The organism is Bradyrhizobium sp. AUGA SZCCT0182 (assembly GCF_018130185.1).
In the GTDB taxonomy this organism is placed as follows: Bacteria; Pseudomonadota; Alphaproteobacteria; order Rhizobiales; family Xanthobacteraceae; genus Bradyrhizobium.
On sequence record NZ_JAFCLY010000053.1, the window covers coordinates 1 to 57,671 of the forward strand.

Below are 57,671 nucleotides of genomic sequence, written 5' to 3' on the forward strand. Positions count from 1 at the left end.
CACGGCATAAGCCGTAAAGCCATTGCGCAGGGAAGGCCGGGTGTTCTCCGCTGCCCTGTATGCTCGTGTGCAGCCTACTTAGTGCAAACCGCACGCGAGACCGCGGGTGCAGCGCGCACCCGGTCTTCCCTGCGCCCTCTCTATGAGAGGGCAAGGAAGTTCTGGCAAAGCTCGGGCGCTGTGCGTCGCGAGATCGCGAACGTGCGTTTGCGTCGTCCCGGCGAAGGCCGGGACCCATAACCACAGGGAGGCGTTTTACGAAAGGTCCCTGCGACCGAGCCTTGATCGAGGGATCACGCGGTATAGGTCCCGGCCCCCGTGCGCAATTGCGCACTAGGCCAGGACGACGGGATACCGAAGCAATATCAAAGCAATATCAAAGCCATAGCCCCGCCGTTAACGACGCAATGCAGCCCCCACCAACATTCCATGGCGCTTTGGCTGCGAATGGCCTAAAGGGTGCCTATCTCATTCAAATCGTTCGGGTCATCGGACCCGCGCATCCTCCAGCCGGCAGCCTCAATCGTATGGTTCGAGGCTTTATTCGGCTTACGCCCATTAAGGTTCTGATCCCGTGACATCCCTGACCACAAGTCCGCCGCTCGCCCGAGCCCTGGCCGAGCGCAATTTCGATTCCCTGACGCCGGTGCAGACCGCCGTGCTGGCAAATGACGCCGCCGGCCGCGACTTGCTGGTGTCGGCGCAGACCGGCTCCGGCAAGACCGTCGCCTATGGCCTCGCGATATCAGCCGAACTGCTCGGCGATGCCGAGCGGTTCGAGCGGGCTGGCGCACCGCTTGCCCTGATCGTCGCACCGACGCGTGAACTTGCCTTACAGGTCCATCGCGAACTCGCCTGGCTCTATCAATATGCCGATGCGCGCGTGGTTTCCTGCGTCGGCGGCATGGATCCGCGCCGTGAACAGCGTGAGCTCGCGGCCGGCGCCCACATCGTGGTCGGCACCCCGGGGCGGCTGTGCGATCATTTGAGGCGCAACCGGCTCGACATTTCCGAATTGAAGGCTGTCGTGCTCGACGAGGCCGACGAAATGCTCGATCTCGGATTTCGCGAGGATATGGAGTTCATCCTCGAGACCACGCCGGAGACCCGCCGCACCCTGCTGTTCTCGGCAACCCTGCCGCGCGTCATCATCGCCCTGGCCAAGGAATATCAGCAGGAAGCTTTCCGTATCGAGGTTGGCGGCGACGAAGGCGGCCACGCCGACATCGATTACCGCGCCATCCGGATTGCGCCCGGCGATGTCGACCATGCGGTGGTCAATACCTTGCGCTTCTTCGAATCGCCGAGCGCGCTGGTGTTCTGCAATACGCGCGAAGCGGTGCGGCATCTGCAGGCAACATTGTCGGAGCGCGGCTTCTCGGTCGTGGCGCTATCAGGCGAATTGACCCAGAACGAGCGCACCCACGCGCTGCAGGCATTGCGCGACGGACGCGCCCGCGTTTGCGTCGCGACCGACGTCGCCGCCCGCGGCATCGATCTGCCGAACCTCGATCTTGTCATCCACGCCGATATTCCGAACGATCCCGAAGTCATGCAGCATCGCTCCGGCCGCACCGGCCGCGCGGGGCGCAAGGGTGTCAGCGTCCTGCTGGTGCCGCCGGCGCGCAAGCGGCGCGCGGAAGTGCTGCTGAACCTGGCCGGCATCGATGCGATCTGGGGCACGGCGCCGCAGGCCGATGAAATCCGCAAGCTCGATCAGGAGCGCATGCTGAAGGATGCGCTGTTCGCCGAAGAGACCACATCAGAAGATCTGATGCTGGCGCAGGCGCTGCTCGCCGAGCGCTCGGCCGAGGATATCGCCGCGGCACTGGCGCGGCTCTATCGCTCACGGCTGCCCTCGCCCGAAGACATCATCGATCCCGGCGAACATCGCGCCCGGGGCCGCGAGGATCGCGGCCGCGAAAGAGATCGGGATAGTCGTGCGCCGCGCGGTGACGATCGCAACGCCAGCCCACGATCGAAGTCGAAAAAGCCGTCGGCGCGCCACGTCATGGGCGAGAACAGTGTCTGGTTCCGCGCCTCGATCGGCAGCCGCAAGAATGCCGAGGCGCGCTGGCTGTTGCCGATGATCTGCCGCCGCGGCGGCATCGACAAGACCGACATCGGCGCCATCCGCGTCATGGACACGACGACCGAGTTCGAGATTTCCGCGCGTGCCGCCGACAAATTTGTCGGCAACCTCCGCCGTCCCGACAAGGAAGACAATATTCGCATCGAGCCGCTGCCCGAGGGCCCGCAGGGCGAGCCCGCGGCCGAGAAGCGTCCGCCTGCGCGCGAGCGTGAGGAGAGGGCACCGAGGCCGCATGGCAAGCCGTGGCAGGACAAGCCGCGGGAAGCAAAGCCTTGGGACAAGCCTCGCGACGAAAAACCCCGTGATGAAAAGCCCTGGAGCAACAAGCCGCCCGGGGGCAAATCCCGCGACAGCAAGCCGTATGAAGAGAAGCCTCGCAGCGAGAAGGCTGCTGGATTCGACAAGGAAAGACGTTACGATAAAAAGCGGCCGTTCCGGGAGAAGCCCGCTTACGCCGCCAAGCCGAAACATGACGGCGCTGCGAAGCCCGCGTTCGGGAAGAAGAAAAAGAAGAAATTCCGCGACTGAGGAGGCGCCGGCAACCGGCCGGCGTGCTTCACCCGACGCTCATATCCTCGTGAACAGCGGAAAGCGGAAGCTCCTTCGATTGAATTGATGACGGTCGTCATATAAAAAATGGCTTGATGGACATCGAACGCAGGAGAGATGGATGGGAACGGCAATTGTCATCGGTGTCGGGCCTGATCAGGGCCTCGGCGCACAACTCTGCAAGCGCTTTGCCACCGAGGGCTTCAACGTTCTGGTTGCCGGCCGCACCAAGGCGGCGCTCGACGCCGTCGTTTCCGACATCGTCGCAGCCGGCGGGCGCGCTACGGCGGTCGTAGCCGACGCCACCAGTGAGGCCGATACCATCGCGCTGTTCGACAAGGCCGGTTCCGATCTCGAACTCGCGATCTACAACGCCGGCAATAACACGGCCGGCAAGATCATCGACATGACCGCCGATTACTTCGAGCAGAGCTGGCGCGTCGTGTGCTTCGGCGGCTTCCTGTTCGGCCGCGAGGCGGTCCGCCGCATGGTGCCGAAGGGCGCGGGCACATTGCTGTTCACCGGCGCGAGCGCCTCGTTGCGGGGCCGCTCGGGCTACGGCGCCTTCAATTCGTCGAAGGCGGGCTTGCGCACCCTGGCGCAGGCGATGGCCAAGGAATATGCCGGCGACGGCATTCATGTCGGACATGTCGTGGTTGATGGCGCGATCGGCGGCGAAAAGATCAAGACGCGTTTCCCGGAGGCCGCCGGCCGCGAGGAGCGCCTGATCAGCATCGAGGGCATCGTTGACGGCTTTGTGTTCCTGCACAAACAGCCGCCGCGCGCATGGTCGTTCGAGCTCGATGTCCGGACCATGCACGAGAAATGGTGATCGGCTTTCCCAACCGGCAATGATTGTGGCATGAGTCATTCCAGCGAATTGCCCTTCAGGAAACGACGATGCCCGCCTTTCCGACCTCGACCACCGTCCTTGACTCCATCCTGTTCCGCGACGCCTTCGGCACGCCGGCGATGCGCGAGGTGTTCTCGGATTTCAGCCTGATCTCGCGCTACGCGGAAGTCGAGATCGCGCTGGCCAAGGCCGAGGCGCGCTGCGGCGTGATCCCGGCGCAAGCCGCCGAGGAAATCGCAAAACGGACGGACGTCTCGGCGCTCGATTTCGACCTGCTGCGCAGCGAGACCGACATCGTCGGTTATCCGATCCTGCCGCTGGTGCACCAGATGGTGAAACAATGCGGCGACGCCGGCCGCTACGTGCATTGGGGCGCGACGACGCAGGACATCATGGACACCGCCGTGGTCCTGCAGGTCCGCACCGGGCTCGAAATCATCGAGGCTGATATCGCCGCCCTCCGCGGCATCCTCGCCGATCTCTCCAAGCGCTATCGCGATACGCCGATGGCGGGGCGCACCCATCTGCAGCAGGCGCTGCCGGTGACGTTCGGCTACAAGACCGCGATTTATCTCGCGATGTTCGATCGCCACGCCGAGCGCCTCGCGGAATTGAAGCCGCGCGTCCTTGTCGGCCAGTTCGCAGGCGCCGCCGGCACGCTGGCCTCGCTCGGCGACAAGGGGTTCGAGGTTCAAAAGGCGCTGTGCGAGGAACTCGGGCTCGGTGTGCCCGTCTCGACCTGGCATGTCGCACGCGACGGCCTTGCGGAAGTGATCAATTTCTTCGGCCTCGTCACCGGCTCGCTCGGCAAGATCGCGCTCGACATCATGATCATGGCCTCGACCGAATTTGCCGAACTCTACGAGCCGTTCGTGAAGGGCCGCGGCGCGTCCTCGACCATGCCGCAAAAACGCAACCCGATTTCATCCGAACTGATGCTGGCGGCGTGCAAGGGCGTGCGCCAGCATGCCGGTCTGATGCTGGACGCGATGGTGCAGGACTTTGAGCGCGCCACCGGGCCATGGCATGCCGAATGGATGGCGATCCCGGAAAGTTTTGTCCTCACCGCGGGCGCGCTGCATCAGGCCAAATTCGCGTTGGGCGGCCTGATCGTGGACGAGAAGAAGATGGCGGAAAATCTCGATATCAGCCGCGGGTTGATCGTCGCCGAAGCTGTGATGATGGGCCTGGCGCCCGACATCGGCCGGCAGGAGGCGCACGACGTCGTCTATGACGCCTGCCGCGTCGCCAATGAAAAAGGCACGACGCTGGCGGATGCGCTGTCCGCGGACCCGCGGGTCTCCTCGCGCATCGACCGCGCGACCATCGACCGCCTGACCTCGGCGAAGAATTACCTCGGTCTCGCGCCCGAGATGGTCGACCGCGTATTGGCGTCGTCGAAGCGTTGAAGGAACCGGCCGGTTCGCCTATCTCTGTAGCAACGATTGATTTGAGGGCCCGTCATGACCGCACACGAACGTAATTTTTCGACGCCGATCGATCCCGTGAAACTCGACCGCCTTGCCGAGGTCGCCGTGAAGGTCGGCCTGCAGTTGCGGCCGGGCCAGGACCTGCTTTTGACCGCGCCGTCGGTGGCGCTGCCGCTGGTTCGAAAAATCGCCGAGCATGCCTACAAGGCCGGTGCGGGCCTGGTGACGCCGTTCCTGTCCGACGAAGAGATCACGCTGTCGCGCTATCGCTACGGCCACAATGACGGGTTCGATCGCGCCGCCGGCTGGCTCTACGAGGGCATGGCGAAGGCGTTCGGCAATAACACCGCTCGGCTGGCGATCGTCGGCGACAATCCGATGCTGCTGTCGGGCGAGGATCCGACCAAGGTGGCGCGCGCCAGCAAGGCCAATTCGATGGCCTATCAGCCGGCGTTGGAAAAGATCGTCAATTTCGAAACCAACTGGAACATCATCGCCTATCCGAGCCCGGCATGGGCGAAGCAGGTATTTCCCGACGTTGCAGAAGATGTCGCGGTAGCAAAACTGGCGGACGCGATCTTCGCGGCCTCGCGCGTCGATCAGGACGGCGCGGTTGCGGCGTGGGAAAAACACAACGCGGTGCTGCGCGAGCGCACGCAATGGCTGAACGGCCAGCGCTTCCACGCGCTGAAATATTCGGGACCGGGCACTGATCTTACGATCGGTCTCGCCGACGGCCACGAATGGGAAGGCGGCGCCTCGATGGCCAAGAACGGCATCACCTGCAATGCCAATATCCCGACCGAAGAAGTCTTCACTACGCCGCATTGCCGGCGCGTGAGCGGGCATGTCGTCAGTTCCAAGCCGCTGTCCTATCAGGGCACCCTGATCGACAACATCGCGGTGCGGTTCGAGGAAGGCCGCATCGTCGAGGCCAAGGCTTCGCGCGGCGAGGAAGTATTGAAGAAAGTCCTCGACACCGATGAGGGCGCCGCGCGCCTCGGCGAAGTGGCGCTGGTGCCGCATTCCTCGCCGATCTCGAAAAGCGGATTGCTGTTCTTCAACACGCTGTTCGACGAGAACGCCGCCTCGCACATCGCGCTCGGCCAATGCTACTCGAAATGCTTCATCGACGGCGGCAAGCTGACGCCACAGCAGATCGCAGCACAGGGCGGCAACAAGAGCCTGATCCATATCGACTGGATGATCGGCTCGGCCGAGACCGACATCGACGGCATTCATGCCGACGGAAGCAGTGTCCCGGTATTCCGTAAGGGAGAATGGGCGTGAGCGGGAGCTCACGCCGGCCGTCAGCTAGGCGAGCTTCAATTTGTAAAAGTCCGTCGCCGTCTTCGAGAACATCGCCGTCTTCTCGGCCTCGCTGTATTGCGCGGCGAGCCGCTTGAAGGCGTTGAAGATCACCTGGTAGCTGCACTGGCCCTTGTCAGGCGGAAAATTGCTCTCGAACATGCAGCGGCTGGGTCCAAAGGACTCGATGCACGTCTCTATATAAGGGCGCCACGCAGCGGCGGCCTGTTCCGAGGTCGGCGGCTTCGGCCGCAGATGGAAGTCATAGCCGAGCAGGCTCATCGCGAGCCCGCCGAGCTTGACCACGACATTGGGACATTTGGCGATCTCCTGGATCGAGGTCTTCCACACCGGAAAGATCTCCTCGCGCCGGCCCGCATAGCTGCCGATTCCGATCGGGCCGCCGCAATGGTCGAGCACGATCCTGGTGTCCGGGAAGGCGCGGGCAAGATCGGTGAGTTCGCCGATCTGCGGATGAAACAGCCAGCCTTCGAAACTGAGGTCGAGCGGCGCGAGACAGGCGAACCCCTTGCGGAAGGTTGCGTCGAGCAGCAGGCCCTGCGGCCGCGTCGCATACATCCCGGCGACATTGGGATCGGCATCCCACGCCGCGGAATGCCTGATGCCGCGGAAGCGGCCGTTGCCGGCGACGATCTCCGCCTCCAGCACCGGCCTAGCGTCCTCGCCGAGCAGCAGATTGACGTGGCTGACGATGCCGGCGCAGATTGCAGCCTTGCCGTAGCCGCCGCTTGCGGCCATCGCGGCGACGCCGTTAGCGAATTCTACCTCGCCGACCGGGCGGAACGCCTCGGGCCCGTGCGCGCGGTACATCGAGCGGCAATCGACATAGACGGTCGCGATGATGTTGTGGCCGGATGCGATATCGGACGCCATCTCCTCGATCATGTAGCGCAGCCCGCCACGGTCCCACAAATGATGGTGCGGGTCGACGATGGGGCGGTCGGGGTCGATGATCTCCTCGGTGTGTTGCGCCAGCCAGTCTTCGCGCGGATCGGCATAGAGCCCGCTCTTCGAGGCGGGTGCAGTGCTGACGGCCATCGATGGTCACTCCCTGATTATTGTTATCGTTGTCGTGGCGGCTCAGACCCCGTCGAGAATGATCACGGTCGGCGTGGTGGGCAGCGTTTCCCGCGATATCTTCAGGGTTCGCTCGGTGCGCTGGTCGATCTCGAATTGCTTGCCGATCAGCCGCATGAATTCGTCGAGCGGGGTGGCGAAGCGGTGCATCGGCAGCACGACGGAGGCGCGCAGGCGCTTGGTGATTTCGGAGACGCCATCGAGCGACATCGTAAAGGTGCCGTCGATCGGGACCATCACGATGTCGAGCCGGCCGATCGCGGCGAAATGGCTGTCGTCGAGCTTGTGATGCAGGTGCCCGAGATGGCCGATGCAAAGCCCGGCGACCTCGAAGATGAAGATCGAGTTGCCGTCCCTGATCATCTCGCCGCCGGCGCCATCGCCGTAGTAGCGGCGGATGTCGGTGGTCACGTTGCGGATATAGACGTCCTCGACGCGCAGGCCGACCAGCGCAGGCTGCCCCTTGTCGCCCCAGCCGTGCAGCACATGCTTGATCTTGGGATCGGGAAACAGCGTGAAATGCGTCGAGTGCGCGCGGTTCATGGTGACGACGTCGGGCAGCCGCCCGGTCTGGTAGTAGCCGTTGAAATCGGTCCCGATCCGCACGCCGGCGGGCGTGTCGATGTAATAGGTGGAATGCCCGACATAAGTGATCGCGACCTCCTCCACCTTGGCCGCGGTGCGGCGGAGGCTAACCGGGGTTGCCCGCGGCGGGGCATTGGCCATCGCCAGGCATTCGCTGCGCAGCGGCGATTGCGCTGCCGCCGGCAAAATCAGCGAACCGAGGAAGGCAGTGGCAAGCACAAGCGATCGCAGCATGGCATGACCCGTATGCGGCGACGGCCGCTGGCATACTGTATCGCCGAATTCAGCGCCCGTCATGATGTCAATCGCGCACAGCTCCTGTGCCGCATTTGCTTCACCGGCGTTAGGCGATACCGTGTGGCCGGATGCCACAACGGAGTGACGCCTTGACCGAGCAAGCTTCAACGCCAGCCCAAAATGCCGCGCGCGCACCATCGTCGAAACGGCTGGAACCGCTGCGCAGCATCGATGCCGGCGTGCTCAAGATCGCCTATTACGAGGCGGGGCCGGCGGACGGACCTGTCGTGATGCTGATGCACGGCTTTCCCTACGACATTCACGCCTATGTGGATGTGGCGCCGCAGCTTACCGCCGAGGGATGCCGCGTCATCGTTCCCTATCTGCGCGGCTACGGACCGACCCGGTTTCGCGACAAGGCGACACCGCGGTCGGGCGAGCAGGCGGCGATCGGCGCGGATTTGATGGCGCTGATGGATGCGCTCGGCATCAAGCGCGCGGTGTTCGCCGGCTATGACTGGGGTGGCCGGGCCGCCTGTATCGGCGCGGCATTGTGGCCGGAGCGCTGCATCGGCCTGGTGTCGGTCAACGGCTACAACATCCAGGATATCGCCAAGGCGATGGTGCCGGCGCGGCCGGACCGCGAAGTGGCGCTCTGGTATCAGTATTATTTCCAGCTCGAGCGCGGACGCGCCGGCCTTGCCACCGACCGGCGCGGCATCGCCAAACTATTATGGCAGCAATGGTCGCCGAACTGGCATTTCGACGACGCCTGCTTCGAGCGGACGGCGGTCGCGCTCGACAATCCTGACTATGTCGAGGTGGTGATCCACAGCTACCGCCATCGCTACGGCCTTGCCGAGGGTGATCCGCAATATGCCGATCTGGAGCGCCGGCTGGCGGCGCAGCCCGTCATTACCGTGCCGACCATTACGCTCGACGGCGACGGGGATGGCGTGAGCCCGGCCACCGACGGCAGCAAGAGCGCGCCGAAATTCGCCGGCCGCCGGGTTCATCGGGTGGTGCCGCGCGCCGGACATAACCTGCCGCAGGAGGAGCCCGAGGCGTTTGCAGCGGCGGTGCTGGAATTGATCAAGGCGTAGGCCAGAGCAGCGACGTGATCGAACGAGCGAAGCTGGACCAGTGGCTGGCTACGCCGTCGCCAACCGATTGGGATGCTGACGCAGATAGACGTAAGCCGCCGGTCCCGGCGTCGATCAGACTCTCCCCTTCCCTGGACCCGAGGGAGCGCCGAGTTGCGGCGGTGGCCCGAGGTCCTCGTCGAGTGAGCTCTTCAGCAGTTTGAGCTCAATGTCCAGATTGCCGAGGTCGGCACTCTGCAAATTCCTCGCGTAATGGGTGAACGCGGCATCGAGCCGGTCGATCAGTTCAGCCGTTGCGGTGATCCGCGCCATGTCGCGCATGCCGCCCTTTTCAAGCAGCGCATAGGCCTCGGCGAGTTCGGCTGCCCGCGGCAAATAATAGGTGAGGAAGCGCCGTACCAGATCGATGCGCAACGGGTCATCCTCGACGCCCGCGAATATCTCGCGGGAAACCCGCGCTAGATGGCGGACGCGGTCGGCGACCTTGGGCGTGCCGATCGAACTCACGGCAACCTCCAGCCGCACCGCAAGCGGCTCGGCATCGGTCAGCAGTTCCCGCGCGAATTCGATTCTGCCCCGCGCGGCCCCACGGGCATCCAGCCTCTCGAACGGTTTGCGCGGCGAAAATGCAGTCACCAGCCCGCCGCCCGCCGCCAGGCTGACAATGCAGGCGATCCAGAACGGCATGCCGGTGCCGATCGCCAGCACCGGCAGCAGCACGGCTGCCGTGGCGCCGCCCGCGATCCAATTCATGCCTGAAAATGCCGGCAGCATTCCTTATAGCCTCGCACCGCGCGAAATGCCGAGCGCCAGCGCGAACAGCGGGCCGGCAAGGCAACGTCGCATCGCGGACTTCATGTCGTCGACTTGGACATCGCTGACTTCAACTCGTCGGTCAATTGCGCCATCCGCTGCTCGATCTCGGCGCGTTTCTTGCGGCCTTCCGCCTGGACGTTGAGGACGCCCGAAATGGTGTCGACCAGATCGCTGTTGGTTTTCTCCAGCGTCGCGATATCGATGATGCCGCGCTGTGATTGCTTTTCGATCTCGATCGCCTGGGTCTTCATCATCTCCGAGGCCTGTTTCATCATCTCGTTGGTGGCGTCGGTGACGGTCTTCTGCAAATCGAGCGCGGACTTCTGACGGGTGAGGCCGAGCAGAAGGATCATCTTCTGCTTCCAGACCGGGATCGCGAGTTCGGTCGTCGCCTGCAGGTTCTCGATCAGGGTCTCGTCGCCGGACTGCACGATACGGATCTGCGGCAGCTGTTGAATGCCGATCTGGCGCGCCTGCTGCAGATAGAAGACGCGCTTCTCGAGCCGGTCGAGTGCCTGCGCGGCATCCTGATAGGTTTGCGCCGCCAGCAAGGCGTCGCTGCCTTCGCCGGCTGCCTTCACGGCCTGTTCCAGTTCGACCAGCCGGCCACGGCGAAAGTCCTCGGCAAAGGTCTTGCCGGCGGCGATATGCGAATCGAGGTCGCCGAGCGATGCCTTGGTTTGTTCGTGCAGTTCGTCCAGCACGGCGATGTCGCGTCGCAAGGTTTCCTTGTTGCGGTCGAGTTCGACGCAGACGCGGTCGATCTGGGAGGCGACGTCGCCGAATTGTTCGGAGAACCGCCGCAAGCGCGATTCCATCGAGGAGAACAGGCGCGTGAAAAAGCCGCTGTCCTTGAGCGTCGCCGGATCGAGCCCACGCGCCTTGCCCAGGATGTCCGACAACAATTTGCCTGTTGTCCCGAGCTCCCGGTTCTGGGTTTGGGCGAGGATGCGGTCCGCGAACTCAACGACCGATCGCTGCGCGCGATCGCCGAAGGTAACGATGCGCGACCGATCGGAGATGTCGATCTCCGACTTGATCCGCGCAACCGCGGACGCGTCCACCATGACCGCCGGGACATTGATGGTTTCGCGCATCGCGCTTCCTCTCCTGTGTGCTCATTCCCGGCACATGGTGCCGCGGTAGTGCTTCGGCAAGATAGCCCAGCCAGCCAAACGAATCGATGACGGCGGCGTGGCCTTCCAGCCAGTCAGGCTTGTCGGAAATCCGCCCTCAACTTCAATAGGATATCGCTTTGTCGGGGTTCGGTCTGCCGAGGTTCACGGCTGAATACCGGGCGCTTCCGCATCAATCCCTTCGCGGGCTGATCTTCCACGTCCCGGCCAGCATCAGCGCGGTCATGGCGCCGCTGATGACGGCGGCAATCGGGATTGTGACGGCGAGGATCGCGGTCGCCGCCCATCCGATCGAGCAGAACGCTTCAGCAAATGTCGCGATGCGTGACGAGGTCTGGCGGCGGCGAAACTGGCTGCGTTTGGCCTGGACGCGAAACCACAGCTGGATCGCGGCCGCCGACACGGTGGCGATGACGACGAAGACGGCAGTGACCGCTGCCTGTACGGGTGAGGCCAAGGCCAGTGCAGCCACCAAGGGAGCGAAGATGACGCCGATCGCGATCATCACCACCTCGACCTTGGCACGGATCACGCTGCCGGGCGGCATCGGGGCGGTCGCGACCAAGTCTGCGGCGTCCTCGCCTGAAATCGTCAGCCAGGCGAGACCGCCGGCGAGTTGTCCGGCCGCCATCACGATCACGGGCGTGATCAGGACGGTCGCGGCCGAGCTATCGGAGAAGCTGCGCCACAGCATCAGCGCCGGCGGCACCAGATAAAGCAATTGCATCAGGCTCTGCGACACCAGCCAGGGATCACGCCGCAGCAGCATGAACTCCTTCCAGCGCAGCGCGGCTTGCCGCGAACCGCGGCGAAACGAGGTCGCGCGCGACCCGCGACGGATCGTCGTTGCGGTTGCCGAAGCGCTGACGACGGTGCCGGCAAATTTCGGCGAGAAGACCGCCATCACGCCGCCGAGCAGCACGAGGCTGCCGGCCAGCAGAAGCGAGAGCATTTCGCCGTCCCCGATCGCGGCGCGCGCCGGCCACCACAGCGGACTGTCGAAATCGGGGGCGTAGGCCGCCGCGGCGTCCGACGTCAGCACCGTAAACCGCGACAGCGTGCCGTAGGAGAGGATCGCGGCGACCTGGAGCGCGATGACGAAACCCGCACCGATGACGGCGGCGAGAATCTGTGCAGCGAGCCGCGTCCGGCTCGGACCGATCAATCGAAACAATAATACCGTGATTGCGATCGCAACCGCCGCGGCTGACAGGCCTATGGCGATGACGACGCCAAACGCCGAGAACCACCTGATGCCGCCGCCGATCACGAGAACGTCGACGAAGGGGCTCGACAACAGCAGGGCCATGGCCGTGACCGAGAGCGCGATTGCCGCGATCCGCACCGAGAAGATGTTGGTCAGCCTGACCGGAGAGGACATGATCAAATCGAGGTCGGCGCGCGCATAGAACACCCGCGTCACCGATTCGATCGCCTGCGACAGCATCAGGGCCCAGGCCAGGAAGATCGTTGCTGACATGACGATCAGCGTCGGCTTGTCGAGCGGGGCTTGCAGATCGGCAAAGCGGCCGATCACCGCATAGGCCGGCAGATGCAGGAAGGCGGCGAGCACGAGCAGCCCGATCACGGCGCGTGTTCGTTTTCGCCGCGCGCCCGTCATCATGGCGAGCCATTCGCGCCACGCCAGCCGGATTTCGTGCCGGGCAAACCAGGTGAGATCAGCGGCCGAGCTCATGCGGCCGCGTCGGTGTCGACGAGTGCAATGAACATGTCTTCGAGGCTGGTGTCGTTGCGGCCGTTCTGCTGGCGCAATTCGGTGAGCGTGCCTTCGGCCACCAGCCGGCCCGCGGCGATGACGCCGATGCGGTCGGCCATCCGTTCGGCGACTTCCAGAATATGCGTCGTCATGATCACGGTGCAGCCGGCGCGGACGCGTGCCTGCAGCAGTCCCTTGACGTGACGCGCGGACAGCGCGTCGAGGCCGGTGAGAGGTTCATCGAGGATGATCAGGCGGGGGTCATGGACCAGTGCACCGGCCAGCGCCACCTTCTGGCGCATGCCTTTCGAAAATCCTTCGCAGCGTTCGTGCAGATGCGGCTGGAGCCCGAGCGACACCAGCAGATCCTGCGCGGAGGATTCGGCAATCGAAGCATCGACGCCCCAGAGGCCGGCAACGAATTCGAGATATTCCAGTGGCGTCAGCTTGTCATAAATCATCGGCTCGTCCGACACCCACGCCATGATCTGCTTGGCGGCGACGGGATCGGCGAGCGCATCGATGCCCAATATTGAGACAGCGCCGGCGTCGGGTCGCAGCAGGCCGGCCACCATGCGCAACGTCGTGGTCTTGCCGGCACCGTTGGGGCCGAGCAGGGCGTAGAATTCGCCGCGGTGGACGGTGAGATCGAGCGCATCGACCGCTGGGCGGTCAAAACGCTTCGTTAACCCTCGCACCTGCAGCGCTGATACATCGGGGTTCATGAGGTCGGGACGGTCCGGGTTTCATGTGTCGCCGCGAACCATGGACCCAAGAACTTTCGGTGCGGTGAATCGAAGACCCCAAATCGCGCCGATATGAACGCTTCCAAGGCTACTTTGAAGGCTACTTCGAAGCCAACTTCCGCCCTGCGGCATTTCTGCGCAATTGTTAACGCGGGCCGCAACCAGCGCTCTGTTGACAGTCGTCGGCGCTTTGGTCTCAATGGGGACGGACATATGTGACTTTCAGCGCTTCGACACAAGAGCGCGAAGGCAGGATGCGTTAAGGCGATCCGTAGAATCGCGGGGCATCCGGGGGAGGGGAATCGATGCTGGACTTCGTTCAGCAACTGGTGAGTGGCATCGCACTTGGCTGCGTTTACGGCTTGATCGCGCTCGGCTTCGTGCTGGTGTACAAGGCCACCGAGGTCGTCAATTTCGCCCAGGGCGATTTGATGATGCTGGGCGGTTTCTTCGCCTTCACTTTCATCGGTATGCTCGGCCTCAATTACTGGCTCGGATTCGCCGGCGCTGTGATCTGCATGGCGCTGTTTGGCATGCTGGCCGAACGCGTGGTGGTGCGTCCGATCCTCGGCTATCCCCAGTTTTCCATCATCATGGCGACGATCGGGCTCGGATATTTCCTGCGCTCCATCGCCGGCATGATCTGGGGCACCGACGATCTCAAGATCGAGACGCCGTTCAGCCAGGGTGTGTTGCGGATCGGCTCGCTGGTGCTGGCCCACGACAAGCTCTCGGTGATCGCCGCGACCGTCATCCTTTGCGGGTTGCTCTATCTGTTCTTCAACCGCACCACGCTCGGCACCGCGATGCGCGCCAGTTCCGAGAACATGCTGGCTGCCTACTACATGGGCATTCCGGTCAAGCGGGTGGTGTCGATCGTCTGGGCGATCAGCGCTGCGGTCGCAACCGCCGCCGGCGTGTTGCTGGCGCCGATCACCTTCATTCATTCCAACGTCGGGCTGGTGCTGGGATTGAAGGCGTTTCCCGCCGCGGTGCTTGGCGGCTTCGGATCGATTCCAGGTGCGGTGGTCGGCGGCGTCCTGATCGGCGTGATTGAGAGCATGGCCGGCTTCTATCTGCCGCAAGGCTGGAAAGACGTCGCGCCTTACCTCGTTCTCCTCGTGGTGTTGCTGCTCAAGCCCGAAGGCCTGTTCGGTGTGCACACGCGCAAGAAGGTTTAGGGGCCGCGATGCGTTTTCTCTTCAAGACCGACTACGAAGACGACATCCGGCTGATGCCGCACAGCGGCTATCTGGTCACCTATGGCGTGCTGCTGGCACTCTTGGCGGTCGCGCCGTTCGTGCTCTCCAGCTATATCATGAGCCAGCTGGTGTTCGTCTGCATCTACGCCACCGTCGGCGTCGGGCTGATGATCCTGACGGGCTTCACCGGGCAGGCGTCGCTGGGCCACGCCGCCTTCCTCGCCATCGGCGCCTATACGGCGGCCTTCCTGCAGCAATACAACGTCCCGTTTCCGGTATATTTCCTGGCCGCAGGCCTGCTGACCGGCGTAGTCGGCGCGCTGGTCGGATTCCCGGCGCTGCGGCTGCAGGGCATCTATCTCGTCATTGCGACGATTTCCTTTGCCTTCATCGTCGAGGAAATCCTGGCGCGCTGGGAAAGCGTGACCCATGGCAATGAGGGCATGCGCGTCAAGACCATGCAGGTGTTCGGCATGGCGATATCGCGCGATAGCCCGACCTTCTATTTCCTTTGTCTGGGTTTCCTGATCCTGACCATCGTCGGCACACTCAATCTCCTGCGTTCTCCGACCGGCCGCGCCTTCGTCGCGATCCGTGACAGCGAGACCGCGGCGCGCAGCATGGGCATCAACGTCTCGCTCTACAAGGTGAAGTCGTTTGCGATCAGCGCCGCGATCACCGGATTCGCGGGCTGCCTGTTCGCCCACAAACTGTCCTTCATCAGCCCGGAAATGTTCACGCTGCTGCTCTCGATCGAGTTCATCATCGTGATCCTGATCGGCGGCTCGTTCAGTCTGCATGGCGCGGTGCTGGGGGCGATCTTCCTGGTCATGATCGATCCGCTCCTGACCTATCTGAAGGACGACTTGCCCGGCATGATCGCGGGCGTCGCCTCGACGTTTGGCGCTGGCAAGGAGAGTGCGTCTCAAATTCAGGACAAGGCCGCCGCCATCGCTTCCGCGAACGGCCTCAAGGGCGCGATTTACGGCCTGATCATCGTGCTGTTCGTGCTGTTCGAGCCGCTTGGCCTCTACGGACGCTGGCTGAAGATAAAGCTCTTCTTCCAGCTGTTCCCGCTCTACAAGCGCGCCACTTTCAAGCGGCAGAAAATCTATGTGAAGTCGGAGCGGAACCGATGAGCTATTTCCGGGCCGAAGACCTGTCCTTGCACTTCGGTGGCCTCAAGGCGGTCGATGCCGTCAGCTTCGCGGTGGAGAAGGGCGAAATTCTATCGATCATCGGCCCCAACGGCGCGGGCAAGAGCTCGATCTTCAATCTGATCTCGCGCATTTATCCGCCGACCTCGGGCAAGATCTATTTCGAGGATCAGGACATCACCCAGCAGCCGGCTTACGAAATTGCCGGCCTCGGCATTGCCCGCACCTTCCAGAACATCGAATTGTTCGAGAACGCGACGATGCTGAGCAATCTCTTGGTCGGCCGGCACCGCCACTCCACCACGCAGCTGTGGCAGGAGTTGCTGTTCCTGCCGAGCGTGCGCGCCCACGAAAAGGCGCATCGCCGCCGCGTCGAGCAGGTGATCGAGTTCCTCGACCTCGAAGTCTATCGCGACAAGCTGATCTCGGGGCTGCCCTACGGCGTCCGCAAGGTGATCGAGCTTGCACGCGCGCTGTGCTCGGAGCCGAAGCTGATCCTGCTCGACGAGCCGTCCTCCGGGCTGAACGTCGAGGAGACCGGCGACATGTCGTTCTGGATCCGCGACCTGAAGACCGATCTCGGCATCACCGTGCTGATGGTCGAGCACGACATGTCGCTGGTGAACCGGGTGTCGGACCGGGTGATCGCACTGAACTACGGCAAGGTGATCGCGATGGGCTCGCCTTCCGAAGTGCAGCGCCATCCCGACGTCGTCGCGGCCTATCTCGGCGCATGAGGATGATGCCATGAGCGCTCCCGACATCATCCTGAAGCTCAGCAATATCGAGAGCTATTACGGACCGATTCAGGCGATCAGGGGCATCAGCCTCGAAGTGCCGCGTGGCAAGATCGTCACACTGCTCGGCGCCAACGGCGCCGGCAAGACCACCGTTCTGAAAACCATCTCCGGCATCCTCGATCCGCAGAAGGGCTCGATCGAATTTCTGGGCAAATCGATCCAGCGCGTGGAAGCCGACAAGATCGTGCGGCTGGGCCTAAGCCACGTGCCGGAGGGGCGCGAAGTGTTCCCGTTCCTCTCCGTGCGCGAGAACCTGATGATGGGCGCCTATCCGCGCAAGGATCGCGACGGCGTCGCCGAGGATCTCGAGCGCGTCTATGGCTATTTCCCGCGGCTGAAGGAGCGCATCAACCAGCCGGCCGGACAGCTCTCCGGCGGCGAGCAGCAGATGCTGGCGATCGGGCGCGCGTTGATGAACCGGCCGACGCTGTTGCTGCTGGACGAACCCTCGCTCGGGCTGTCGCCGATCCTGGTGAAGGAGATTTTCACCATCATCAAGCGCGTCAACGAAGAGCAGGGCATGTCGATCCTGCTGGTCGAGCAGAACGCCAAGGTGGCGCTGGAGACGGCGCATTATGGCTATGTGCTGGAAATCGGCCGTGTCGTCATGAACGACAGCTGCGAGCGGCTGATGCATTCAAAGGACATCCAGGAATTCTATCTCGGCGCCAAGGAAGAGGGCGCGCGCGGTGAGCGACGCTGGAAAAAGAAGAAGACATGGCGCTAAACGACGCAGTTAAGACCTTGGCGTTCCTAGTGATTTTGAGCTAAATTCGAGCCTGCCTCGACAACAAGACCGGCTGACAAGACCGGCGTCGGTCGCAGGCGAGAGAGGGAGGAAGACGCATGGCCAGACCGGCAGTGCTGACGGTCGCCGACACGATCGCGAAGAGCTTTTTGCTGGCCGTGGAAACGCGCGGCGACCGGCCGGCGATCCGCGAAAAGACGTTCGGCATCTGGCAGCCGACCAGGTGGCGGCAGTGGCTGCAGATATCGAAGGATATCGCTTACGCCTTGCATGCCACCGGCTTCAAGCCGGGCGACGTCGCGTCGATCATCGCGAACGCGGTTCCCGAATGGGTGTATGCCGACATGGGCATCCTCTGCGCCGGCGGCGTCTCGTCCGGGATCTATCCGACCGACTCCTCGGTCCAGGTCGAATACCTCATCAACGATTCCTCGACGCGCGTTATCTTTGCCGAGGACGAGGAGCAGCTCGACAAGATCCTGTCGTGCCGCGAACGTTGCCCGACCCTGCAGAAGATCGTCGTGTTCGACATGGAAGGCCTCTCTGGCTTCAGCGACCCGATGGTGATGTCGCTGGCCGAATTCACCGCCCTCGGGCGCAACCACAGTCACGACGATCCGGCGCTGTGGGATGCGATGATCGCAAGCCGAGGCGCGGGTGATCTGGCCATCCTCGTCTACACGTCAGGCACGACCGGTCCGCCCAAGGGCGCGATGCATTCCAACCGCAGCGTCACGCACCAGATGCGCCACGCCAACGATCTGTTCCCCTCCACCGACGCCGAAGAGCGGCTGGTGTTCCTGCCGCTCTGCCACGTCGCCGAGCGGATCGGCGGCTATTACATTTCGCTGGCACTGGGATCGGTGATGAATTTCGCCGAAAGCCCGGAAACCGTGCCGGACAATCTGCGCGAAGTGCAGCCGACCGCGTTCCTGGCGGTGCCGCGGATCTGGGAAAAATTCTATTCCGGGATCACGATTGCACTCAAGGACGCGACGCCGTTCCAGAACTGGATGTACCGCCAGGCGCTGGGAATCGGCAATCGCGTGACCGAGAGCAAGCTTGAGGGTGAAACGCCGCCGCTGACCTTGCGGATCGCCAATCAGTTCGCCTATTGGCTGGTGTTCCGCAACATCCGCCGCATGCTCGGGCTCGATCGCTGCCGTCTGGCCTTCACCGGGGCTGCGCCGATCGCGCCGGATTTGATCCGCTGGTATCTCGCGCTCGGCATCGACATGCGCGAGGTCTACGGCCAGACCGAGAATTGCGGTGTGGCCACCGTGATGCCGCCCGACCGCATGAAGCTGGGTTCAGTCGGCAAGGCCGCGCCCTGGGGCGAGGTCGCGATTTCCCCGCAAGGCGAAATCCTGATCAAGGGCGACTTCCTGTTCATGGGTTATCTCAACCAGCCGGAAAAGACCGCCGAGACCATCGATGCCAAAGGCTGGCTGCACACTGGCGACGTCGGTTCGATCGACAACGAGGGCTTCGTCAAGATCACCGACCGGATGAAGGACATCATCATCACCTCGGGCGGCAAGAACATCACGCCGTCCGAGATCGAGAACCAGCTGAAGTTCTCGCCCTACGTCTCGGACGCGGTGGTGATCGGCGACAAGCGGCCGTTCCTCACCTGTCTCATCATGATCGACCAGGAGAATGTCGAGAAGTTCGCGCAGGACCACGACATTCCCTTCACCAACTACGCGAGCCTGTGCCGCGCGCCCGAGATCCAGGACCTGATCCAGCGCGAGATCGAGGCGGTCAACGTCAACTTCGCGCGGGTCGAGACTATCAAGAAATTTTTCCTGATCGAGCGTCAGCTGACGGCCGAGGATGAGGAATTGACGCCGACCATGAAATTGAAGCGCAGTTTTGTGAACAAGCGTTACGCGGCCGAGATCGGCGCCATGTACGGCGAACGGGCGGTGGCGTAACGGACGAACTTTGAGCAAAATTTGTAGAAACGGCGAAGGACAAGAAGGCCCCACCCTTCGCTCAACACGGGCCAACGAAGAGGAGACTGCAATGTCGAAATCGTCTAGGGCGTTGTGCCTTGCGGTGAGCGCCCTTGCGCTGACCCACCTGCCGGCCTACGCCCAAACCAAGGTCACCAATGAAGGCATCTCGGCGAGCGAGATCGTCATCGGCACCCATCAGGATCTGTCCGGCCCGATCAAGGGCTGGGGCGTTCCGGTTTCCAACGGCATGAAGATGGCGATCGACGAAGTCAACGCCGCCGGCGGCATTCACGGCCGCAAGATCAAGCTCGTCCTGGAGGACTCCGGCTACGACCCGAAGCGTGCGGTGCTGGCGTCGCAGAAGATGGTCGAGCGCGACAAGATCTTCGCGATGGTCGGCCCGATGGGATCGCCCACCGTGCTCGCCTCGCAGGACATTTTGCTCGAGGCCGGGGTGATGCAACTGTTTCCGCTCACCGCGGCCGAATTCACCTTCAAGTTCGATCCGGCCAAGCCGCAGGAACGGCTGAAATTCAACAACCTCCTGCCTTACGTCGAGAGCACGCGCGCAGCGCTCAAATACATGATGGAGGCCAAAAATTTCAAGAAGCCGTGCATCATGCATCAGGATGACGAGTACGGCAAAAACGTGCTCGATGGTTTTAACCAGCAACTCGCCGCGATGAAGGTCGCACCGGCCTCCATCACCAGCTACAAGCGTGGTGCATCCGACTTCAGCGCACAGGTCGCCAAGATGAAATCCGACGGCTGCGATCTGGTCGTGTTGGGCGCGGTGCTCCGCGAGCCGATCGGCACGATGGGCGAAGCCAAGAAGCTCGGATGGGACGTCACCTTCCTCGGCGCCACGCCGGTTAACGTGCTCGAAGTGCCGGCGCTCGGCAAGGAAGTGGTTGAAGGTCTGTATGCCGCTTCAGGCTTCGAAATTCCCTACGAAGACACCGCCAAGGGAAAAGTGAAGGACTGGCTCGTCAACTACAAGAAGATGTTCGGCGCCGACGCCAATACCCAGGCGATCATTGGCTACAATGCGGTGATGACGTTCGCGCATTATGCAAACAAGGCCGGCAAGGATCTGAGCGGCCAGAAGATGCTTGATGCGCTGGAGTCCGGCGATAAGTTCCAGGATATCTTCAGTTCGCCGCCGACCGTGTTCTCGAAAACCAACCATCTCGCCACCACCATCACCCAGGTCCAGCAGGTCAAGAACGGCCGCTGGGTGCTGGTGAAGGAAGGCCTGATGTTCTGAGGCTCGTCTTCCGAAGGTTTGCCTTCCGAACGACGAAGGGCTGCGCGATCACCTTGCGCAGCCCTTTCTTTATTTGGATGGATCCCACTCTCCGTCATGGCCGGGACAAGCCCGGCCATGACGAGTTGGGTTACTGCTTCGGCTGTCCCGCGGCTTCGGCCGGCTTCGGCCTGATCGCATCCGCCGTGCCTTGGATGAAGGCGGCGATCTTCGTCACATCCGCTTCCGTCAGCTTGCCGGTGAAGTCCGGCATGCCCTGGTCGCGGAACGGGCCCTTGAACACGAAGTCCTTGAGGTTCTCGATGGTCTCCTTGGGCACGTAGCCGAGGTTACGGACATTGCCGCCATTGTGGACGCCGGGCACGCCGTGGCAGGTGGCGCAGGCGGCGACATAGAGGTTGGTGCCGTCGGGCACGTCCTTCGGATCGTACTTGACGCCCGCAAGCAGGCCTTCGGTCTGATACTTCACGAAAGTCGGCAGTGGCGCCTTGCCGTCGACCGCAAACGTGTAGACCGTGCCCGGGCTGCGCAATTCGGTAGCGCGTACCGCGATCCCGAACACGCCGCCCCAGCCAACCGCGATCGACACATATTGCTTGCCGTCGAGCATGTAGGTCGAGGCCGCCGCGACGACGCCGGACCCGGTCGGCGATTCCCAGAGCTTCTCGCCGGTCGTGGCATTATAGGCGACGAAGCGTCCGTCGGCAGTGCCCTGGAATACCAGATTGCCGGCTGTTGTCAGCGTGCCGCCGTTCCATGGCGCCACATATTCGGCGCGCCAGACTTCCTTCTGCTTCACGGGGTCCCACGCCAGCAGGCGCCCGAACGCCGGATTCTTCGGCGGGACAGCGTCCAGCACCATGCCGACATTCCAACCGGTGGTGGCGCCGAACTTGCCGGGAGTCGGCGCGTTGTGAACGAACATTTTTTCCGGCGTCAGGTTCAGCGGCACGCCTTGCGCCGGCAGATAAACGAGGCCGGTCTGCGGATTGAACGACATGGGATGCCAATTGTGCGCGCCATATGGACCGGGAACGCTGTCATACGGCTCCTTGCCGCGCGCTGCCGGTACTTCGATCGGACGACCATTGGCGTCGTAACCGGTCGCCCAGTTCACATCGACGAAGTTCTTGGCCGAGATGAACTTGCCGTTGGTGCGGTCGACGACGAAGAAGAAGCCGTTCTTCGGCGCATGAAGAATGACCTTCCTTGGCGCGCCATCGATGTTGATGTCCGCCAGGATCATCGGCTGCGTCGATGTGTAGTCCCAATGATCGCCGGGGGTTTCCTGATAGTGCCAGATGTATTTGCCGGTGTCGGCGTTCAGCGCCACCAGTGACGCCAAGTAGAGATTGTCGCCGCCGGATGGGCTGCGGATGTCCCGATTCCACGGCGAGCCGTTGCCGGTGCCGACATAGACCATGTTCAGGTCGGGATCGAAGGTGATGGTGTCCCACGCCGTTCCGCCGCCGCCGTTGAGCCAGTATTTTCCGGCCGGATCCCAGGTCTTGGCGGCTGCCGCCATCGATTCATCTTCGAACGGTTTTGAGGGATCGCCAGGCACGGTGAACCAGCGCCAGGCCTGGTTGCCGGTCTCGGCGTCATAGGCGGTGATGTAGCCGCGCGCGCCATATTCGGCGCCGCCATTGCCGATCACGACCTTGCCGTTGAACACGCGCGGCGCGCCGGTGATGGTGTAGGAGTGGTCCTTGCTGACGATGGTGTCCTTTTCCCAGACGACCTTGCCGGTGACGGCGTCGAGCGCGATCAGGCGGCCGTCATAGGCGCCGAGGAAAACCTTGCCCTTCCAGAGCGCCACGCCGCGATTGACGACGTCGCAACAGCCCTTGTAGCCCTTCTCCTTGTCGATGCCAGGATCGAAGGTCCAGAGTCTCTTGCCGGTACGGGCGTCGATCGCGTGCACCACGCTCCAGGAGGCGGTCTGGTACATGATGCCATCGACGACCACCGGGGTTGCCTCGACACCGCGGGAGGATTCGAGCGGATAGCTCCATACCAGGCCGAGCTTCTTGACGTTGTCGGTGTTGATCTGGTTCAGCTTGGAAAAGCGCGTTTCCGCATAGTCGAGGCCGATGGTCGGCCAGTCGTTCGATGTCGCGGTGTTGGCCTTGATCGAGGCGCCGTCGACCGCCGAGGTAACGGCCTTGATGTGCTCCGGCGATCCCTTGGCGGGACTTTGCGCGAGCGCCGCCGTGGAGGAGATCGCCAGCCCAAACCCGATCGCCAGCGCCAGGCGAGCCGGCCGATGCAAACTGGAAAAGCTTTCAGGAAAAAAACGGCAAACAGAATCACCGCACGGCCAACGTGTCATCCTAGTCCCCTCCAATGATCTCTAGCGGATCTGTCGGAATGGTATGCCGGTGGGAACGACGGCGTCAATCAAGCGCGAGCGCGAAAAGAAAAAGAGAATATTTGTCTCGTCATGTTTTTGCCAAACGGAATGAACATGCGTTTCGGCTGCACTGCAGCATGGCTTGATGACTTACACTGAATCTGATCGTGCAATGAAAATTGCGGGATGCCTTGTATCCGATATCCCAGATGCGCGATCATGGATCGCGCGACGTCCCGTCCGGTCCGCTGCAGCGAGGGCGTGATGCAGCACGCAGTTGCTCCATCGTCGCCACGGATGAAATTGCGGCAGGATTGCTGTCAATCGGCTTTCGTCGGAGCCTGATTGGCGGGTGTGACAACGCCGGGCGCTGCCAGCGCGCTGATGACGACCGGCGCTTCGGGATTGCCGGATACGGCGGTGAGCAGGGGCGCATCGGTGTATCGCATGACGCTGTGCTGATCGATCACGAAGGTGGGCCGGTAATTGCGGATGTCGGAATCCTCAACCATCGCCATGCGGCGGTTATCGAGCGTCAGCCAGTGCCCGTCGAGCCGCGCGGCGGCAACCGCGTGATCCTCGCCGCGGACGGTGTCGCGCATGATCACGATCCGCAGATCGTCGGGCGCAATGCCGGCCCGGCGCAACGCCACGAATTTCGCAATGGCGTAATCCTCGCAGTCGCCGCCCCGCGTTAGCGTCGCGAGCGGCGAGGCCCAGACGTCGAGCTGGCCATATTGTGCGAGGTCGCTCATCGGCCGCACCGCAAGGTTGACGGCGCGGTTGATCTCGCCGAGTCGGGCGCGGCCCTCGCGGAGCTTGGCGGCATCGACGATCGCGAGGAATTGCAGCGCGGCCGGCGAGACGCAGCCTTCGCGGTCGCCCTCGCACAGCGCAAGCTGCACCATTTCATCGTCGAGGCGGCGCTGCACACTTTGCCATTTCTCGTGCAATCCGCCGTCGAGAAGCATCGCGGTGGGCTGCCCGAACGGCTGGGTGGATTTCTTGACCAGGACCGCAGCGCCAGGTGACAGCAGCGTTCCGGCGTCCGCCGGTCCGAACCAGGCCAAGCCGCTTATGGACAGGCCGCACGCGAGGAAGGTTGCGCGCAACGCACGCGGATAATTTGAGATCGCCATCTGACACCCCTAGTCCGGGCATTATCGGCAGGCTCGTTAACCTACTCGTGACCGGATCATTTCGCTGGGGGCATAGTGGGTAGGTGGGCTTTTGATCTGCTTAAAACCCGCGATGTCAGGCCGGAAAGCGCGAAACAGCTTAAAATTTGTCTCGCCGGTTTCCCGAAAATTTTATCGAACCTTTGCGGAGCCGTGACTGCCCTATCCATGGGATGGTGCTTAACCGTGCGTTATCGTTGTTTTCAGGTTAATATGACTAATCTGGTCAGATTCGCGTGAGTTGTAAGCCAAGTCACAGTTTTGACTTGGAAAATCGCATCATATACCGGGGTTATACGGGGGAATCGGATTGATAAGTATAGACCGCAGTCGTTTTGCTGCGAATATCTCAACTAATCTCCCTGGTGCTCAAGCTTATCCATGTATTCCTCTGTGTATGGCAGGGGAGTACCAGATATGCTTGAGAAAAATCGGGAAGACTGATCTAGAAAACGGCTCTAACCTAAGCAAGCTGCACAAAAAATGGATGGTTCCGTAGAAGACCATCCGTGATATGCAAGCTTAGACCTTTGAATATTGTATTTGTATTAACCTTAGCGGCGGCGGGGCTCATTTGACTTTGGCCGGTAAATTTACCGACGTGTTGCCTGACGGCCACGGCGCTCACCTCGGTGGGCACGTCCACGTCGACAGCGTTTCCACGCATGCGCCGTCGGGCGCCATTATCGTTCCAGACGCCCATTTGCTCTTCACCGGCGATTTCAAGCGCACGGGTGTCGACCTCGTCCTGTCGGGCGACGGCCGCGAGTTGGTGCTGCATGACTATTTCAAGGGCGAGAAGCGCGCAGCCCTGGCATCCCCCGATGGCGCCCATCTGACCGGCAATATTGTCAGCGCGCTGACCGGCCACACCCAGCTGGCGCAGGCCGACGGCAGCCCGAGCGTGGCCCAGGTCATCGGCCATGTCACCAAGCTGGTCGGTACCGCGACCGCGATCCGCAACGGCGTTTCGATCATTCTGAACAATGGCGACAACGTCAACAAAGGCGACGTGGTCCAGTCCGGTTCCGATTCGACGCTCGGCATCACCTTCATCGACGGCAGCGTGTTCGGTCTCGCATCGAACGCCAGGATGGTGCTGAACGAAATGATCTACGACCCGAACGGGTCGAACAATTCGTCGCTGATCAGCCTGGTGCAGGGCACCATCTCGTTCGTCGCCGGCGCGACCGCCAAGAAGGGCGACATGAAGGTCGACACGCCGGTTGCCACTATGGGCATCCGCGGCACCGCGGTACTGGTCGAAATCGATTTCGCGGTGCCGGGCCAGGGCGGAGCGCCGCCGGCGAAATTCCAGGTGCTGGTCGAGCCCGACGGCACCACCGGCTCCTACATCCTGTTCGACAAGACCACGATGACGCCGATCGCGACCGTCAATCAGGCCGGTACGCAGACCATCGTCAGCGGCCAGGGCACGGTCAATTTTCTTTCCTCGGTGCAGTTGTCGCCCGATGCGCAGAAGATCATCTCCGATGTCTTCCAGCTGAAATTCACCGACCTGAACAATCCTCAACAGCTGCACCGGTTCACCGATTCGCCGGTTCCGGAAAACATGTTCATCAGACTGGCGGGCGGAGAAACCGTCCCGGTGAAGGTGACGGTTACTCCGATTATCGACACTCCCGTCGTTACGACTACCCCCACGACCGTCAAATCGGGCGACCACATTCCGGGGCCGCCCGACGTCATCACCTCCAATGCGGCTTTCACCGAGCGCGCAGGCCTGACCGGCAGTGCCGCGCAGGATACGTTGACCGGCGAGATCGCGTATTCCGACCTCAATCCGGGCGACGTGCCGACCGCCCAGGCGAGTTTTGCCTCGTTCAAGTATGAGAACGCGCAGCACAGCGACGTCAGCGCATCGCTGACATCAGAGCAGATAGCCGCGATCAAGGCGGTGGAAGTGCCGCTTACCGTGGTGCAGGATCCCAACCAGAAAAACCGCGGCACGGCGACCTGGACCTACAGCGTCCCTGACGGAGCCTTCGATTTCCTGGCCGCCGGCGAGACCTTGACGCTGACCTATCTGGCGCGGGTCGACAATAATTTCGCGGCGAACAACGAGATCACGTTCAAGACCTTCACCATCACGATATCAGGCACCAATGACGCGCCGACCGTTGCCACCAGCGGCGGCACCGTCATCGAGCGGGACGGCACCGGCAATACCACCATCGATACGATCTCGGGCACGGTCACCTTTACCGATACCGATTTGACCGATCGCCCGGTGGTGACTGCGGCGATCTCGACAACCGAGCCGTTCAGATACCTCGACGCGCAGGGGCATAACGTCACCGCGACGCTGACGCCGGCGCAACTGGCGGCAATTGCAGCCGTCAAGGTTCCCTTGAGCGTGACGCAGGGGGGCGCAAACGGCCATAACGGTTCGGCGACCTGGACCTACAGCATCGCCGACCACGCCTTCGATTTCCTCGCCAAGGGCGAGAAGCTAATCCTCAACTACGTCATCAAGGTCGACGACGGCCATGGCGGCGTTGTGTACACGCCGGTCAGCATCTCCATCAACGGCGCCGACGTCACCGTGATCGGCACCAACGACGTTCCCACCATAGTTCCGGAATGGACGACGGCGACAGGCGAGATGACGGAGGATGCAGCGGCGACGCTGACCGCCAATGGAACGATCACGTTTCAGGACCTCGACCTGACGGACACCCATGCCGCGGCATTCGCTCTGAAGTCGTCGAACGCCACTGCCAATCTGCCGGGCTATTCGGAGGCGGCCCCGCTGGGTCAAATCGGCACGTTTGCCCTGACCGCGATAAGCGAGAATCCCGGTGTTTCGACCGTCGGCTCGCTCGGCTGGAACTTTACGCTGAACGACAACGATCCGGTGCTGCAGTCGCTGGCCAAGGGCCAGACCATCACCCAGATCTACACGGTCACCATATCAGACAATAACGGTGCGCCGGTGACGCAGGACGTGACGGTGACGATCACCGGCACCAACGATACGCCGACCATTGTGGGTGGATCTACCACGGCGACTGGCGGGGTGACGGAGGATACCGGCGTCAACGACTCCGGTAACATCGAGACCTCGGGCACGATCACGTTCGGCGATCTCGACCTGATCGACACCCACACCGCCGGCTTCGTGCTGAAATCGACGAATGCCAGCGTGAACCTACCGGGCTTTGCCGAGGGCAACGGCGCATTGGCCGCCAATATCGGCACCTTTGCGCTGACCGGAGTGAACGAGAGCGCGACCGACACCGTCAACACCGCCAGCATCGGCTGGAACTTTACGCTAAACGACAACGATCCGGTGCTGCAGTCGCTGGCCAAGGGCCAGACGATCGTCCAGATCTACACGGTCACCATATCAGACAATAACGGTGTGCCGGTCACGCAGGATGTGACGGTGACGATCACCGGCACCAATGACACGCCGACGATTGTGGGCGCGTCGACGACGGCGGCCGGCGGGGTGACGGAAGACGTCGGCGTCAACGTTTCCGGCGATATTGCGACTTCGGGCATGATTACGTTTGGTGATCTCGACCTGATCGACGCCCATACTGCGGGCTTCGTGCTGAAATCGACGGATGCCAGCGTGAACCTGCCGGGCTTTGCCGAGGGCAACGGCGCATTGGCCGCCAATATCGGCACCTTCGCCCTGACGGGAGTGAACGAGAGCGCGACCGACACCGTCAACACCGCCAGCATCGGCTGGAGCTTTACGCTAAACGACAACGATCCGGTGCTGCAGTCGCTGGCGTTGGGCCAGACCATTACCCAGATCTACACCGTCACGATCATAGACAGTAACGGTGCGCCGGTGACGCAAGATGTGACGGTGACGATCGCCGGCACCAACGATGTGCCGGTTGCGGTTGCCGACACTGACACCGGCCATATCGTCGAGGCGGGGAACAACAGCGACAATTCCGTACTGGCCGGCGTCTCGACCACGTCGGGCGACGTGCTCAGCAACGATACCGACGTCGACCTGATCGATACCCACCACGTCATCGGTGTTGTGGCGGGTTCGATCAGCGGGGTGCTGACGAACGACGATGTCGGCGCGACCGTCGTCGGCACTTATGGGTCACTGGTTCTCAACGCCAACGGTACGTGGACCTATACGCTCGACAATACCAATCCGCTGACCGACTCGCTAGCGCATGGCGCGCACGCCAGCGACGTCTTCAGCTATACCGAGTCCGATGGTTATGGCGGCACGTCGACGACGACGCTGACGATCGATATCACCGGCACCAACGATGCACCGGTTGCAAATGCGGCGCCGGTCGCTGTGACTGACGTCAATTCGGGTGCGCCGGTTTCCGAGCAAGGCGTCAGTCCGGTCAATGACGCGTTTGCCGGCGTCGCATCGGCGACCGGTAACGTGCTTGCCAACGATCTCGACGTCGATGCCGGCGACACCAAGACGGTGCAGGGAGTTGCCAGCGGAACGCAAACCGGCCCCTTGACCGTAGGCGTGGCTAGCGTGGTCGCCGGCACCTATGGCAGCGTGACGATCGACGCCAACGGCGCGTGGACGTACACGCTCGATAACACCAAGGCCACGACACAGGCGCTGACGCAGGATCAGCATGTCGCAGACGTGTTCACCTACACCATGCATGACGTCTACGGCGCGACCGCGTCCGCGACGCTGACGATTGATGTCACCGGTACCAACGATGCGCCGACCCTGGCCCCGGCGACGGTAGGGCCGCTGCTGGATACCGCCGTTACCGATAGCTACAACACCATCACGGGAACGCTGGTCGGGTACGATGCCGACAGTGGCGAGGCCGCGACGCTGAGTTACGGCACGATCGTCGGACTGAATGCCGTGAACTCGGCGGTTGCGGGCCTGTATGGCTCGCTCACGGTGGACGAGGACGGCCACTACATTTATACGCCCGATGCCGCCGCGATCAACGCGCTGCATGCCGGCACCCAGACCGAAACTTTCACCGTGCAGACCGCGGACGTCAACGGTGCCACGGGTATCGCTTTATTCACGGTGAATGTGACCGGCGCCAACGACACGGCGACGATATCGGCCGATTGGGAGGGCAGCCTGATCGAGGACGCCTTCACGAGCAGCGGCGAAATTGTACCCCTCGACACCGTCAGCGGCACGCTGACGGTCAGCGATGTCGACACTGGCGAAGGTCATTTCCAGGCGGTCGATCCGGACTTGCTCGACGGCGCCTATGGCACCTTCACCTTCACCTTCGACAGCGGTACGGGCGGCTGGACCTATCAGCTCGATAATTCCAAGGTTGAGGTTCAGTCGCTGGGCGAGGGCACCAGCGTCACCGATACGCTGACGGTGACGTCAATCGACGGCACCGAGAAGAATATCGTCGTCACCATCAACGGTACCAACGACGCGCCGGACTACTCGGGAAAGAGCCTCGCGTCGACCTACCATGCCGGCGACAGCCCGGTCGCGATCGTCTACGGCGTCGCGGCCGCCGACATCGACGGTGACAACTATGCCGGCGGAACGCTGACGGCAACCGTCACGGCCGGACACGAGGGCGACACGCTGTCGATCGTGGGCAACGACTACATTTGGGTCGATAGCGGCTCGATCGTCCATTTCGATTCCGATGGTGATGATCCGGGCGGCGACGTCGCGATCGGGACGCTGGCGCACAACGGCGATAATAGCCTCACGGTGACGCTGAACGGCAGCGCCGGCGATACCGCCGTCAAGGCGTTGACGCAGGCGATCGAATTCTCGAACTCCAAGCCGGACCCGGTCGCCGATACCCGCACGGTGACGTTCACGCTCTGGGACGGCCACGGTGTTCCTGACAATGGGCACGACAGCGACTATTTCGAAGCGCATGTGACGGTGCCTGAGAGTGCAGGGGCGGCGCCCGTGATCCAAACGGACCTGTTCACCGTCTCCGAACTCGGCGATGGAGTAACGATGGTTTCCGGTCTCTACGTCACCGATGCCGACGCCTCGGAGACCGAGACCTTCACCTTTACCGCGACCACCGGGGCGTCCCCGGACAGCAGCGTGTCGATCGATCCGGGTGACCTTGAGGATATCGACGAGGCGCTTGGTGCTGTTGCCGTTGCTGGTGTCACATACAATCCCGGCGGCGGCTCTCAGCCGCAGAACGACTCGGTCAAGTTCACCGTGACTGATGGCTTCGGCCATTCCGACACGGTCAATTTCATCTTCAACGTGACTGGCGAAAGCGATGTCGAACTGACCGGTACGGACGGGAAGGATGTCATCTTCGCGACCGGCAATACGGATACGCTGACCGGTGGCGCGGGCGCCGATCAGTTCGTGTTCCGGGTTGGTGACGGCAACGACACGATCACGGACTTCAAGCCGGGGCAGGACCACATCGATCTCAGGGCGTTTTTCGAAACGATCAACCCTGAAACGATCGATGCATGGCTCCATGACCATGCGGCGCCAAGCCAGAACGATCCGGCGGATATGGTGCTCTGGCTCGGCGGCGATGACAATATCACGCTGAAGCAAGTCGCGAGCCTCACGGCCAACGACTTCATCCTCCATCCCGGCATCGGTAACTAACCGCGACGCTCCAGCGGCGGTAGACGTTCTCTTACAAGACCCGCGGAATCCCCCCAGCCGCTCAGCCTCTTCACGCACCGTCGCCGCGTTCTGATAACCGGCGCCCACCTTGCTTTTCGGATCCTGCAGCTTGACCGTCGGCACGTCCGGCACGGCGTAATATTTGTCGTGAACCAGGCAATGGTTGCGGATCAGCGGCCACAGCATCAGGCCGAGCATGTCTGGTCGTGGCCGTATTTTGCCGTCGGTCCGGCGAGAAAATAGCGGCGCATCAGTCCGCCGCAGCGCGCGAACACGATCGTGAGGCCGGGGCGGCGGCCGAAGGGTTCCGCCTGCAGTGTTCGGTTTCGTCAATCCCGATGGTCCCCCCAATGCCACCATAGCCAGCCATGGTCCGCCGGGAAAGCGGGCGAGCGGCCTTTTGGAAGCGCCGGGGTCCCATAATGCCGCGGCGCGGGTCGCAACCCGTTGGAACAATCTGCCTGCCCGTGATACCGAAGCAGCATGAAGCGGCTGAGAGTATTTTGGCGGTGGTTCAAGCGGCGCTTTGGCTATGCCCGGCTGGCGTGCGTGGCGCTGCTGATCGGGTTTGCCGCGCTGCGCGTGTGGGACCCTGCTCCGGTCGAGGAGATCCGCGTTCGAACCTTCGACGCCTTCCAGCGCGTCGACCCGCGGAAGAAGACCGCACGTCCGGTCACGATCGTCGATATCGACGACAAAAGCCTGGAAAAGCTTGGACAATGGCCGTGGCCGCGGACGCGGCTTGCGGATCTGGTAACGGAGCTGACCAATCTCGGCGCCGTCGTGATTGCCTTCGACGTGGTGTTTTCGGAGCCCGACCGGCTCAACCCGGAATTCGTCGCCGATACCTACCGTAATCTCGACGAGGAAACCCGCAGCCGGTTGCGTTCGCTGCCGAGCAACGACCAGGTTTTCGCCGATGCGATCCGCGCCTCGCGCGTGGTGCTGGGTGAATCGGGTTTGCCGGAAGAGCTGGGTGTGCTCGACAAGACGCTTCCGGTGACCGGGCTTGCGATGCTCGGCGAGGAGCCGCAGCGCTTCATGTTCGAATTCCCCGGCCTGCTGCGCAACACCAAGGTGCTGGAGCACGCAGCGGCCGGACGCGGGCTGTTCACCATCAAGCCCGAACGCGACGGTATCGTGCGGCGGGTGCCGATGATCATGCAGGCGCAGGGCCAGACCATGCCTTCGCTGAGCTTCGAGATGCTGCGGGTCGCCACCGGTTCGGGCACGATCCTGATCAAGGCCGAAAAGGCCGGCATCAAGAGCCTCGGCATCAAGGGCTTTCAGCTGCCGACCGACGGCAATGGCCAGCTTTGGGTCCATTACGCCCGGCACGATGCGTCGCTCTATGTTCCGGCGATCAACGTGCTGGAAAAGACCGTTGCGCCCGAGAAGATCGCCGGCAAACTGGTATTGATCGGCACCTCGGCCGTCGGTCTCAACGATATCAAGACCACGCCGGTGTCGCGCGCCATGCCCGGCGTGGAAATCCACGCCCAGGTGCTCGAGAGCGCGCTGACCGGGGAGGTGATCTCGCAGCCGATCTTCGGTATCTCGATCGAATTCGCCACCGCGGTCTTGTTCGGATTATTGGTGATCGCGTTCGCGCCCTTGTTCGGACCGGTCACGCTGGTCGCCCTCGGTGCGGCGTTTGCCACCGCGCTGATCGGAACGTCCTGGTATTTCTATTCGCAGCACCGGCTGCTGATCGATTTCACCTATCCGTTGATATCGACGACGTCGATCTATCTCACGCTGATCTTCTCGAGTTTCGTCCGGGAGCAGAAGCAGCGCAAACAGATCCGTAACGCGTTCTCCCAGTATATGTCGCCCGCGCTGGTCGCCCAGCTGGCGCAGTCGCCGGAAAAGCTCGTGCTCGGCGGCGAGGAACGCGAGATGACCATCATGTTCTCCGACATGCGTGGCTTCACCTCGATCTCGGAGACCTACAAGCGGGACCCACAGGGCCTCACTGCGCTGATGAACCGCTTCCTGACGCCGCTGACCAACGCCATCCTTCACCGCAAGGGCACCATCGACAAATATATGGGCGACGCCATCATGGCGTTCTGGAATGCGCCGCTCGACGACAAGGATCACCAGCTCAACGCCTGCGAGGCGGCGCTCGATATGCTGGAGCGTGTCGACGAACTCAATCAGGAACGAATGGAGGAAGCCGAGGAAGAGGGCCGCCCGTTCATTCCGCTCAATGTCGGCGTCGGCCTCAATACCGGAACCTGCGTAGTCGGCAACATGGGATCCGACATGCGGTTCGACTATTCGGTGTTCGGCGACAGCGTCAATCTGGCCTCACGGCTGGAGGGCCAATCCAAGGAATACGGCTTCCCGATCATCGTCGGTTCGAAAACCGCGCTCGCGGTCAAGGACAAGTTCGCGATCCTCGAACTCGACTTCATCATGGTGAAGGGCAAGAAGGAGCCAGAGGTGATCTACGCCATCGCCGGGCGGGAGGACACCGCGCAGTCCGGCCGTTTCCAGCGCTTGCGCAACCTGACCATCGAGATGCTGGCCTGCTATCGCGGCCGCGACTGGCAAGGCGCGCTGGCCGCGATCGAACGCGGCCGCCACACCGACGAGGTGCGCTCGCTCGAGCTGTTGTTCAACCTCTACGAGGCGCGAATCCGCAACTTCCTGGAGGCCCCGCCGCCGGAAGACTGGAACGGCGCATTCGCGTTGTTGACGAAGTAGCTTTTGTCGTCCCGGCCTTGAGCCGGGACCCATACCGCGTGATTTCTCGATGAGGCGGAGTGGGAGAGACCTTTCACCGACAACTGCACCCTGTGGTTATGGGTCCCGGCTCAAGGCCGGGACGACAGGAAATCTACTCCAGCCCGATCGTCGTCAGATCCTGAAACCAGTGCTGCGCCTGCACGAATTTCTTCACCTTGGGCGACAGCGCGTGCGGGTTGGTGTCGTGCACCACCCACACCAGCACGGCGTCGTCGACGATCTGGGCGTGGGCCTGCGCCAGCAATTCGTCCTGCTTGGTGGCATCGAAGGTCTGCTTGGCCTCGTCGATCAGCGCGTCGACCTTTGGTGACTTGTAGCCGCCCCAGTTGACGCCGACAGGCGCGATCTGGCCGGAGTGGAAGAAGCGCACGATGGCGTAGAGCGGATCCGAGGTGACATAGGCGATGTTGTTGGAGGTGATGCCGGCGTTCATCTCGTCGGCCGCGCCCTTGCGCCAGGCCGTATACAATGTCTCGAGCTCGACCACCTTGAAGTCGATCTCGATGCCGATTTCCTTGAAGCTCTGCTGCAGGAATTCGTTCATCGGCAGCGACAGCATCTGTCCGGTGCCGCCCTGCGCGATGATGAAGGTGGCCTTCAGCGGCTTCTGCCTGGAGTAGCCGGCTTCCTCGACCAGTTTCTTGGCCGCCGCCACATCATGTTTAAGCTCGAAGCTGGGCTTGCCGAACCAGGGACTCGACGGATCGACCTGACCCTTGGCGGGCTTTGCCAGGCCGTTCATCAGACCGACGACGCCTTCACGGTCGATCGCAAGGTTGAGCGCCTTGCGCAGGCGGATGTCGGTCCAGGGCGAGCCCGGCAGCACGCTGAGATGATAATTCCAGACATGCGGCGTGATGTTGTCGACGATGCGCATCCCTGCGGATTTCAGCTGCGGCACCGCATCGGGGGCTGGCGTTTCGATCAGATCGACCTGGCCGGCGAGCAGCGCATTGGTGCGCGTCAGCGCTTCCGGCATCGGAATCAGGACGATCTTGTCGGCCTTCGGAATCCGCTTCTTGTTCCAGTAATCCGCGTTCTTGGTGAGTTCGGCGAGTTCGCGCGGCACCAGCTTTGTCAGTTTGAACGGCCCGGTGCCGGAAGGTTGGCTGGCGAATTTGTCCCAGTCCTTGCCGAGCTTTTCATATTGCGCGGGGCTCGAGACCAGGAACCAGAGCATCTGGTAGGGGAAGAACGAATCCACCGCCTTGGTGGTGATCTCGATGGTTTCGTCGTCGATCTTGGCGTAGCTGGCGACCGAGGGCAGGCGGGTCTTCACCTGCGCGCTCTGGCGCTTGTCGAATTGCGGCGCCTTCTCGTTCAGCACCTTGTCGAGATTCCAGATCACCGCGTCGGCGTTGAACGTGCTGCCGTCATGGAATTTGACGTCCTTGCGCAGACTGAAACGCCATTTGGTCTTGTCCTTGTCGTCGACCTTCCATTCAGTCGCGAGCCCCGGCACCAGCTTGCCGGGCCGGTCAGCCACGTCCATTTCCCAGGCCACCAGCGGATCGTAGATCGTGTAGGCGCTGAACTGATAGGCGCCGGCGCCGCGGTCCGGCTGACCCGTGGTCAGGGGAATATCGGCCATCGAAATGCCGTAGCGCACCACGGATTCGGCCCGCACCGGCGTGGCCGGCAGGGCGCCGATGGCGAACGCCATCGCGGCGACGAGTAGCATCGAATTGCGGGTGCGCATGAACTAAACTCCGTTGGCAGTATGCTGAATACCTAATGCCAACTTGCAAGCTTGATGCCAGAATAGGCATCACTGGCTTTTCTTCGTGCGGAGCGGGAAGAAACCATATGTCACATGGCTATTTCGCGAAGAACTATCTCTTTTGGCACGGGCGTTGCATAACTTTGCATAAGAAATAGTCACCTGAAGTAGAGAAGGGATTGCTGCATATGCGTAACGAGAAATCAAAGAAGACCGCGACGGCGGTCGCGCTGGCGATGGCAATGGCGGCGGGGTTGCCGCTGGCCGCCAGCGCTGAAACCGTGCTGCGCATCGGCATGACGGCTGCCGATATTCCGCGCACGTTGGGTCAGCCGGACCAGGGCTTTGAGGGCAACCGTTTCACCGGCCTCACGATGTATGACGCGCTGACCATGTGGGACCTCTCCTCGGCCAGCAAGGCGAGCGTGATGATCCCGGGGCTTTCGACCGAATGGAAGGTCGATGATGCCGACAAGAAGAAGTGGACCTTCAAGCTGCGTCCCGGCGTCACCTTCCACGACGGCTCGCCGTTCAACGCCGACGCCGTGGTGTGGAATGTCGAGAAGGTGCTGAAGCAGGATGCGCCGCATTTCGACGCCAGCCAGGTCGGCGTCACCGCTTCGCGCATGCCGACGCTGGCCTCCGCGAAGAAAATCGACGATCTGACGGTGGAATTGACCACCAAGGAGCCCGACAGCTTCCTGCCGATCAACCTGACCAATCTGTTCATGGCGAGCCCCTCGAAATGGCAAAAACTGTTCGAGTCGGCTGAGGGCGCGGATGCCAAGGCGAAATCGCAGGCCGCCTGGGCGGCGTTCGCCCGCGAGGCTTCGGGCACCGGCCCGTGGAAGATGTCGAAGTTCACGCCGCGCGAGCGGCTCGAACTCGTCAAGAACGAGGGCTATTGGGACAAGGCGCGTGTGCCCAAGGTCGACAAGATGGTGCTGCTGCCGATGCCGGAAGCCAATGCCCGCACCGCGGCGTTGCTCTCCGGTCAGGTCGACTGGGTCGAGGCGCCCGCGCCCGATGCGGTCAAGGAAATCAAGGCACGCGGCTTCTCCCTGCAGGCCAACGAATCGCCGCATGTCTGGCCGTGGCAGTTCTCGCGCATTGAAGGCTCGCCCTGGAACGACATTCGCGTTCGCAAGGCCGCCAATCTCTGCATCGATCGCGAGGGTCTCAAGGAGGGGCTGCTCGCTGGCCTGATGGTGCCGGCGACCGGCACGTTCGAGGCCGGTCATCCCTGGCGCGGCAAGCCGACCTTCGAGATCAAGTATGACCTGAGGGCGGCGCAAAAGCTGATGCAGGAAGCCGGTTACGGTCCGTCGAAGAAGCTGACGGTCAAGACCCAGACCTCGGCGTCCGGTTCGGGCCAGATGCAACCGCTGCCGATGAACGAATATCTGCAGCAGGCGCTGGCTGAATGTTACTTCGACGTCCAGCTCGACGTGATCGAATGGAACACGCTGTTCACCAATTGGCGCCGCGGCGCCAAGGACGCGTCCGCCAACAACGCCAACGCCACCAACGTGACCTATGCGGCGATGGATCCGTTCTTCGCGCTGGTGCGCTTCCTGCAGTCGTCGATGGCACCTCCGGTGTCGAACAATTGGGGCTACATCAACAATCCCAAATTCGATGAGCTGGTTACCAAGGCACGCCAGACCTTCGATCCCGCGGCGCGCGATGCGGCGCTGGCCGAACTGCATGCGGCCTCGGTCGACGATGCCGCCTTCCTCTATGTCGCCCATGACGTGTCTCCGCGCGCCATGAGCCCGAAGGTGAAAGGCTTCGTGCAGCCGAAGAGCTGGTTCGTCGACTTCTCGCCGGTGACGATCGCGCCGTAAGGCGTGATACTCCAACTTCGCGTGTGCTTCCCTCTCCCCTTGTGGGAGAGGGTGACTTCGCGAAGCGAAGACGGGTGAGGGGTTCTCTCCGCGGATACCCCTCTCTCATTCGCAATGACCGCTTCTGCGGATTGAACCCCTCATCCGGCGCGCTGCGCGCGCCACCTTCTCCCACAAGGTGAGAAGGAAGAAAGAATGTCTCGTGCTCGTCTATATCGCCCGCCGTATCGTCTATGTGATCCCGATCGTGGCCAGCGTGGCGTTGGTGTGCTTCCTGCTGGTCCACATCACGCCGGGCGATCCCCTGGTGGCGGTGCTGCCGGCGGACGCCAGCCAGGAACTCGCGGCGCAATTGCGCACTGCCTATGGCTTCGACCGCCCGCTGCCGGTCCAGTTCGGGCTCTGGCTGTGGCGTGCGCTGCACGGTGATCTCGGCAATTCGATTGCGACGGGCCGTCCGGTGCTGTCGGAGGTGCTGCGCGCGGTCGGCAATACCGTGACGCTGGCGATTGCGGCCGCGTCGATCGGCTTCACTCTGGGTTTGTTTTTCGGCCTGATTGCCGGCTATTTCCGCGACACCTGGATCGACAAGGTCGCGACCTCGATCGCGATCGCCGGCGTCTCCGTGCCGCATTACTGGCTCGGCATGGTGCTGGTCATCATTTTCTCGGTGCAGCTCAACTGGCTGCCCGCGGTCGGCGCCGGTCCCGGCGGCTCGGGCGCCTGGGGCTGGGATTGGGAGCACATGAAATATCTGATCCTGCCCGCGATCACGACATCCGTCATTCCAATGGGCATCGTCACCCGAACGGTGCGGGCCCTGACCGGCGACATCCTGAGCCAGGATTTCGTCGAGGCGCTGCGCGCAAAAGGCCTGCGCGAGACCGATGTGTTCCGCCATGTCATCAAGAACGCCGCGCCGACCGCGCTCGCGGTGATGGGCCTTCAGCTCGGCTATATGCTCGGCGGCTCGATCCTGATCGAAACCGTGTTCTCATGGCCGGGCTCGGGGCTGCTGCTGAATTCGGCGATCTTCCAGCGCGACCTGCCGCTGCTGCAGGGCACGATCCTGGTGCTGGCGCTGTTCTTCGTGGCCCTCAACCTCCTGGTCGATATCGCGCAAGCGTCGATCGATCCGCGCATCAAGCGGAGCTGACATGATCCGGAAAAGTGGGAACCGGTTTTCGCTCGCGACAAACGCGGAACGCGTTTGCGCGGAGATCATGCTCAAACAAAAAGAGCGTAGCGCATGAGCGCGATCACAGATACCGCCCTGCAGGCGGCACCGGCCACCCAGGCGCGGGGCTATTGGGCCACCGTCGGCCGCCGCATCCGGCGCGACAAGGTCAGTATGGTCTGCGCCTTCATTCTGGTGCTGATCTTCCTGTCCGCGCTGCTGGCGCCGTGGCTCGGTTTGGCCGATCCCTATCAGGGCTCGATGATCCGCAGACTCCGCCATATCGGCACGCCGAACTATCCGCTCGGCACCGATGAGCTCGGCCGCGACATGCTGGCACGGCTGGTCTATGGCGGCCGACTGTCGCTGCTCATCGGCATTCTGCCCGTGATCCTCGCCTTCATGATTGGCACATCGCTTGGTCTTGTCGCCGGCTATGTCGGCGGCAAGCTCAACACCGCGATCATGCGCACCGTGGACGTGTTCTACGCATTTCCCTCGGTGCTGCTGGCGATTGCGATTTCGGGCGCGCTCGGCGCCGGCATCGTCAACTCCATCGTCTCGCTGACCATCGTGTTCGTGCCGCAGATCACCCGCGTCGCCGAGAGCGTCACGACCGGCGTGCGCAACATGGACTTCGTCGAGGCCGCGCGCGCTTCCGGCGCCGGGCCCTTCACCATCATGCGTGTGCACATGCTCGGCAACGTGCTGGGCCCGATCTTCGTCTACGCCACTGGCTTGATCTCGGTCTCGATGATCCTCGCCGCCGGCCTTTCGTTCCTCGGTCTGGGTACAAAACCGCCGGAGCCGGAATGGGGGTTGATGCTCAACACGCTGCGCACCGCGATCTATGTCAATCCGTGGGTCGCGGCGTTGCCCGGCGCCATGATCTTTGCGGTGTCGATCTGTTTCAATCTGCTCAGCGACGGTATGCGCAGCGCCATGGACATCAGGAACTGACGCGATGAACGAGAGCAGCCCGTCGGTCGAACTGCTGGAAAAGATCGAGGATGTCGGCGGCGCCGCGCAGCCGCTGTTGCAGGTCAACGGCCTGACCAAGCATTTCCCGGTGCGCGGTGATCTGTTCAGCGCGCGCAAGACCGTCCGCGCGGTCGACGACGTCTCGTTTTCGATCGCCAAGGGTGAAACCGTCGGGATCGTCGGCGAATCCGGCTGCGGCAAGTCGACCACCGCGCGGCTTCTAATGCATCTGATGAAGTCAGACGCCGGCGATATCATCTATGACGGCATGCAGGTCGGCCGCGCACTCTCATTACGTGAGCTGCGCCGCGGCATGCAGATGGTGTTTCAGGACAGCTACGCCTCGCTCAACCCGCGCCTCACCATCGAGGATTCGATCGCGTTCGGCCCGAAGGTACACGGCATGGCGGATGCCGCCGCGCGGGCGCTGGCGCGCGAACTGCTCGGCAAGGTCGGCTTGCGGCCCGAGACCTTCGCCAACCGCTATCCGCACGAGATATCCGGCGGCCAGCGCCAGCGCGTCAACATCGCGCGCGCGCTGGCGCTGTCGCCGCGGCTGGTGATCCTCGACGAGGCGGTATCGGCGCTCGACAAATCGGTTGAAGCCCAGGTGCTCAATCTGCTGGCCGATCTCAAGCGCGAGTTCGGGCTCACCTACCTCTTCATCAGCCACGATCTCAATGTGGTGCGCTACATCAGTGATCGCGTGCTGGTGATGTATCTCGGCGAGGTCGTCGAGCTCGGTCCGGTCGACAAGGTCTGGGACGAGCCGGCGCATCCCTATACGCGGGCGCTGCTGGCGGCGATGCCGTCGGCGGATCCTGACAACCGCACCCAGACGCCGCCGATCACGGGCGATCCGCCCAATCCGATCGATCCGCCGCCGGGCTGCCGGTTTCACACCCGTTGTCCATATGCGGAGCCGCTCTGCTCAAATGCGACGCCAAAACTCAGCGACCTCGATACATTGGGTCACCAGGCGGCGTGTTACATGGCCATTCCGGGATCAGGGCACAGCCGCGCACCGGCCAAAGAAACGACCAAGAAAAACGCATAAGGGAGCAAATCCGCAATGACAAAACCCAGTCCAAAAGAGGTCAAGGTCATGACCGATGTCGCGGGCGTGCCGGTGACCGCCGAAGTCGCCGAGCGGATCGCCAATTCGATCGGGCCGGCGTTCGAAGGCTTCGCGCCGGTCGCCGGCACCCTGCCGTTCGACCTGGAGCCCGCGAGCTTTCTTCTGGCGCAGAACCCCGGGGTGTCGAAATGAGCACCGAACCGGCCCTGATGTCGCTGGTGTCGGTCGCCAAGGCGATCGCCAGCAAGGAAGTTTCATCGCGCGAGGTGACAAAATCCTGTCTCGACCGCATCGCGCAATGGCAGCCGCGCCTCAACGCCTTCATGGCGATCGAGGCGGAGGAGGCGTTGGCGGCGGCCGCCGCCGCCGATGCTGATCTCGCCAAGGGCAAGAATAAGGGCGTGCTGCATGGCGTGCCGCTGGCACACAAGGACATGTATTACGAGGCCGGCAAGGTCGTTACCTGCGGCTCGAAGATCCGCCGCGACTTCGTCGCCACCACGAATTCGACCGCGCTGCAGCGCCTGAAGGACGCCGGTACCATCAGGCTCGGCTCGCTGCAGATGGTCGAGTTCGCCTACGGGCCGACCGGCCACAACCCGCATTACGGCGCAGTGCGCAATCCCTGGAACGTCGATCACATTACCGGCGGCTCGTCGTCCGGCTCGGGCTCGGCGGTCGCCGCACGGCTGACCTTTGCGGCGCTGGGATCGGACACCGGCGGCTCGATCCGGATGCCCGCGCATTTCTGCGGCGTCACCGGGTTGAAGACGACGGTCGGCCGCGTCAGCCGCGCCGGCGCGATGCCGCTGTCGCAATCGCTCGATACCGTCGGCCCGCTGGCGCAGAGCGTGGAAGATTGCGCGCTGCTGCTGGGGTTGATGGCCGGTGCCGATCCCGATGATCTCACCGCATCCACGCTGCCGGTGCCGGACTATATGGCGGCCACCAAGGGCTCGCTCAAAGGCCTCAGGATCGGCGTGCCGACCGCGTTCTATGTCGACGATCTCGATGCCGAAGTGGCGCGCGTTCTCGATGAGACCATCGCGACGCTGAAGAAAGAGGGCGCCGAAATCGTCTCGGTCGAATTGCCCGACCAGCGCCAGCTCACGGCCGCCTGCCAATTGGTGCTCGCGACCGAAGCCGCCGCGTTCCACAAAAGATGGATGATCGAACGGCCGCAGGATTACGGCGCGCAGGTCCTGATGCGGCTGCAGAACGGCCTTGCGATCCCGGCGGTGTCCTACCTCGAAGCGATGCGCTGGCGCGGTCCGGCGCTGGCGGCGTATCTCGCGGCGGTCACCGGCACCGATGCGGTGATTGCGCCGGTCGCGCCGATGCCGGCGGCAACCATCGCCGAGAGCGATGTCGGCAACAGCCGCGACGCCGAGGCCGTGATCCAGCGGATCACGAAATTTACCCGCCCGGTCAATTACCTCGGCCTGCCCTCGCTTTCGATTCCCTCGGGCTTCACCAAAAGCGGTTTGCCGGTCGGCCTGCAATTGATCGGCCGCTCCTTTGACGAGGCGATGCTGCTGCGGATCGGCGCCGCGTTCCAGCGCGCCACGGACTATCATAAACAGGTACCCAAACCGGCATGACCAACCTCGTCGAAATCCGCGATCTCAGCATCCGATTCACCGGCGAGCGCACTGTGCACGCCGTCAACGACATCTCGCTCTCGCTCGGCGAGGGCGAGGTGCTCGGCCTCCTCGGTGAATCCGGTTCGGGCAAGAGCGTGACGTTGCGCGCGCTGATGCGGCTATTGCCGAAGAAGCGGACGCAGATTTCGGGCAGCGTGAATGTTCTCGGCCGCGACGTGCTGGCGTTGAACGACGACGAATTGTCGGCGTTTCGCGGCCAGACCGTCTCGATGATCTTCCAGGAGCCGGCGCTAGCGCTCGACCCCGTCTACACCATCGGCCGGCAGATTTCCGAATCGGTGATGCGCCATGAAGGCAAGAGCGAGAAGGAGGCCACCGCGCGGGCGCTGGAAATGCTGGAAGTGGTGCGGATTCCCTCCGCCAAGCGCCGCCTCGATGCCTATCCGCATGAAATGAGCGGCGGCATGCGGCAGCGTGCGATGATCGCCCTCGCACTGGCCTGCAAGCCGAAGATCCTGTTGGCCGACGAGCCGACCACGGCGCTCGACGCCACCGTGCAGATCCAGATTCTGCTCTTGCTGCGCGAGTTGCAGCGCGAGTTCGGCATGTCGGTGATCTTCGTGACCCACGATATCGGCGTCGCCATCGAAATCTGCGACCGCGTCGCTGTCATGTATGCCGGCCAGATCGTCGAGCAGGGCAAGCTGCGCGACATCGTCCGGACGCCGATACATCCCTATGCGCGCGGGCTCCTGGCATCGACCACCCACGGCGCCAAACGCGGCCAGCGGCTGGAGACCATCCCGGGCACGCCGCCGTCGCTCGACAAGGCGCCGGTGAACTGCTCGTTCGCGCCGCGCTGCAGCGTGGCGCAGCCGCGCTGCACCGAGCAACTGCCGCCGAATGTGCAGGTTGCGCCGGATCGAATCGCGCGCTGTGTTCTGGCCGAACCGGCGGAAATCGCTGCGATCTGAGCGGCCCCAGTCACCCAAAGCATCGTCATGGCCAGGCATAGCCGTCCGAAGGACGGCGTCGCTTCCGCTCGCCTATGCCCGGCCATCCACGTCTTTTCTTGGTGAATGAAGCGAAGACGTGGATGCCCGGCACAAGGCCGGGCATGATGAAAACGCGCTATCCACCCAATCCCGGATCCGCCCATTGTTCGATCTGAGCGGGCCCCACGATCTGCTTGGGCTGGTGCGGATTGAGCGTGCCGGCGCTCGCAGACCAGCCCTTCGCCAGAATCTGCATCGCGAACAGTTTGGCGTCGACTTCCGATTTAAATTTGCGGGTCGAACGGACCATGCTCGTCGCACTCTCGTCGGTCCGCTCCGGCCCAAAACTTACATACCAAATATCAGGTTGCGTCATTGCCGGATAACGCGGACTGCGATTGACAGTTCCACCACAGGCGGCGTGGCGGGCAGATTCAGGTCGTCACATCGGGGAATTGCCGGTAGTCTAAAACCGCGGGGCGGATGACGCGCGCGAAGCGGGGGATTTTCAGGTGCACGTATCCAACCAGGGCATTTTGGTCATCCTGTTTATCGGGCTCGTCGCCGGCTGGCTGGCCGGCAAGATCGTGCGCGGCACCGGTTTTGGCCTGATCGGCGACATCCTCGTCGGCATCGCCGGCGCGCTGGTTGCAAACCTTCTTTTGCCCAAGCTCGGCATTCACATCGGCACCGGCGTGATCAGGGAGATCATCAATGCCGTGATCGGCGCCGTCATATTGCTGCTGGTGGTGCGGCTGGTTCGCGGCCGGAGGTAGGGCAGCAAATCAGCCGAGACGCAAATCCTTGCGCAGGTCACCCGGCGCCATCCCATAGGTTTGACGGAAGGTGCGGTAGAACGTGGCGAGACTGTCGAAGCCGCTGGCAGAGGCGATTTCCGCCACCGGCCGAAGCGGCATGGATTCCATCTGGCGCCGGGCTTCGGCGAGGCGCATCGCGAGCACCGTCCGCGCGAACGACTGCCCGGTCGGCTCGAACAGCAGATGAAGCTGCCTCACCGAGATATTCAATGCTCGCGCCACCCGCGTCGGCGACAGATCCGGCTCCAGCAGATGGCTTCTCAGCAACGTCAGCGCCATCTGCAGATAGCCGTGCCGCACCGCGTTGCGGCTTTCCGGCGTGCCTGGCGTCACCCGGCCGCGCGCCAGCAGCGCCAGTTGCGCGATATGGCGAATGGTGGCGTCGGCGTCGGCCGCCTCTATTCGCTGCTCGACGATCGCCGCAAAAATGGCTTCGATCAGTCGCGCGACCGGCGTCTCCGGCAATAACGGCTCGCAGAGCAAATTCTCCGCGCCGGCCGCGAGCCGTGCATTGCCGGTGACCGGAATTTTCAGCGCGCGGAAATGGAAGCCGTCGGAACGGATTGGGGTCCCGGCAAAGGGCACGTCGGAATGGGCGATGGTCATCGTGCCGTCGGCGATCATATGGACACGCTCCTCGCCGGCGCGAAGCATGCCGGGGCCGCGTACCTGCTGGAAAATGTTGAGGCTGTCGCCGGACATGCGCTTGATGTCAGCCCATGTGCGGCTGACCCTGTAGGAAGAGGCCTGCAGTTCAGCGACGGTCGCGCCACCCGTTTCGTAGGCGGAGAACCGCCCGTGGAAATCCGGCCGCCGCTCGCGAGACACCTCGATGGTGACGCCGAACAGTCCCTTGGCGCGCACTTCGCACCAGTGATCGAAGCGTTCGTCCGGCCGCAAGCCATCGGTATCAAAACTGATCATGTGGCCGCGAGAACTCCCGTCGATACCTGCACGGCGGGTGCAGCCAGGGCGCGGAACCTACCACGGTCCGTAAGGCGGTGCGCGCTCATTCGCGGGTCCGGGCGCCGCGCCGAAACCCGCTGGCGGCCGGCAGGCGGGCTTAAGGACCGGGAGTGGGTGTTCGACCTGCACGGCGAAATTGGACGGGCCTCGATATCAGTGATTCCAGCGCCTTTTGCGACGGCCGAACCGGCAAAGCCCCGCGCCGGACCCGCCTAACCCGCTCTGCAGGCTCATTTCCCGGTGTTTCGGCCAGACACGTCCTGCCGCCGGCGGGGGCATGAACCGCATCAGGTTAACGTGACTTAAATAGACGCTGGCCACAAACATCGGTAGAACCAGCCCGTTAGCTAATCCCTTTTGCAGAGACACGAATTGATGGCAGCTGCTCCCGGTGTCCGGCGGTCCGAACTCGGTATTGCGCTGCGCGCCTGTCGCAACGCGTTTATCGGCGTCGGCGTCATGAGCTGCATGATCAACTTGCTGTATCTGACCGGCTCGATTTTCATGCTGGAGGTCTATGACCGCGTGATTCCGAGCCGGAGCGTGCCGACCTTGATCGGCCTCGTCGTGCTCGCCGGGGGACTATACGTCGCCCAGGGCGGCCTCGACCTGATCCGGGGCCGGATTCTCGGCCGCATCGGCACCGCGCTCGATGAAGCCATCAATGCCCGCGTGTTCGATACCATCGTGCGCCTGCCGCTGATGGTGGGTGCCCGCAATGAAGGCCTGCAGCCGCTGCGCGACCTCGATAACGTGCGCTCCTTCCTCGGCAGCCAGGGGCCGGGCGCGTTTTTCGATCTGCCCTGGCTGCCGTTCTACCTCGCCATCTGTTTCGCATTCCACTGGCTGCTGGGCCTTACCGCGCTGGTCGGTGCCATCATCCTGGTGATCCTCACCGTGATCACCGAAGTGATGTCGCGCCAGCCGGCCAAAGACGCCATGATGCTGGCGGCGCGGCGCAACGATCTGGCGGCAACCAGCCGGCGCAACGCCGAAGTGCTGGTCGCGATGGGCATGGCCGGACGGCTGACCAAGCGCTGGACCGAAGCCAACGAGACCTATCTGGCCGGCAATCAGCGCGCCAGCGACGTCGCGGGCGGCCTCGGCGCAATCGCCAAGGTGCTGCGCATGATGCTGCAATCGGCGGTGCTGGCGGTCGGTGCCTATCTGGTGATCCATCAGGAGGCGTCCGGCGGTATCATCATCGCAGGCTCGATCCTGAGCGCGCGGGCGCTGGCGCCGGTCGATCTGGCGATCGCGCACTGGAAGGGTTTCGTCGCGGCGCGCCAGAGCTGGCATCGCCTCACCAAGCTGCTCGAACAGATACCGGCGCAGAATACCCAGACCTTGCTGCAAAGTCCCACCAAGCGATTGTCGGTCGAGGGCGTCACCATCGTGCCGCCCGGCGATCAGCGGGTCATCGTCCAGGATGTCACTTTTGCGGTCGAGGCCGGAACCGGTGTCGGTGTGATCGGGCCCAGCGGATCGGGCAAGTCGTCGCTGATCCGTGCTTTGGTCGGCGTCTGGATGCCGGTGCGCGGCAAGGTGCGGCTCGATGGCGCCGCGCTCGACCAATGGTCGTCCGACGTGCTCGGCCGTCACGTCGGCTATCTGCCGCAGGACGTCGAATTGTTCGCCGGCTCGATCGCCCATAATATTTCCCGTTTCGATCCCGACGCCAAATCGGATGCGATCATCACCGCGGCCAAGGAGGCCGGCGTGCATGACATGATCATCAAGATGCGCGAGGGCTATGACACCCAGATTGGCGAGCAGGGGACCGCGTTGTCGGCCGGGCAGGCGCAGCGCGTCGGGCTGGCGCGGGCGCTGTATGGCCATCCCTTCCTGATCGTACTCGACGAGCCGAACTCCAACCTCGACACCGAGGGCGACGAGGCGCTGACCCGTGCCGTTCGCGCCGCGCGCGAGCGCGGCGCCATCGTGATCGTGGTGGCGCACCGGCCGATCGGCATCGAGGCGGTCGACCAATTGCTGGTGCTGAAGGACGGCCGCATGCAGGCGTTCGGGCCGAAGGAAACCGTTCTCGGCCAGGTGCTGCAGCGCGCCGTCCCGCCGCCGCCCGCGCCGATCAAGATCGTTGCCCCTGGAGCCAAATCATGAGCGAGGAGTTGAAAGGCGCCCGCCGTTCGATACGGTCGCATCTGGTTGTCGGCCTGGCGCTGATGCTGGTGCTGGTGGGCGGATTCGGCGGATGGGCCTCGACGGTGCCGATCTCGGGCGCGCTGATCGCGCCGGGAGCCGTGGTGGTCGATTCCAACGTCAAGAAGGTGCAGCACCCGACCGGTGGCGTGGTCGGCGAAGTGCGGGTGCGCGACGGCGATACCGTCAAGGCCGGCGACATCGTGGTCCGCCTCGACGAGACCGTGGTCAAGGCAAGCCTGGCGATCGTTGTCAAAACCCTCAACGGATTGTTGGCGCGCGCGGCACGGCTGGAGGCCGAACAGCGCGGCACTGACAAGATCAAGTTCCCTCCGCTGCTGGCCGATCGCGCCGACGATGCCGAGGTCAGGGACGTCATGGCGAGCGAAACCAAATTGTTCGAGGTTCGTGTCCACGGCCGCGCCGGGCAAAAGGCCCAGCTGCGCGAGCGGGTCATGCAACTCAATGAGGAAATCGAGGGCCTCTCGGCGCAGGAGAAAGCCAAGGACAAGGAAATCGCACTGGTCGAAAAGGAACTGGTCGGCGTCCGCCAGCTCTATGACCAGCGCCTGATCCAGATCTCGCGCCTGACCACGCTGGAGCGCGATTCCGCCCGTCTGTCGGGCGAACGCGCGCAATACATCGCCTCGCGCGCGCAGGCCAAGGGCAAGATCACCGAGACCGAGCTGCAGATCATCCAGATCGACAAGGAACTGGTCAGCGAGGTTTCCAAGGATTTGCGCGAGACCAACGACAAGATCGGCGAGTTCGTCGAGCGCAAGGTCACCGCGGAAGATCAGCTCCGCCGCATCGACATCCGGGCGCCGCAGGCCGGCATGGTGCTGCAATCGACGGTGCATACCGTCGGCGGCGTGATCACCGCCGGCGACGCCATCATGATGATCGTGCCGCAGGCCGACGATCTCTCGGTCGAGGCCAAGGTCAATCCGCAGGATATCGACAAGCTGCAGATCGGCCAGAAGACATTGCTGCGGCTATCGGCCTTCAACCAGCACACCACGCCGGAACTGAACGGCAAGGTCACGAGGGTCTCGGCAGACGTCACCACCGAGCAGCGCACCGGGCAAACTTATTACACGATCCGCGTCTCGTTGCCGCCGGCAGAAGTCGCCCGCCTCGGCGACAACAACAAGCTGATCCCGGGCATGCCGGTGGAGGCCTTCGTGCAAACCGGCGACCGCACCATGTTCTCGTATCTGATGAAGCCACTGAGCGATCAGCTGATGCGTTCGTTCAGAGAGAAGTAGTTCGTCGTCCCGGTTTTGGTGGATCTCGTCGTCCCGGCGAAGGCCGGGACCCATAACCACAGGCTTTAGTGGTTTGCAAAATTCGTCGAACAGCGTCCCTCAAAGCGAGCGACACGGCGTATGGGTCCCGGCCCCCCGTGCGCAATTGCGCACTAGGCCGGGACGACACTGATGGCCGATCAATAGCACCGCGTGATGTTGATGGTCGTCTGGCCGTTGCGTCCGGGAACCGTGACGGGCTCCGAGGAGCAGCTCGACACATAGGGCCGGTCGGACGGCACAACGTTCGGCGGATAGCGATGCGCCCAATCCCAGGGCACATCATAGGTATAGGTGTAACGGATGTCGCGGGTGGTGGACTGGGGCGCCTCGACCACAGTCTCGCCATTCGAGGGCGAATAGTAATAGCCGCCGCCTCCCGGCCAGTAGGTCCCGACATTGTGCCGGCGGTGATGTCCGAAACCGTGGGCGGCCGGCGAATGGGACCCCGAACGCACGCCACCTGGCGCTGTTCCTGATCTTGCGAACGTATCGCCCGCGGCAAGCAAAAGCGCGGCTGCGCTGAAAGACGCGACAAGCGCCGAATGCATTCTATACGCCATGGCACATACCAATCGTTGGTTTCCAGGCGGCTCCCCCAAGCCGCTCCCTGATGCAGGCTAGGTCGGGCCTTTCGGGCCCGCAAACGCATACTTAATGATTGGTTAAGATGTAACGTTAATAGGGTCGAGTTTCGAGGGGCCATGGCCCGTCCGGGCCAAATACACCGCCGTCGTCCCGGCGAACGCCGGGACCCATACCGCGTTGTGCTGTCCGTTGGGGCAAGGTGGCAGACACCTTCCGCAACAACAACGTTCGGTGGCTATGGGTCCCGGCGTTCGCCGGGACGACACAATACTGGCCGCTCTCTCACCGCCTGTCATATTCGTCCGGTCCCATCGCCCAGGCCCATTGTTCGTGGCCGGGCGCGTAGGTGCGGTTGGTCTCTGCCGGGTTGCGGTTGACCAGCGGCCGCATGAACATCGGGTGCGTGGCGCTGCGTACCTCGTGCTCGACCGTGAACAGATGCTTGCCGCTGTCGAGGTCGACGATGTCCTTGAACCGGTACTGGTACGGGTTGTCTTCCTGCGAGACCAAATTGCGTTCGAGCAGCTTGCGGTAGGGGCCCGAGAAATTCGTGATGTAGATCTGCACGTGATGGCCGTCGAATTCCGGCTGCTTCCGGTCGGTCTCGCGGAATTGCAGATATTGATCCTTGCCGACCTTGACGCGCGCCGTGGTGCCGTCGCCGTTCTTGAATTCGGCCGGCATTCCCATGATCTCGGGGTAGAAGCCGCAAATGGCTTTCGCTGTCCCAACCGGTACGTCGAACTCGACATAGGGAATGCCGAGCGTGATGCGGCCGAAGCGTGCAGCGTCCGGCTCATAGCAGCGCACGCGATTGCCCCAGGGACAGATCGCCTCGACGTAATCATTGTGTTCGCTGAACGCGAATTTGGTGCCTTCGAGCTTTTTGGCGACCGACGCCAGCCGTTCGAGCAGCGCCTCGCGGCCGGAGATGACGATGCCGGTATGGCCGCGCAGCACCTGCGCCTCACCATCAGGCAGATGAAACTGGCTCTTGCCGACATTCACCCACATGTTGCTGTCCGACACCATCAGATAGGGATCGCGCGTCAGTCCGAGCCCGGTGACATAGAACAATGTCGCCAGCCGCTGATCGGGCACGAAGACGTTGACATGTTCGAAATGGATCGAGTTGCCGAGGTCTTCTGCGGCGCGGTCGAACGGCTGTTGCATGGCTGCGATCCCCCGAGGTTTCAGCGGATTATAGTCAGGCGCGGCGCCATGATCCAGCCGTCGCCGCGACGGCAGAGCAGGTATCTTCCCCGAGCGCATCACGGGCATCGCCGATCAGACATTTCAAAGGGTGCGGCGGATATACCCAGCCGGTCGTGCAGGGATTGGTGATAGGATGCCTTCGATAAGTGAGCGATCGGAAAGCCGGGATGCTGCGGCGCAGGCCGTCGTCGCGGCGCGACCACAGACGGGAGCGGGTGCCGAGATGATCACAATCCCCCAATTGACCGCGCAAGCCCTGGGTTCGTTCCTGTCACGGGAAACCGAGGGACGGTTCGGCGCCTCGCATTCCGATTTGACGAAACTGTTGCCTTTTGCCGCGAGGCTGACCCTGGAGTGCATCGGCAACAGCGATGCGCTGTATCACAACATCGAGCACACCATGCTGGTGACGCTGGTGGGCCACGACATCCTGGTCGGCCGCGCGCTGGCGCGCGCCACCACGGCGGACGATTACGCCAACTTCATCATGGCCTGCCTTGCCCATGATATTGGATATGTCCGCGGCGTCGTCCAGGGCGACGAGGATGATGCCTTTGTTGCTGATCTGAGCGGCCGCAAGATCCATCTGCCGGTTGGATCGTCCGACGCTGCGCTTGCGCCCTACCATGTCGACCGCTCAAAGCTGTTCGTGATCGAGCGGCTCGATACCATGGAGGAAGTCGACGCGGCCCGGATTTCCCGGGCGATCGAATACACCCGCTTTCCCTATGCCACGGGTCCGAACGACGGTGATGATCTCAACGAGGAGGAGGGATTGCTGCTGCGTGCGGCCGATCTGATCGGCCAGCTCGGCGACCCCAACTACATGCGCAAGTCGAATGCGCTGTTTTACGAATTCGAGGAAATCGGAATGAACAAGACGCTGGGCTACGCCACGCCCGCCGACATCGTTTATCGATTCCCGCAGTTTTATTGGACCAACGTCGCGCCGCAGATCCAGCTTGCGATCCGCTATCTCAACGTCACCTCCAGCGGCCGGCAATGGATCGCCAACCTGCATAGCAACGTCTTCCGGGCGGAGCGGGAAGTGAACCTGTCCGGACCGCAGCGCTAGAACTGGTTCGCGCTTGCGGTCCGAATCGTAAGTTCAACGTCATTGCGACATCTTTGGCTGACGTTGGAGTGCTTCCTGCTGCGCTGAGCGATCCTTGCCGGCTTCCGCCAGTCCTTCGCCGATCTGACTGCGATTGATGCCCATGTCCCTCAGCTCCCGGTCGGCAAGGTATCGCAGGATGACGAGATTGGCCTGTTGCTCGCGCCGGGCAATCAGCTTTGCGATACAGTCATTGATCATGTGGCCGAGCCAGGCCTGCCATGACCTCAATGTACTGCGGATCGCGCCGGTAGTGACAAAAGTACTGGACGTATGGTTTAGCATCGACATGTTGTTTCTCCTTCGAAACGGTGAACACCCCCTTTCGCAGCAGCAACATGCACCACGTGCGCTTCCATGACTTTCAGGGAAGCACGATTTGTTCTTTTGTTTAGCTTGAGACGGCCTTGATCTTGATCAATTGGACCCGCGATGTGTGAAGCAGTTCACAATCGGCGCGTCGCGTCGCCTACTTCGACACGTTCTCCAGCAACAGGCCCAGCGCCGTGCTCGCAAATTTCTGCATGTTCGCCTGCCGGTCTGCGCTGCCGGTCTCCAGCGTGAACACCGCGTTCTGCGGGCCCGCGACCGCCATGCAGCTGTGGCCGGCGGCGTCGCCGTAGCGGTTGCCGGTCGGTCCCGTGGCGCCGGTCTCGGACAGGCCCCAATCGGTGGCGAAGCGCTGGCGCACCTGATTAGCCAGCAATTTGGCATAGGGCTCCGACGCCGACCGGAGGCCCTTCATCGCCTCATCGGAAATGTCCATCAGGATGCGCCGTGCGTCGCGGGTGTAGACCACACCGCCGCCGAGGAAATAGGCGGATGCGCCGGGCACCGACAGCAGCGCCGCCGAGATCAGACCGCCGGTGGAGGATTCCGCGATCGCGATGGTTTGTTTTCGCTCGATCAGTTTGACGGCGATCTTCTCGGCGATCGTTACGAGCTCTTTCATTCCTCAACTCCGGCGCAGCATGCGTTTCAGCAATGACTTCTTGTCGGGCTTGTCAGCCAGCGAATGATAGACGACGCGAATGAAGTTCTTGGAGGCGAGCTCCGTCGGCGCCCATTTCTTGTCGAGATCGGCGAACGGTTTGGCGGCCACCACGTCGTCTTCGCTCTTGCCTTCCTTCACCAGCTTCGCCATGCGGTCCCGCGCGGTGACCAGCATGGCGCGGTATTCGGTCAGAACAGCCTTGTCGGCGATCGGCCCGTGGCCCGGCACGATGCGGCTCTTGGCGTTGGTCATCTTGAGATAGGCGTTGGCCGCCGCGATCATGCCCTTGATGTTGCCGCCATTGGCAAAGTCGATGTTGGGATAGCGGCCATTGGTGAAGGTGTCGCCGGTCGCCAGCACATTGGCGGTCTTGAACCACACATAGGTGTCGCCGTCGGTATGGGCGTGGGCGATGTGCCTGAGGTCGGCGACGCGGCCGGGAAGCCGGATCTTGAGCGTCCCGCCGGCATAGGTCTTCTTCGGCAGCGCGCCGGCTGCGGCTGGCGGCGTCTTGACGCCGGTCAGGCCGTTGGTGGTTCCCTCCGCCAGGCGAATCTTGACGTTGACGTCGGAGACGATGGTGACGCCGTCCTTGGCGAAGGCTTCATTCCCGCCGGTGTGGTCGCCGTGATAATGCGTATTGATGAGGTATTTGATCGGCAGGTTCGAGATGGTTGAGATCGCGGCCTTGATCTTGTCGTGCAGCGGCGCGAACTGGCCGTCGACCATGATGATGCCGGTTTTGCCGACCGCCACGGTGATGTTCCCGCCCTGGCCCTCGAGCATATAAACGTTGTCGCCGAGGTCGGTGGTCTTGATCTCGACCTTGGAGAAATCGACCGGCGGGGGTGCGGCAGGCGGGGCAGGGGGCGCTGTCTGCGCGGCTACCGCGCCAGCCAGCAAAAGGGTGATGGCAACCGCCGTACTTCCAGTCCGAATCATCAAAATCTCCTAAGGGCCGACCCATGTTTTCCTAGCACAGGGGGCTAGCGTTTGCCGAGTTGCGGCGCACCGGCCAGCCTGCTTGAATGCGGCCAAAGAACCAAGCGGCGCGGCTTACAAGATGCCGTGAGACCGCGGGCGCGCACGAGGAAACATGCCCGAGGAAACGTCATGACGTCACCGATCGCAGGCGGTGTGGATTGCGACCTGCATCCCGCCGTGCCCCATCTGACCAGCCTGCTGCCGTATATGAACGACTACTGGCGCGACCAGGTGACGACGCGCGGCATGACCGATCTGGTGTCGCAATCCTATCCGGCCAATTCGCCGATCAGCGCGCGCCCCGATTGGCGTCCGGCGCAGGGTAAGCCGGGCTCCAGCCTCAGCGATATGCAAAAGCAGGCGCTCGATCGGTTTCAGGTCAGCTACGGCATCTGCAATCCCTTGTATGGCGTGCAGATGGTGTTTTCCGAGGACATGCAGGACGCCTTCTGCCGCGCGCTGAACGACTGGCTGGTGCAAGAGTGGCTCGACAAGGATTCCCGCCTGCGCGGCTCGATCGTGATCCCGACCCAGAGCGTGGAAAAATCAGTCGCCGAGATCGAGCGCTGTGCCAAAGACCCGCGCTTCGTTCAGGTGCTGATGCTTGTGATGGGCGACATGCCGGTCGGCAAACGCGCCTATTGGCCGATCTATGCCGCCGCCGAGCGGCTGGGGCTGGCCATCGGCATCCACGCCGGCTCCGCCTATCACAACCCGCCGACCTCGGTCGGCTGGGGTTCCTATCATGTCGAGGATTACGTTGCCCAAGCGCAGGCGTTCCAGACCCAGTTGACCAGCCTGATCGTCGAGGGCGTGTTCGCCCGGCATCCGAAGCTGAAGATGGTGATGCTGGAAAGTGGCTTCACCTGGCTGCCGTCATACCTGTGGCGGCTGCACAAGTTCTGGCGCGGGGTGCGGATGGAAACGCCCTGGGTCGACCGCGCGCCCCTGGAAATTGTGCGCAGCAACATCCGCTTTTCGCTGCAGCCGGTCGACGCGCCGCCGGATCCCGCCACGTTAAATCGCCTGTTCGACCATATGCAGTCGGACGAATTGCTCCTATTCTCAACCGACTATCCGCACTGGCAATTCGACGGCGACGAGGTGCTGCCGGAGGGGATTTCGGAAGGTCTTGTCCGCAAGATCATGATCGATAATCCGCACGCGACCTATCCTCGTCTAACGCAGCCCGCGCTCAAGGAGGCAACGCCATGAACGTGCAGTTTCGTCCGGAGCCGGCGTCATCGGCAAGCGTCAAGACCGCGATCGCCGATTGCGACATCCATCCCGCGCGCGCCACCGGGACCGAGCTCTATCCGTTCCTGGCAAAACGCTGGCATTCGCATCTGGAGACCTACGGCAAGCACGCCTATCAAGGCATGATGGAAGGGCCGCCCTATCCGAAGGCGCAGCCGAACGCCTCGCGCCGCGACGCCTATCCGCCGGAAGGCGGCAAACAAGGCTCCTCGCTGTCCTTCATGCAGAAGCAACTGCTCGACCCCTACAATGTCACGCTCGGCGTGCTCAACCCGCTCGAAACCGGGCAGGGCCTGCGCAACCACGATCTCAGCGCGGCGCTGGCGACCGCGATCAACGACTGGCAGATCGAGAAATGGACCAGCAAGGATTCGCGTCTCAAAGGTTCGATCGTCGTCGGCAATGAAGACGGCCCCACCGCCGCCGCCGAGATCCGCAGGCGCGCCGGCGACAAGAATTTCGTGCAGGTGCTTTTGCTGAGCCGCAATGTCGAGCCGCTCGGCCAGCGCCGCTACTGGCCGATCTATGAGGCGGCGCAGGAGATCGGCCTTCCCGTCGGCGTCCATGCCTTCGGCTTCGGCGGCAACCCGATCACAGCTTCCGGCTGGCCGAGCTTTTACATCGAGGAGATGGTCGGCCATTCGCAGTGCCAGCAGACCGCGCTCGCAAGCCTCGTGCTCGAAGGCGTGTTCGAGCGCTATCCCAAACTGAAGATGGTGATGATCGAGGCCGGCTTCGGCTGGGCGCCGTCGCTTTCATGGCGGCTGGACAAGAGTTTCGACCGGCTGCGCAGCGAGGTGCCGCATCTGAAGCGCCGTCCGTCGGAGTATATCCGCGATCACATCTGGTGGACCACGCAGCCGATGGAAGATCCGGAACGCCGCGAGCATCTGTTCGAGCTGATCGAGTGGATCGGCTGGGACAAACTGCTGTTCGCGACCGACTATCCGCACTGGGATTTCGACGAGCCCTCGCGCGTGCTGCCCCCCGGCGTCAGCGACGCCAACAAGCAGGCGTTCTATCTCGACAATGCGAAGAAGCTGTACGGGATCGCATGATCAGGAAAAGTGGGAACCGGTTTTCCGAAAAAGATCATGCGTAGGAAATAATATGGCCCGGCATGTCATTGCCCCGGTGGACGAGTTGCCGCCGGGCACGCGAAAATTCCTCACCATCGACGAGCGGCCGATCGCGATCTTCAACGTCAAGGGCGAATTTTTCGGCCTGTTGAACCGCTGCCCGCATCAGGGCGCGGCGCTATGCGAAGGCCCGCTGATCGGGCTCGCCACATCTTCGGACCCCGGCGAGATCGAGTACACCAAGTTAGGCGAGATCATCCGCTGCCCCTGGCACGGCTGGGAATTCGATATCCGCACCGGCCAGTCCTACTGCGATCCCAAGCGCTTCCGCGCCCGCGCCTATCCCGTCAATGTCGAGCCCGGCACCAACCTGGTGAAAGGGCCGTATGTCGCGGAGACGATCAAGGTCGCGGTCGAGAGCGACTACGTGGTGGTCGATCTGTAGCGGCCGCCGTTCCGGTGAACGCCGGCCGCTTCGCCATCCCTAGACAGCGTCTTTGGCAACCTTCAGCGGCGACGCCTTGACCGACTTGCTGGCCGGCTTGGCCGCGAACTCCATCGGCTCTTTCGTGAACGGATTGATGCCGCTGCGGGCTTCAGTCGCCGGCTTGTTCACGACAGACATTTTGACGAAGCCGGGAATGACGAACTCACCGGACTCGTTCAGCTCCTTGTAGCCGACGGTGGCCATCTGCTCGATGACGGCCTTGACGTCATTCTTGGAAAGCTGCGTTCCCTCTGCGATTGCATCGATCAACTGAGTCTTGGTCATCTTGGCCATTGAAAATTACCTTTCTGTGTGGGGGAGAACGGATTGAAGCGCACGCGCTACGCTGGTTGCATAACTCGGTCTGGAGCGCGGCAAGGCCACGCAAATCGCTTCCCGTTCATGGCTGCGGTCATGAAAGCTACCGGGCTTAAAACCTATCGACGCCCAAAACGCAAGGCGTAGATCGGCCTGTGGGGAACCGCTTCCGGATCGATCGGCACCTGCAGGAGGCTGGTAAAGTCGCTGATACCACTGGCGTCCTGCGAGGTCAGGCGCTGATAACTCTGCCCGGATCATCTTGCAATGACACAACAAAATCCCGCTGTCGCGATGACAGATGCAGGCAACAGTCGTTAGCTTCGCGCTATGTGCTTGCCGTCGACATGGATATTCAATCGCTTCATGAAAAATCCGGACGCATAAATTTCCACAACCCGGTTGGCCTCTCCCGTCTTCAACGCGCCACACAGCAAGGCCGCGCGGGTGTAAAGAGACACACCGGAGGATGATTCAACCAGCTGCCCGTCGATGTACAACTTCAAGATCATCCGTCCCGCCTTCTCCATATCCGGGACCGCGCTGCATGCGATCTGATGTCCTTCAAAGGTCGTCGTCACTTCCTCGCTAAACACACCCATTGCTTGATCTGCTCTATCCCGTTGTCCACCGAAATTGGCGGAGTTCGTCGAGCTGCGGCGAACCGTCCCGAACCGTCGCCCTTGCCGCTATGGCCTCAACGTCCCCTGCAGCAGCTTGATGCCGTCGGCGAGCGCGCGCTGCATCAACAGCGCATCTACGCCGTAGGCGATCATGCGAAAGCCTTTGGCGCGGAAATCGCGCGCCCACTTCTCGTCGCCGGCGAGGAAGCCCGGCGTCTTGCCGTGTTTCTGGCAGGCTTCGACCAGTCTATCGACAGCGCTGTGGAATTTCGGATTGTCGAACTGCCCCGGGATGCCCATGAAGTTCGTCAAATCGTAGTGGCCGAGCCAGACCACGTCGACGCCGTCGACGGCCGCGATCGCATCGACGTTCGCGATGCCCTTGGCGGTCTCCACCAGCGCGATCACCATCGTGCGCGCGTTCGCCTCGGCGATCTTGTCGGTCTCGGCTCCGCCGGCATAGTCGTCATGCGCCGCGACATTGAACGCGGCGCCGCGACGCCCAACGGGCGGATATTTCGTGCAACCAACGATCGCCCTGGCCTGCTCAGATGTTTCGACCATCGGCACCATGATGCCCATCGCACCGATGTCGAGTGCGCGGGCGATGTGATGATAGTCGCCGGAGGGAACGCGCACGAGAGGCACCAGATCGAGCCCGCGGCAGAATGCGAACT

46 protein-coding genes (1 of these 46 running past the window's edge) are annotated in these 57,671 nt (G+C 62.7%); 27 read left to right on the forward strand and 19 right to left on the reverse strand.

The features are described from left to right. Positions 1-574 precede the first annotated feature (574 nt). The 4 genes from JQ611_RS35780 to JQ611_RS35795 all read left to right on the forward strand — a co-directional run bounded on the left by JQ611_RS35780 (position 575) and on the right by JQ611_RS35795 (position 6,214). Complete coding sequence (locus tag JQ611_RS35780) at positions 575-2,620, forward strand: DEAD/DEAH box helicase (RefSeq protein WP_212468108.1); 2,046 nt, start codon at positions 575-577, stop codon at positions 2,618-2,620. A 142-nt stretch (positions 2,621-2,762) separates the two neighbouring features. Then, positions 2,763-3,473 (forward strand): SDR family NAD(P)-dependent oxidoreductase, encoded by a 711-nt coding sequence (locus JQ611_RS35785; protein ID WP_212267958.1) that lies wholly within the window; start codon positions 2,763-2,765, stop codon positions 3,471-3,473. Between the two features lie 68 nt (positions 3,474-3,541). Further along, positions 3,542-4,903, forward strand: a complete 1,362-nt coding sequence (locus JQ611_RS35790) for an adenylosuccinate lyase family protein (RefSeq protein WP_212468109.1) — start codon at positions 3,542-3,544, stop codon at positions 4,901-4,903. Positions 4,904-4,957: 54 nt separating this feature from the next. Next, positions 4,958-6,214: an aminopeptidase gene (locus JQ611_RS35795; protein ID WP_212468110.1), complete on the forward strand. Its 1,257-nt coding sequence runs from the start codon at positions 4,958-4,960 to the stop codon at positions 6,212-6,214. A 24-nt stretch (positions 6,215-6,238) separates the two neighbouring features. Here JQ611_RS35795 and JQ611_RS35800 read toward each other — a convergent pair whose 3' ends face one another. Beyond that, positions 6,239-7,291: an amidohydrolase gene (locus JQ611_RS35800; protein ID WP_212468111.1), complete on the reverse strand. Its 1,053-nt coding sequence runs from the start codon at positions 7,289-7,291 to the stop codon at positions 6,239-6,241. 42 nt (positions 7,292-7,333) lie between these two features. After that, the gene (locus JQ611_RS35805; RefSeq protein ID WP_212468112.1) at positions 7,334-8,149 is read right to left on the reverse strand and encodes an MBL fold metallo-hydrolase; all 816 of its coding nucleotides are present in this window, start codon (positions 8,147-8,149) and stop codon (positions 7,334-7,336) included. A gap of 221 nt (positions 8,150-8,370) precedes the next feature. On the opposite strand from JQ611_RS35805, the gene JQ611_RS35810 reads away from it, so the two are divergent. Then, positions 8,371-9,255: an alpha/beta fold hydrolase gene (locus JQ611_RS35810; protein ID WP_249133723.1), complete on the forward strand. Its 885-nt coding sequence runs from the start codon at positions 8,371-8,373 to the stop codon at positions 9,253-9,255. Between the two features lie 114 nt (positions 9,256-9,369). On the opposite strand, the gene JQ611_RS35815 is transcribed toward JQ611_RS35810, so the two are convergent. The 4 genes from JQ611_RS35815 to JQ611_RS35830 form a co-directional block, all read right to left on the reverse strand. Further along, the gene (locus JQ611_RS35815) at positions 9,370-10,008 is read right to left on the reverse strand and encodes a 5-bromo-4-chloroindolyl phosphate hydrolysis family protein (RefSeq protein WP_249133719.1); all 639 of its coding nucleotides are present in this window, start codon (positions 10,006-10,008) and stop codon (positions 9,370-9,372) included. A 101-nt stretch (positions 10,009-10,109) separates the two neighbouring features. Then, a complete protein-coding gene (locus tag JQ611_RS35820; protein WP_212267972.1) occupies positions 10,110-11,168 on the reverse strand; it encodes a toxic anion resistance protein in 1,059 nt (352 codons plus the stop codon). Positions 11,169-11,379: 211 nt separating this feature from the next. Beyond that, positions 11,380-12,903: a permease gene (locus JQ611_RS35825; RefSeq protein ID WP_212468114.1), complete on the reverse strand. Its 1,524-nt coding sequence runs from the start codon at positions 12,901-12,903 to the stop codon at positions 11,380-11,382. Next, positions 12,900-13,649, reverse strand: coding sequence for an ABC transporter ATP-binding protein (locus JQ611_RS35830; RefSeq protein ID WP_211999308.1), 750 nt, complete (start codon positions 13,647-13,649; stop codon positions 12,900-12,902). Before JQ611_RS35830 ends, JQ611_RS35825 begins: the two co-directional genes overlap by 4 nt. Before the next feature lie 326 nt (positions 13,650-13,975). Between JQ611_RS35830 and JQ611_RS35835 the strand changes: the two genes are divergently transcribed. From JQ611_RS35835 to JQ611_RS35860, 6 genes are all read left to right on the forward strand, one after another. After that, positions 13,976-14,851, forward strand: a complete 876-nt coding sequence (locus JQ611_RS35835; RefSeq protein ID WP_212391770.1) for a branched-chain amino acid ABC transporter permease — start codon at positions 13,976-13,978, stop codon at positions 14,849-14,851. Positions 14,852-14,859: 8 nt separating this feature from the next. Then, complete coding sequence (locus JQ611_RS35840) at positions 14,860-16,011, forward strand: branched-chain amino acid ABC transporter permease (RefSeq protein WP_211999310.1); 1,152 nt, start codon at positions 14,860-14,862, stop codon at positions 16,009-16,011. Continuing rightward, positions 16,008-16,766 carry an ABC transporter ATP-binding protein gene (locus JQ611_RS35845; RefSeq protein ID WP_212038740.1) on the forward strand — a complete coding sequence of 253 codons (759 nt, stop codon included), beginning with the start codon at positions 16,008-16,010 and terminating at the stop codon, positions 16,764-16,766. Before JQ611_RS35840 ends, JQ611_RS35845 begins: the two co-directional genes overlap by 4 nt. A 10-nt stretch (positions 16,767-16,776) precedes the next feature. Then, positions 16,777-17,556, forward strand: coding sequence for an ABC transporter ATP-binding protein (locus JQ611_RS35850; RefSeq protein WP_211999311.1), 780 nt, complete (start codon positions 16,777-16,779; stop codon positions 17,554-17,556). Positions 17,557-17,675: 119 nt separating this feature from the next. After that, positions 17,676-19,514, forward strand: a complete 1,839-nt coding sequence (locus tag JQ611_RS35855) for a long-chain fatty acid--CoA ligase (protein WP_212468115.1) — start codon at positions 17,676-17,678, stop codon at positions 19,512-19,514. Positions 19,515-19,605: 91 nt separating this feature from the next. Continuing rightward, positions 19,606-20,805 (forward strand): ABC transporter substrate-binding protein, encoded by a 1,200-nt coding sequence (locus JQ611_RS35860; protein WP_212391768.1) that lies wholly within the window; start codon positions 19,606-19,608, stop codon positions 20,803-20,805. Between the two features lie 130 nt (positions 20,806-20,935). On the opposite strand, the gene JQ611_RS35865 is transcribed toward JQ611_RS35860, so the two are convergent. Then, positions 20,936-23,047, reverse strand: coding sequence for a PQQ-dependent dehydrogenase, methanol/ethanol family (locus JQ611_RS35865; protein ID WP_312012343.1), 2,112 nt, complete (start codon positions 23,045-23,047; stop codon positions 20,936-20,938). Between the two features lie 431 nt (positions 23,048-23,478). Beyond that, a complete protein-coding gene (locus JQ611_RS35870; RefSeq protein WP_212468117.1) occupies positions 23,479-24,297 on the reverse strand; it encodes a transglutaminase-like cysteine peptidase in 819 nt (272 codons plus the stop codon). A gap of 619 nt (positions 24,298-24,916) precedes the next feature. Here JQ611_RS35870 and JQ611_RS35875 point away from each other — a divergent pair. Beyond that, a complete protein-coding gene (locus tag JQ611_RS35875; protein WP_212468118.1) occupies positions 24,917-30,907 on the forward strand; it encodes a VCBS domain-containing protein in 5,991 nt (1,996 codons plus the stop codon). A gap of 504 nt (positions 30,908-31,411) precedes the next feature. After that, on the forward strand, positions 31,412-33,640 hold the full coding sequence (locus JQ611_RS35880; protein WP_212391758.1) for a CHASE2 domain-containing protein: 2,229 nt from the start codon (positions 31,412-31,414) through the stop codon (positions 33,638-33,640). A gap of 133 nt (positions 33,641-33,773) precedes the next feature. Here the strand turns inward: JQ611_RS35880 and JQ611_RS35885 are convergent, their stop codons facing one another. Then, a complete protein-coding gene (locus JQ611_RS35885) occupies positions 33,774-35,381 on the reverse strand; it encodes an ABC transporter substrate-binding protein (protein WP_212468119.1) in 1,608 nt (535 codons plus the stop codon). A gap of 257 nt (positions 35,382-35,638) precedes the next feature. Here JQ611_RS35885 and JQ611_RS35890 point away from each other — a divergent pair, with 257 nt between their 5' ends. The 7 genes from JQ611_RS35890 to JQ611_RS35920 all read left to right on the forward strand — a co-directional run bounded on the left by JQ611_RS35890 (position 35,639) and on the right by JQ611_RS35920 (position 43,063). Next, positions 35,639-37,249 carry an ABC transporter substrate-binding protein gene (locus JQ611_RS35890; protein ID WP_249133725.1) on the forward strand — a complete coding sequence of 537 codons (1,611 nt, stop codon included), beginning with the start codon at positions 35,639-35,641 and terminating at the stop codon, positions 37,247-37,249. Positions 37,250-37,451: 202 nt separating this feature from the next. Continuing rightward, positions 37,452-38,405, forward strand: coding sequence for an ABC transporter permease (locus tag JQ611_RS35895; protein ID WP_192737023.1), 954 nt, complete (start codon positions 37,452-37,454; stop codon positions 38,403-38,405). Between the two features lie 93 nt (positions 38,406-38,498). After that, positions 38,499-39,386 carry an ABC transporter permease gene (locus tag JQ611_RS35900; RefSeq protein WP_212267992.1) on the forward strand — a complete coding sequence of 296 codons (888 nt, stop codon included), beginning with the start codon at positions 38,499-38,501 and terminating at the stop codon, positions 39,384-39,386. 4 nt (positions 39,387-39,390) lie between these two features. Next, positions 39,391-40,464 carry an ABC transporter ATP-binding protein gene (locus JQ611_RS35905; RefSeq protein WP_212468121.1) on the forward strand — a complete coding sequence of 358 codons (1,074 nt, stop codon included), beginning with the start codon at positions 39,391-39,393 and terminating at the stop codon, positions 40,462-40,464. A 15-nt stretch (positions 40,465-40,479) separates the two neighbouring features. After that, entirely contained in the window at positions 40,480-40,677 is a 198-nt protein-coding gene (locus tag JQ611_RS35910) for a hypothetical protein (RefSeq protein ID WP_212267996.1), read from the forward strand. Next, entirely contained in the window at positions 40,674-42,086 is a 1,413-nt protein-coding gene (locus JQ611_RS35915; RefSeq protein ID WP_212468122.1) for an amidase, read from the forward strand. Before JQ611_RS35910 ends, JQ611_RS35915 begins: the two co-directional genes overlap by 4 nt. Next, a complete protein-coding gene (locus JQ611_RS35920) occupies positions 42,083-43,063 on the forward strand; it encodes an ABC transporter ATP-binding protein (protein WP_212268000.1) in 981 nt (326 codons plus the stop codon). Before JQ611_RS35915 ends, JQ611_RS35920 begins: the two co-directional genes overlap by 4 nt. Positions 43,064-43,220: 157 nt before the next feature. Here JQ611_RS35920 and JQ611_RS35925 read toward each other — a convergent pair whose 3' ends face one another. Further along, on the reverse strand, positions 43,221-43,394 hold the full coding sequence (locus JQ611_RS35925; RefSeq protein WP_192737029.1) for a hypothetical protein: 174 nt from the start codon (positions 43,392-43,394) through the stop codon (positions 43,221-43,223). A 202-nt stretch (positions 43,395-43,596) separates the two neighbouring features. On the opposite strand from JQ611_RS35925, the gene JQ611_RS35930 reads away from it, so the two are divergent. Beyond that, positions 43,597-43,860, forward strand: a complete 264-nt coding sequence (locus JQ611_RS35930; protein ID WP_212268002.1) for a GlsB/YeaQ/YmgE family stress response membrane protein — start codon at positions 43,597-43,599, stop codon at positions 43,858-43,860. Positions 43,861-43,869: 9 nt separating this feature from the next. On the opposite strand, the gene JQ611_RS35935 is transcribed toward JQ611_RS35930, so the two are convergent. Then, positions 43,870-44,826, reverse strand: a complete 957-nt coding sequence (locus tag JQ611_RS35935; protein ID WP_212468123.1) for an AraC family transcriptional regulator — start codon at positions 44,824-44,826, stop codon at positions 43,870-43,872. Between the two features lie 417 nt (positions 44,827-45,243). Here JQ611_RS35935 and JQ611_RS35940 point away from each other — a divergent pair, with 417 nt between their 5' ends. After that, on the forward strand, positions 45,244-46,989 hold the full coding sequence (locus JQ611_RS35940; protein WP_212268006.1) for a type I secretion system permease/ATPase: 1,746 nt from the start codon (positions 45,244-45,246) through the stop codon (positions 46,987-46,989). Beyond that, on the forward strand, positions 46,986-48,296 hold the full coding sequence (locus tag JQ611_RS35945; protein ID WP_212268007.1) for an HlyD family type I secretion periplasmic adaptor subunit: 1,311 nt from the start codon (positions 46,986-46,988) through the stop codon (positions 48,294-48,296). The genes JQ611_RS35940 and JQ611_RS35945 overlap by 4 nt, the downstream gene beginning before the upstream one ends. Positions 48,297-48,475: 179 nt before the next feature. Here the strand turns inward: JQ611_RS35945 and JQ611_RS35950 are convergent, their stop codons facing one another. Then, positions 48,476-48,886 (reverse strand): hypothetical protein, encoded by a 411-nt coding sequence (locus tag JQ611_RS35950; RefSeq protein ID WP_249133720.1) that lies wholly within the window; start codon positions 48,884-48,886, stop codon positions 48,476-48,478. Between the two features lie 319 nt (positions 48,887-49,205). After that, positions 49,206-50,096, reverse strand: coding sequence for a VOC family protein (locus tag JQ611_RS35955; protein WP_212391740.1), 891 nt, complete (start codon positions 50,094-50,096; stop codon positions 49,206-49,208). 265 nt (positions 50,097-50,361) lie between these two features. Between JQ611_RS35955 and JQ611_RS35960 the strand changes: the two genes are divergently transcribed. Further along, positions 50,362-51,213 (forward strand): metal-dependent phosphohydrolase, encoded by an 852-nt coding sequence (locus JQ611_RS35960; RefSeq protein WP_212033402.1) that lies wholly within the window; start codon positions 50,362-50,364, stop codon positions 51,211-51,213. A 39-nt stretch (positions 51,214-51,252) separates the two neighbouring features. Here JQ611_RS35960 and JQ611_RS35965 read toward each other — a convergent pair whose 3' ends face one another. The 3 genes from JQ611_RS35965 to JQ611_RS35975 all read right to left on the reverse strand — a co-directional run bounded on the left by JQ611_RS35965 (position 51,253) and on the right by JQ611_RS35975 (position 53,188). Then, entirely contained in the window at positions 51,253-51,543 is a 291-nt protein-coding gene (locus tag JQ611_RS35965; RefSeq protein WP_212268014.1) for a DUF1127 domain-containing protein, read from the reverse strand. Between the two features lie 178 nt (positions 51,544-51,721). Then, complete coding sequence (locus JQ611_RS35970) at positions 51,722-52,204, reverse strand: CinA family protein (RefSeq protein ID WP_212391738.1); 483 nt, start codon at positions 52,202-52,204, stop codon at positions 51,722-51,724. A 3-nt stretch (positions 52,205-52,207) separates the two neighbouring features. Beyond that, positions 52,208-53,188 (reverse strand): MBL fold metallo-hydrolase, encoded by a 981-nt coding sequence (locus JQ611_RS35975; protein ID WP_212468125.1) that lies wholly within the window; start codon positions 53,186-53,188, stop codon positions 52,208-52,210. Positions 53,189-53,359: 171 nt separating this feature from the next. Between JQ611_RS35975 and JQ611_RS35980 the strand changes: the two genes are divergently transcribed. The 3 genes from JQ611_RS35980 to JQ611_RS35990 are packed head-to-tail and all read left to right on the forward strand — an operon-like array spanning position 53,360 to position 56,011. After that, positions 53,360-54,445 (forward strand): amidohydrolase family protein, encoded by a 1,086-nt coding sequence (locus tag JQ611_RS35980; RefSeq protein ID WP_212268019.1) that lies wholly within the window; start codon positions 53,360-53,362, stop codon positions 54,443-54,445. Continuing rightward, a complete protein-coding gene (locus tag JQ611_RS35985; protein WP_212468126.1) occupies positions 54,442-55,545 on the forward strand; it encodes an amidohydrolase family protein in 1,104 nt (367 codons plus the stop codon). Before JQ611_RS35980 ends, JQ611_RS35985 begins: the two co-directional genes overlap by 4 nt. A gap of 52 nt (positions 55,546-55,597) precedes the next feature. Further along, positions 55,598-56,011 (forward strand): Rieske (2Fe-2S) protein, encoded by a 414-nt coding sequence (locus tag JQ611_RS35990; RefSeq protein WP_212268023.1) that lies wholly within the window; start codon positions 55,598-55,600, stop codon positions 56,009-56,011. A 39-nt stretch (positions 56,012-56,050) separates the two neighbouring features. Here the strand turns inward: JQ611_RS35990 and JQ611_RS35995 are convergent, their stop codons facing one another. The 3 genes from JQ611_RS35995 to JQ611_RS36005 form a co-directional block, all read right to left on the reverse strand. Continuing rightward, positions 56,051-56,347: an HU family DNA-binding protein gene (locus JQ611_RS35995; RefSeq protein WP_192737043.1), complete on the reverse strand. Its 297-nt coding sequence runs from the start codon at positions 56,345-56,347 to the stop codon at positions 56,051-56,053. Positions 56,348-56,688: 341 nt separating this feature from the next. After that, a complete protein-coding gene (locus tag JQ611_RS36000) occupies positions 56,689-56,973 on the reverse strand; it encodes a hypothetical protein (RefSeq protein WP_212468127.1) in 285 nt (94 codons plus the stop codon). An 87-nt stretch (positions 56,974-57,060) separates the two neighbouring features. Then, positions 57,061-57,671 carry the 3' portion of an HpcH/HpaI aldolase/citrate lyase family protein gene (locus JQ611_RS36005; protein ID WP_212468128.1) on the reverse strand. Its footprint extends 172 nt past the window's final position, so only the last 611 of its 783 coding nucleotides appear in the window; its start codon lies off the right edge, out of view; its stop codon occupies positions 57,061-57,063.

What these genes read in the sequence shown, in the direction of transcription:
- JQ611_RS35785 (WP_212267958.1), top strand. Translation starts at nt 2,763, where the DNA reads ATGGGAACGGCAATTGTCATCGGTGTCGGGCCTGATCAGGGCCTCGGC.
- JQ611_RS35790 (WP_212468109.1), top strand. Translation starts at nt 3,542, where the DNA reads ATGCCCGCCTTTCCGACCTCGACCACCGTCCTTGACTCCATCCTGTTC.
- JQ611_RS35795 (WP_212468110.1), top strand. Translation starts at nt 4,958, where the DNA reads ATGACCGCACACGAACGTAATTTTTCGACGCCGATCGATCCCGTGAAA.
- JQ611_RS35800 (WP_212468111.1), bottom strand. Translation starts at nt 7,291, where the DNA reads ATGGCCGTCAGCACTGCACCCGCCTCGAAGAGCGGGCTCTATGCCGAT.
- JQ611_RS35805 (WP_212468112.1), bottom strand. Translation starts at nt 8,149, where the DNA reads ATGCTGCGATCGCTTGTGCTTGCCACTGCCTTCCTCGGTTCGCTGATT.
- JQ611_RS35815 (WP_249133719.1), bottom strand. Translation starts at nt 10,008, where the DNA reads ATGAATTGGATCGCGGGCGGCGCCACGGCAGCCGTGCTGCTGCCGGTG.
- JQ611_RS35820 (WP_212267972.1), bottom strand. Translation starts at nt 11,168, where the DNA reads ATGCGCGAAACCATCAATGTCCCGGCGGTCATGGTGGACGCGTCCGCG.
- JQ611_RS35825 (WP_212468114.1), bottom strand. Translation starts at nt 12,903, where the DNA reads ATGAGCTCGGCCGCTGATCTCACCTGGTTTGCCCGGCACGAAATCCGG.
- JQ611_RS35830 (WP_211999308.1), bottom strand. Translation starts at nt 13,649, where the DNA reads ATGAACCCCGATGTATCAGCGCTGCAGGTGCGAGGGTTAACGAAGCGT.
- JQ611_RS35835 (WP_212391770.1), top strand. Translation starts at nt 13,976, where the DNA reads ATGCTGGACTTCGTTCAGCAACTGGTGAGTGGCATCGCACTTGGCTGC.
- JQ611_RS35840 (WP_211999310.1), top strand. Translation starts at nt 14,860, where the DNA reads ATGCGTTTTCTCTTCAAGACCGACTACGAAGACGACATCCGGCTGATG.
- JQ611_RS35845 (WP_212038740.1), top strand. Translation starts at nt 16,008, where the DNA reads ATGAGCTATTTCCGGGCCGAAGACCTGTCCTTGCACTTCGGTGGCCTC.
- JQ611_RS35850 (WP_211999311.1), top strand. Translation starts at nt 16,777, where the DNA reads ATGAGCGCTCCCGACATCATCCTGAAGCTCAGCAATATCGAGAGCTAT.
- JQ611_RS35855 (WP_212468115.1), top strand. Translation starts at nt 17,676, where the DNA reads ATGGCCAGACCGGCAGTGCTGACGGTCGCCGACACGATCGCGAAGAGC.
- JQ611_RS35860 (WP_212391768.1), top strand. Translation starts at nt 19,606, where the DNA reads ATGTCGAAATCGTCTAGGGCGTTGTGCCTTGCGGTGAGCGCCCTTGCG.
- JQ611_RS35870 (WP_212468117.1), bottom strand. Translation starts at nt 24,297, where the DNA reads ATGGCGATCTCAAATTATCCGCGTGCGTTGCGCGCAACCTTCCTCGCG.
- JQ611_RS35880 (WP_212391758.1), top strand. Translation starts at nt 31,412, where the DNA reads ATGAAGCGGCTGAGAGTATTTTGGCGGTGGTTCAAGCGGCGCTTTGGC.
- JQ611_RS35885 (WP_212468119.1), bottom strand. Translation starts at nt 35,381, where the DNA reads ATGCGCACCCGCAATTCGATGCTACTCGTCGCCGCGATGGCGTTCGCC.
- JQ611_RS35890 (WP_249133725.1), top strand. Translation starts at nt 35,639, where the DNA reads ATGGCAATGGCGGCGGGGTTGCCGCTGGCCGCCAGCGCTGAAACCGTG.
- JQ611_RS35900 (WP_212267992.1), top strand. Translation starts at nt 38,499, where the DNA reads ATGAGCGCGATCACAGATACCGCCCTGCAGGCGGCACCGGCCACCCAG.
- JQ611_RS35905 (WP_212468121.1), top strand. Translation starts at nt 39,391, where the DNA reads ATGAACGAGAGCAGCCCGTCGGTCGAACTGCTGGAAAAGATCGAGGAT.
- JQ611_RS35910 (WP_212267996.1), top strand. Translation starts at nt 40,480, where the DNA reads ATGACAAAACCCAGTCCAAAAGAGGTCAAGGTCATGACCGATGTCGCG.
- JQ611_RS35915 (WP_212468122.1), top strand. Translation starts at nt 40,674, where the DNA reads ATGAGCACCGAACCGGCCCTGATGTCGCTGGTGTCGGTCGCCAAGGCG.
- JQ611_RS35920 (WP_212268000.1), top strand. Translation starts at nt 42,083, where the DNA reads ATGACCAACCTCGTCGAAATCCGCGATCTCAGCATCCGATTCACCGGC.
- JQ611_RS35925 (WP_192737029.1), bottom strand. Translation starts at nt 43,394, where the DNA reads ATGGTCCGTTCGACCCGCAAATTTAAATCGGAAGTCGACGCCAAACTG.
- JQ611_RS35935 (WP_212468123.1), bottom strand. Translation starts at nt 44,826, where the DNA reads ATGATCAGTTTTGATACCGATGGCTTGCGGCCGGACGAACGCTTCGAT.
- JQ611_RS35940 (WP_212268006.1), top strand. Translation starts at nt 45,244, where the DNA reads ATGGCAGCTGCTCCCGGTGTCCGGCGGTCCGAACTCGGTATTGCGCTG.
- JQ611_RS35945 (WP_212268007.1), top strand. Translation starts at nt 46,986, where the DNA reads ATGAGCGAGGAGTTGAAAGGCGCCCGCCGTTCGATACGGTCGCATCTG.
- JQ611_RS35950 (WP_249133720.1), bottom strand. Translation starts at nt 48,886, where the DNA reads ATGCATTCGGCGCTTGTCGCGTCTTTCAGCGCAGCCGCGCTTTTGCTT.
- JQ611_RS35955 (WP_212391740.1), bottom strand. Translation starts at nt 50,096, where the DNA reads ATGCAACAGCCGTTCGACCGCGCCGCAGAAGACCTCGGCAACTCGATC.
- JQ611_RS35960 (WP_212033402.1), top strand. Translation starts at nt 50,362, where the DNA reads ATGATCACAATCCCCCAATTGACCGCGCAAGCCCTGGGTTCGTTCCTG.
- JQ611_RS35965 (WP_212268014.1), bottom strand. Translation starts at nt 51,543, where the DNA reads ATGTCGATGCTAAACCATACGTCCAGTACTTTTGTCACTACCGGCGCG.
- JQ611_RS35970 (WP_212391738.1), bottom strand. Translation starts at nt 52,204, where the DNA reads ATGAAAGAGCTCGTAACGATCGCCGAGAAGATCGCCGTCAAACTGATC.
- JQ611_RS35975 (WP_212468125.1), bottom strand. Translation starts at nt 53,188, where the DNA reads ATGATTCGGACTGGAAGTACGGCGGTTGCCATCACCCTTTTGCTGGCT.
- JQ611_RS35980 (WP_212268019.1), top strand. Translation starts at nt 53,360, where the DNA reads ATGACGTCACCGATCGCAGGCGGTGTGGATTGCGACCTGCATCCCGCC.
- JQ611_RS35985 (WP_212468126.1), top strand. Translation starts at nt 54,442, where the DNA reads ATGAACGTGCAGTTTCGTCCGGAGCCGGCGTCATCGGCAAGCGTCAAG.
- JQ611_RS35990 (WP_212268023.1), top strand. Translation starts at nt 55,598, where the DNA reads ATGGCCCGGCATGTCATTGCCCCGGTGGACGAGTTGCCGCCGGGCACG.
- JQ611_RS35995 (WP_192737043.1), bottom strand. Translation starts at nt 56,347, where the DNA reads ATGGCCAAGATGACCAAGACTCAGTTGATCGATGCAATCGCAGAGGGA.
- JQ611_RS36000 (WP_212468127.1), bottom strand. Translation starts at nt 56,973, where the DNA reads ATGGGTGTGTTTAGCGAGGAAGTGACGACGACCTTTGAAGGACATCAG.